Raw genomic sequence first — 57671 nt, forward strand, 5'->3', positions numbered from 1 at the left:
GACCGGCACCAGCGAGGGCGTCACCGTCGCGATCCTCACCACCGACACCAGGTCCCGCGACCCGCGCCACACCGCCGCCATCCGCGACGCGGTCGTCGAGGGCCTGCGCGACGGCACCCTGGTCGCCCCGCACCACCGCACCCGCACCCCGGGCGTCGCCCTGGTCGGCGGCGGCCCCGGCGACCCGGACCTGATCACCGTGCGCGGCCGCCGTCTGCTCGCCGAGGCCGACGTCGTCATCGCCGACCGCCTCGGCCCGCGCGACCTGCTCGCGGAACTCCCCCCGCACGTCGAGGTCATCGACGCCGCGAAGATCCCGTACGGCCGCTTCATGGCCCAGGAGGCCATCAACAACGCCCTCATCGAGCACGCCAAGCAGGGCAAGTCCGTCGTACGGCTGAAGGGCGGCGACCCCTACGTGTTCGGCCGGGGCATGGAGGAGCTGCACGCCCTCGCCGAGGCCGGCATCCCCTGCACGGTCGTCCCGGGCATCTCCAGCTCGATCTCCGTCCCGGGCGCGGCCGGCATCCCGGTCACCCACCGGGGCGTGGCCCACGAGTTCACCGTCGTCAGCGGCCACGTGGCCCCCGACGACGAGCGCTCGCTGGTCGACTGGCCGTCGCTCGCGAGGCTCACGGGTACGCTCGTGGTCCTCATGGGCGTCGACAAGATCGGCAAGATCGCCGAGACCCTCGTCGCCCACGGCAAGTCGCCCGACACCCCGGTCGCCCTGGTCCAGGAGGGCACGACGGCCGCGCAGCGCCGGGTCGACGCCACCCTCGCCACGGTCGCCGAGACCGTCCGCGCCGAGGACGTGAAGCCCCCGGCGGTGATCGTCATCGGCGAGGTCGTCAAGGTCGGCCCGGCGACCTCGGCGTAACCCGAGGTAACCCAACCCGTTGGCACCGCACGTACGACAAGGCAGTATCACCCTGTGGCCGATCTCATCACCGTTGAGGACCCCGACGACCCGCGCCTGCGCGACTACACGGGCCTGACCGACGTCGAGCTGCGCCGCAGGCGCGAGCCGGCCGAGGGCCTGTTCATCGCGGAGGGCGAGAAGGTCATCCGCCGGGCCAAGGACGCCGGGTACGAGATGCGCTCGATGCTGCTGTCGGCGAAGTGGGTCGACGTCATGCGCGACGTCATCGACGAGCTCCCGGCCCCCGTGTACGCGGTCAGCCCGGAGCTCGCCGAGCGGGTCACCGGCTATCACGTCCACCGCGGCGCCCTTGCCTCCATGCAGCGCAAGCCGCTCCCGGACGCCACCGAACTCCTGCGCACCGCACGCCGCGTGGTCGTCATGGAGTCGGTCAACGACCACACCAACATCGGCGCCATCTTCCGCTCCGCGGCCGCCCTCGGCATGGACGCGGTCCTGCTGTCCCCGGACTGCGCCGACCCGCTGTACCGCCGCAGCGTCAAGGTCTCCATGGGCGCCGTCTTCTCCGTGCCCTACGCCCGTCTCGACACCTGGCCCAAGGGCCTGGACTCGGTCCGGGAGGCAGGCTTCAACCTGCTCGCCCTCACGCCCGACGAAAAGGCCAAGAGCCTCGACGAGGCCGCGCCGCACAGGATGGACCGGGTCGCCCTGATGCTGGGCGCCGAGGGCGACGGCCTGTCCCGTCAGGCCCTGGTCGCGGCGGACGAATGGGTCCGCATCCCCATGGCCCACGGCGTCGACTCGCTCAATGTGGGCGCGGCGGCAGCGGTCGCCTTCTACGCGGTGGCGACGGGCCGCCCGGGAGCGTAGCGGCTACTCGGGCCGGGACATCTCCAGCGTCGACTCGTACCGCTGCGACATCGTCGCGCTCTTGTCCAGCGGTGTGTACGACGGCTGCACCGACTGCCCCTGACGCTCGCGCGTCCCGCTTCCACCAGGGGTGCCGAGCCCGCTCGCCGAGCCCTGGCAGCCCTGCACCACGGCGATGCCGAGGGCCACCAGCAGCGTGACCACGACGAACACGAACAGCCGCTGGCGCAGCAGGCGCGGGTTGGCCGGGCGCAGCTTGGTGCCCGTGGCCCGGGGCGCCGGACGGCCACCACGCGGCGCGGGCCGGCTGCCGGTGCCGCCGCGCGTCGAGCCCCGGGTGGCGGGGGTGTTGCGGGGGACCGGCGTGGGCCGGGTCTGGCCGGAGCGAGGGGCCGTACCGCCGCGCGAGGCACTGCCGCCCCGGGACGGGGTCGCCCCGCGCGCGGGGGCGGAGCCCCGGGCGGGCCGGGGCTCGGGCGTGGGCCCCTGCGGCCGCGGCCTGCGCTGCTGGGCACGCTGCTGCTCGGGGTAGGTGTCCGCGAGCCGCCCGGTGGGCCGGTCCGGCTCGGGCGTGCGCGGCGCGGGCGGCCGCCCGTCGAGCAGGACCTGCGCCTCGCGGGCCGCGATCTCCTTCAGCCGCAACGACAGGTCGAGGGTGCTGGGCCGCTCCTCGGGGTCCTTCGCCAGGCAGGCCCGCACGAGCGGCGCCAGCGCGTCGGGGACGCCGTGCAGCTGGGGCTCCTCGTGCACCACGCGGTACAGCATCACCTCCGAACTGCCGTGTCCGAAGGGGGAGTCGCCGGTGCAGGCGTAAGCGAGAGTGGCACCCAGCGAGAAGACGTCGGTGGCGGGCGTGACCGCGGCGCCGCGCACCTGCTCGGGCGCGAGGAAGCCGGGGGAGCCGACGGCCGTGCCGACGTGGGTGAGGGTGGAGGCCCCGGTCGCCCAGGCGATGCCGAAGTCGATGATCCGCGGCCCCTTGGGGGACAGCAGGATGTTGGACGGCTTGAGGTCCCGGTGCACCACACCGGCCTCATGGACGGCGACGAGCCCCTCGGACAGCGCGGCCCCGACCGCGGCGACGTCCGCCGCGCACAGCGAGCCCTCCTCGGCGACCTTGTCGTGCAGGGAGGGGCCGGGCACGTACTGCGTGGCGAACCACGGCCGGTCGGCCTCCAGATCGGCCGCGACCAGCCGGGCCGTGCACCCGCCCCGGATGCGCCGCGCGGCGGAGACCTCGCGCGCGAACCGCGATCGGAACTCCTGGTCCTCCGCCAGATCGGGCCGGATCACCTTCAGTGCGACCCGCTGCCCCTTGCGGTCGGAGCCCAGATAGACGACCCCCATACCGCCCGCGCCGAGCCGCCGGTGCAGCTTGAACGAGCCGACGACGCGCGGGTCCTCGCGCCTCAGGCGCATCATCGCCATGTTCATCCCCGCTGCCCGGTCCGTCTGACGTGGCACAGCTTACGTTTCCGCGGCCGTGTGCGCGCAGAGGCCGCGCCCTCTCGATTCGACGGATTGCCGGTGCCGGCCGGGAGACTTGAGCGAGGGTCAGGGCCCACGAGGACCGGGCGCCCGGAAGCCGCCCCCGATCCCAACGGCCCGCCGGGAAAAGGGGATTGGACCAAGGCGGGCGGAGCCGGCGGAGAGGGGCCCGGCCGCCGTCGGCCGACCCTGTACGGACCCGGTACGGACGTAAAGGAAGAGCACCAGCCAGGCGCCGGTGACGGAAGTGAGGCACGTCACCCCGGGGGCTCGGAGGGCCCGGCAATCCGGACAGACGGGGCGTCCCCTCCGGGAAGACCCCGAGACCCGGGAGCGCGTCTCCACCCAGGGGAGTACACACCGGTGAGGAGCTCATCCTCCGGGAGGCCCGGCAATCGGTACGAGGGCATGACGCCCGCCGCCCGCCACGCGCCTAGATTTGAGGTCAAGCGGCGGGCGCAGCACTCGTCCCCCGAGGTCGGACGCCCGCCGCTTGCCAACGACAACTGAGATCGGTCAGGAGAGGGACCATGGCCTTCACGGCACCGCGGACAGCGCTCCGCAGTCAGGGACGCAGGGCGTACGCCGCCTTCCACCCGCGCCGTACCGGGCGCCGCCATCCGCTGGTGGCCACGGCCATGGCCCTTCCTCTGGCGGCCCTGCTCCTGCTCGTCTTCGACGGCTGGGAGACGGTGGCCACACAGGCGTCGTCCGTGGGCGTGATGCTGGGGCGCTGAGCGGCGACCCCAGGCCCGGAAGAGCGGTCCGGGCGGGGACATCCACCCATAACCCCGTGGGGACGGGGGTGCGGCGGACGGCAAAATGCCGGCGCAGCTGGGGAGCTGCGCCGGCATTGCTTTTCCCTCCGGCAGTGCCCTGCTGTGTCCCCCGACGGCGCCGACCACTCCCGGGTCGTCGCCACGAAGGTCGGCGAGGCGGCCGCGAAGGAGCCGAACCTGCGGGCCGCCGACCTGGCCCCGGTGACCGCGCGCTCGCGTGATGTCCGCCGACGACGACCTGATGACCGTGGCTCACGCCGCCGTAGTGCCCTCACGCGCCGCCCTCGCGTACGCTCGCGGCCGGAGCGACCCCGGGGGAGATGTGACCGCAGACCTGTTGTCCGAGCTGGCCGCGAAGGCCCGCGGCGCGGCCCACCCCCGCGCCGAGAGCTGCGCCTGCGGGGCGAGCGTCACGCTCGCCGACCGCCCCGACGCCACCGTCGTACGCCATGCCGGCACCGTCGCGAAGGCCCACGCCCCCGGCACCACCGCCGCCGACCTCGCCCCTCGCGTCGCCGTGGCCGCCGCGCTGCCCGGTCCGCTCCTGCCGCCGCTCTCCCCGATGCCGGCCGCGCTGCACGGCCGGCTGGTGACCTTCTGGCCGTACGGCGACCCCGTGGACCCCGACGATCCGGACGCCGCGCCCTGGGAGGCGGCCGCGGCCCTGCTCGCCGTGCTGCACCGCTCTCCCGCCCCCGCGGGGCTGCCGCCGATGCGGGGCCCGGCCAAGGCGGCACGCGCGGTGACCCGGCTCCGCGACGGCGCCCCGGAGCACCCGGCCGCCGGCCCTGTCCTGCGCGCCTGGGACGCCCTCCCCGCCTGGGCCCGCGACGAGGGACCGATGCCGGACACCACGACCCTGTGCCACGGCGACCTCCACCTCGGCCAGCTGGTGCGCCACCCCGCCCCCGACGGCCCCTGGCGGCTCATCGACGTGGACGACCTCGGCACGGGCGTTCCCGCCTGGGACCTGGCCCGCCCGGCCGCCTGGTACGCCTGCGGTCTGCTGCCGCCCGAGGAGTGGACCCGGTTCCTCACGGCCTACCGCGAGGCCGGCGGCCTCGCCGTCCCCGCGGACGGCGACCCATGGCCCGCCCTGGACGTCCCGGCGCGCGCCCTGACCGTGCAGACGGCGGCCCTGGCCATCACCAAGGCCGTCGCGGCGGACCGCGACCTGGACGAGGTGGAGCAGGCGCTGATCGACGCCTGTGCGCGCATGTGTTCCGTATCACCGCAGTTGACGACGAGTTTCGCGAAGTAGCGTGCAACCGGCGACGCGACGACGGAGTCTGTGCTGGAGATAGACGAAGTCCTGGATCTTCACGAAGCAGGACCGACCGGCGAGGAGTTGAGCCGACCATGCAGTGTCCGAAGTGCCACGGCGCGATGCACACCTACAACCGCAACGGTGTCCAGATCGAGCAGTGCTCCAACTGCCGCGGGATCTTCCTCGACTACGGCGAGCTCGAGGCGCTGACCCGGCTGGAGGCCCAGTGGACCCAGCCCGCCCCGCCCGCACCGCCCGTCGCCCCGGCCCCTCCGCAGGCCTACCCCGCCCCGCCGGCCCCCGCCTGGGGCGCCCAGCACGGCGGCGGCCACTACGGCGGCCACCACCGCAACAAGAGCTTCGGCCGCATGCTCTTCTCCAGCTGAGCCGCGGACCACGAAGAAGCCCCCCGGTCGCAGGACCGGGGGGCTTCGGTGTGTGGACGATACTGGGATTGAACCAGTGACCTCTTCCGTGTCAGGGAAGCGCTCTCCCGCTGAGCTAATCGTCCTCGGGACCCTGGACCCGCAGGTCAGGGGCACTGCGTGCGCGATACTGGGATTGAACCAGTGACCTCTTCCGTGTCAGGGAAGCGCTCTCCCGCTGAGCTAATCGCGCGGGGTGATCTTTCGAGAAGATCATAAGGCCTTCGAGAAGACCCAGTGGACGATACTGGGATTGAACCAGTGACCTCTTCCGTGTCAGGGAAGCGCTCTCCCGCTGAGCTAATCGTCCTTGGAGGTGGAGACGGGATTTGAACCCGTGTAGACGGCTTTGCAGGCCGTTGCCTCGCCTCTCGGCCACTCCACCAGGAGTGTAGGGGATCGGGAAACCCCCTTCTTCCTTCGAGCGGACGACGAGGCTCGAACTCGCGACCTCAACCTTGGCAAGGTTGCGCTCTACCAACTGAGCTACGTCCGCTTGTCGTTTCGGTCCGCTTCCGCGTCCCGGCGACGTGTTGAACTCTAGCGGATTCCCCGGCCAGTACAAAAACGCGTTTGCGCAGCGTGCTGCGGTGCACCCGGCCACCAGCCCCCGCGGACCGGCCCGCAGGTCACGCCGGGGTCACCCACAGGACACCCGCCCTAGACTCGACACCGTGCTCGACCTCGCTCCTCTGGCCCGTTTCGGCGACCGCGTCGCCACCGGCCTCCTCGACGTCACCGACGACCCCGAGGCACTCGACTCCGCCGGCTTCTGGGCCGTCGTCGCGGACTTCGAGGGCCGGCTGACCTGCGCCCGCTTCGCCGACGTACGCGAGGAGCCCGTGCCCGCGCCCGTGCCGGGCGCCTGGCGGGGACCGGCGGCCGACGACTGGACGTCGTCCCTCGACCGGGCCGGGTACACGGCGGGCGTACGCCGCGTCCGCGAGCACATCGCGCGCGGCGAGGTCTACCAGGCCAACCTCTGCCGCGTGCTGTCCGCGCCCGTCGCCCCGGACGCGGACGTGGACGCGCTGACCGCCCTGCTCTCCCGCGGCAACCCGGCACCGTACGCAGGAACGATCCGGCTGCCAGAGCACGGCGTGGAGACGGCCACCGCCTCCCCGGAGCTGTTCCTGCGCCGGGCGGGACGGACCGTGGAGTCCGGGCCGATCAAGGGCACCGGACGCACCGAGGCGGACCTCCTGGAGAAGGACTACGCCGAGAACGTCATGATCGTGGACCTGGTCCGCAACGACATCGGGCGCGTGTGCGCCACCGGCACTGTGACGGTCCCCGACCTGTGCGTCGTGGAGAAGCACCCGGGTCTGGTCCACCTCGTCTCCACCGTGCGCGGCGAGCTGCGCGACGACGCCGGCTGGCCGGAGCTGCTGGCCGCCGCCTTCCCACCCGGCTCGGTCACCGGCGCACCCAAGTCGAGCGCTCTGCGGATCATCGAGGCACTGGAGACCGCCCCCCGCGGCCCCTACTGCGGCGGCATCGGCTGGGTCGACGCCGACCGCGGCACGGCCGAGCTGGCCGTCGGCATCCGCACCTTCTGGATCGACCGGTCCGCCGGAATGCTGCGCTTCGGCACCGGCGCCGGCATCACCTGGGGCTCCGACCCCGAGGGGGAGTGGCGGGAGACCGAACTGAAGGCGTCCCGGCTGCTCGCGATAGCGTCGGGCACGTACGAGGTGAGCGGAGAGGGGCTCTAGATAGTGAAGATCTGGCTGGACGGCGGGCTGCAGGACATCGAGTCCGCCCGCGTATCCGTCTTCGACCACGGGCTGACCGTCGGCGACGGCATCTTCGAGACGATGAAGGTGACCGAGGGCCGTACCTTCGCCCTGACCCGGCACCTCGCCCGGCTCACCCGCTCCGCCCGCGGCCTCGGCCTGCCCGACCCCGACCTCGACGAGGTGCGCCGCGCCTGCGCCGCCGTCATCGAGGCCAACCCGATGCCGCTCGGCCGGCTCCGCGTCACCTACACCGGCGGCCACGGCCCCCTCGGCTCCGACCGCGGCGAGCACGGCCCCACCCTGGTCGTGGCCCTCGGCGAGACCACCCGCCGCCCCGACACCACCGCCGCGATCACCGTGCCCTGGACCCGCAACGAACGCGGCGCGCTCACCGGCCTGAAGACCACCTCGTACGCCGAGAACGTCGTCGCCCTCGCCCGCGCCCACGAGCACGGCGCCTCCGAGGCGCTGTTCGCCAACACCGTCGGACAGCTCTGCGAGGGCACCGGCTCCAACGTCTTCGTCGTCCTGGACGGCGAGATCCACACCCCGCCGCTCGCCTCCGGCTGCCTCGCCGGCATCACCCGCGAACTGGCCGTGGAGTGGACCGGCGCCAAGGAGACCGACCTCCCGCTGGACGTCCTGGAACGGGCCGACGAGGTCTTCCTCACCTCCACCCTCCGCGACATCCAGGCCGTGCACCGCGTCGACGACCGCGAACTGCCCGGCACGCCCGGCCCGGTGACGGCCAAGGCCATGCGGATCTTCGACGAGCGCGCGGGCGACGACCTCGACCCGTAGAGCTGGTGTGAAATCCAGCTGCCGCAGGGCGCGTCAGCGGGTAGAACACCCGTGATGACCACGACCCTGCGGCCGACCGAGCCGCTTCAGCGCGCCGCCGACGGGGCTCTGTCACGCCACTTCAACGTGTGCGTGAACAGTCGTCCCGTCGGCGCGATACACCTGACCACCCACCCCGTGTTCGGGCCCGCCGTCGCGCAGATCCGCGACCTGCGCATCGCGGAACCCGACCGCGGGCGAGGCCGGGGCACCGTGGCGGCGCTCGCCGCGGAGGAGGTGGCCCGCGGCTGGGGCTGCGCCCGCATCGAAGTCTCCGTGCCCGCCAAGGCCCAGGAGCTGCTCCGGCTCGTCACGGCCCTCGGATACGTCCACCGCAACCGCGGCATGGAGAAACACCTCGGCACCACCGCACCGGCCCTGCCCGAGGGCAGCCGGGCCCGGCCGATGACCGAGGCCGAGTTCGGGCCCTGGAACCAACAGGGCATGGCCGACTACGCCCGCGAGTGGATCTCCCGCGGCGTCCCCGAGGACGAGGCCTGGGCCAAGGCCCGCCGCGACCACGCCAACGCCCTTCCGCACGGCACCGACACCCCCGGGGTCCTGCTGAGCGTCCTGGAACACGAGGGCACCCCCGTCGGCACGCTCTGGCTGGCCCTCGACACCGACCGGGCCTACGTCTACGACGTCGAGACCGACGCCCGCTTCCGGGGCCGCGGGCACGGCCGCTCCCTGATGCTCCTCGCCGAGTCCCAGGCGGCGGCCGCGGGCAAGCGGATCGTCGGCCTCAACGTGTTCGCCGGCAACACCCCGGCGGAGCGGCTGTACGAGTCCCTCGGGTACCGGACGGTGGGGTACGTGATGTACAAGCCGCTGCTGTGAGGGCGGACCCTCGGGGGATGGGCCGGCTGTTGGGGGTGAGGGCCTGTTCCGGGGGCCTGTCCCGAGGGCTTGGCGGGCGGTCCCGGCGGGTGGTCCCTTCGCTTGGGTGTCGCTGCTGTCGTTCGGCCGTCGCTCAGCCCTGCTGCTCGGCCAGGAGGCGGTCCGCGATCTCCTCGATGCGCTCGCGCAGGCCCTCCTGGCTCTTGCCGCCGTCGAGGCGCTCCCCGCCGATGACGTAGGTCGGCGTGCCGGTGACACCGAGCGCCTTGCCCTCCGCCTGGTCGGCGTCGACGATCAGGATGTGCCGGCCGTCGATCAGCGCGGTGTCGAATTCCTCGGCGTCCAGGCCGAGTTCACGCGCCACCTCGACGAGGAAGGCCTCGCCCTTGCGGCCCAGTTCCTCGACCCGGCCCAGCACCGCCTCGACGTACGGCCAGCCCTGCCCCTGCTCGCCGGCCTCCTCGGCGGCCTGCGCGGTGGCGAAGGCGTACTTGTTCTTCTCCAGCGGGAAGTGCCGCAGCCGCACCTCCAGCCGGTCGCCGTAACGGGCGCGGAGGGCACGGAGGTCGTCCAGCGCGGTACGGCAGTCCGGGCACTGCAGATCGCACCAGAAGTCGAGAACAAGGGTCGTGGGACGCGTGGCCGCGGAGGAGTTGTCGCTCATGGGGCCAGTCTCCCAGCCGCGGGGGAGCGGACCCAATCGGGCTGGGGGTGGGGGAGGGGTGCCCAGGAAGGGGTGACCTGGGCAGGGGCGGCGCTGGTGACGCGGGCGGGGCCGACCGGAGGGATGAGGGGCGCGTCCTGGACGGGGAGCCGGGGGTGTCTCCCGGGCGGAGAGCCGGTGGGGCCGACCGGAGGGGCGAGGGGCGCGTCCTGGTCGGAGAGCCGGGGGGGCGTCCCGGACGCCGACCCCGACTCGCGGAGGAGCCGACCCGGAGATGTCCCTGATGTCCGGCCGGAAGATGGCCTGGCCGGGGGCGGGAGGTGCACGATGGAGGGGACGAACCGCTTGCCCGACCGAGTGTCGCCTGGAGGACCGGATGATTGCCGAGACCGTGTGTTCAGCCGTCGCCGCGGCCGGCCTCGGCATCGCCGCGGTCACCGCGTACCGCCGCCGCTTCCTGGCGGCAGCCCGTATCGCGGCCTACGCCCTCGTGCCGCTCGGCCTGGCGATGACCGGCGTGGTCGACTGGCTCGTCGACACCGCCTTCAGTCCGACGGCCTGGGCCGGCTTCGGCGTGCTCGGCGCGGCCTGGGCTCTGTTCGCCGTGACACGCGCGGTGGAGAAGCGCCGGGGCGGCACGCGCAAGGAGCGCCGTGCGGCAGCGGCCGCCGCCCAGCGTGAGGCCGTCGCCCCGCAGGCCTCGGCCCCTTCCCTCGGCCCGACCGCACGGACAGCGCCCCGCCCCCAGACCACGACGCGAGGCGACTCCGAGGACTTCAGCGACATCGAGGCGATCCTCAAGAAGCACGGCATATGAACCCCGGCCGCGGCGTGACGCGGCCACCGGGTCCTACCGAGGCGACCTCCGGCTCGGCCGAAACGACGGGGTCGACTGAATCGAACCAGTCGACCGTATGTGCGACACGCCGGGCTTCGGTCGACCCCGCGCACGCACGCACTTCACGGAATCCGGCGAACTACCCGGCAATCCGGGCGTGTTGAGCGCGTCAAGGGTGCCGATTGCGCCATCATCGCCCGCGAGATGCTGGACACGACACAGAGCGATGCCGCGCCGCCGAAGGACGAGCCGCGCGGATGCCTCTTCGCCCTTTCCCAGCCACCGCTGATGATCTTCCTTGCGGTGATCGGGAGTCTGCTGCTCATGGCCGCGCTGCACGACCTGCTGTTGCTGTGAGCCGTACCCGTGGTCCCCGGCGTCACCCGCCGGGGACGACGACGGCATTCGACCGGCGACCTGTCGGCAGGGCTCAGCCGGCGGCCTCCTTGCGGCGGGCCCGGTACGCGGCGACGTGCAGCCGGTTGCCGCAGGTGCGGCTGTCGCAGTAACGCCGGGAGCGATTGCGGGAGAGGTCGACGAAGGCGCGCCGGCAGTCGGGGGCCTCGCAGCGTCGCAGCCGCTCCTGCTCGCCGGCGACCACGAAGAAGGCGAGCGCCATGCCGCAGTCGGCCGCGAGGTGGTCGGAGAGGGAGGCGCCGGGGGCGAAGTAGTGCACGTGCCAGTCGTAGCCGTCGTGGTCCGTGAGGCGGGGGGTGGTGCCCGCGGCGGCGACCAGCTCGTTGATCGCGCCGGCGGCGGCGCGGGGGTCGGGGGCCGCGAAGATCGCGGCGAACCGCCCGCGGATCTTGCGCACCGCGGCGAGGTCGAACTCCGAGAGCGCCCCGATGTCGCTGACCTTGTGGCTGCGCACGAACTCCTCGAGAGCCGCCACGTCGGGGAGCCCCTCGGGGGTCTCGTCCTCGGGTGCGGTGTTCACCAGATCCACCACAGTGTCGAGGGCGCACCGGGTGTCGTGGGTGATCAGCACGTTTCGCTCTCCCTGGCCTGGGGGGTCGGGCGGGCGCCCGCCGATGCTGGCCGATGGTAGTGGCTCCGGGCCGCACCGAAAGGGCCTCGCCTCCGCGCGCAACCGCTCGCGGTGCCGTTACAACGCACACGGCCTCCGGGACGTTCCCGGCACAGGGGACGCACCGCCGCGACCCCCGTCACACACGGTCACCGCACGCAACCGGCGCCGACCCCGCGGTGCTGGACCGCGGCGACGACGCCGGTGTGTGCCGTATGCGGTTGTCGTAGCCCGAGCCGTCTCCCCGAGTGGACGGCGCCGGGCGGTCTGTGAGGAGCTCGCCTAGCTCTCGGCCAGGATGTGCGAGAGCTCCTGATCCAGGTCGAAGTGCCGGTGCTCCGTGCCGGGCGGAACGGCGGCGTCCGTCCGCTTCAGGAACGACTCCAGGGCCCGCGCCGGGGCCTCGAGCAGTGCCTCCCCCTCCGGGGAGCTCAGGGCGATGCACACGACGCCCTGACCATGACTGCGCGACGGCCAGACACGGACGTCGCCGGTTCCCGTGGGCCGGTGCAGGCCCTCGGCGAGGAGGTCGCGGGCGAAGACCCACTCGACGGTCTCCTCGGCTCCGGTGTGGAAGGTGGCGTGCACGGCGTAGGGGTCGGCCGTGTCGTACCGCAGGCCTGCGGGGACAGGCAGGGAGGACTCGCTCGACACAACGAGGCGCAGGTGCAGCTCGCAGCTGACCGTGGTGTTCATAAGCGCCAGGGCCTTTCGCTCAGTGTGCGCTCGGGGATTCGCACGTCGGCGAAATCGACATGCCACCTACGGTGCCGTTGTAAACCCCTCTGAGTGTTTTGCATGTCTTTACGTAACTCTTCCGGCCGAGGGGTGCTTCGGAGAGTACGGCCATTACGGTGACCGGAATCGGTCCGGTAGGTTTGGTGGCATGAATACGGGGAGTGACGAGCCGGGCGAGGCAGTGGCCATGGCGGCGGACGGTGTGAAGGTGGACGATACGAAAGCGGACGGGAGCAAGCTCGAGCGCGCGCTCGGCTCCAGGGCTCCGGAGTTCATCAAGGCCAGCCGGGCCCTGCACCTGAGCTGGCAGGTGGGCGTCTTCGTGGTCGGCCTTGCGGTGGTGGTGGCCGGCATCATCATGCTGCCGTTGCCCGGTCCCGGCTGGGTCGTGATCTTCGGCGGCATGGCGATCTGGGCGACCGAGTTCGTGTGGGCCCAGCTGGTGCTGCGCTGGACGAAGCGGAAGGTGACCGAGGCCGCTCAGCGGGCCCTCGACCCCAAGGTCCGCAAGCGCAACATCATCCTGACGAGCATCGGCCTGGTGATCATCGGAGCCCTGGCCGGGTTCTACCTGTGGAAGTTCGGCCTCGTGATGCCGTGGAAGATCAAGGACCAGTGAGCCGGGAGCGGGCGCAGGGCCGGCCAGGGGTGGTCACAGGCACCCCCTGACATGGGGTAATGTTCTTCCTGCGCCCGGGCGATTAGCTCAGTGGGAGAGCGCTTCGTTCACACCGAAGAGGTCACTGGTTCGAACCCAGTATCGCCCACCCGGACCGACGGCCCGTCTGCACAGAGCAGACGGGCCGTCGGCGTATGTCTGCCCGTACTGATCGAGGGGCTTGGGCGTGGGGGCGGTGTTAGGTGACCTCGCGCTTCCCGGCGGTGCCATGAGATGGCGCGCCTTCGGGGATGTTGCTCTGACCTCGGCTTTTCGGGTCAGGGGCGCTGGTCGAGTGGGCTTGCGCCGGGGCGGGCGTTGTGTGCTGGGGCGTCGCTTGTGGGGCCGAGCCTTCCACCGGGGGCCCCGGCGCTTCGCCAGGCGCCATGACGTGGCGCGTCCCTCCGGGACGCCTGACGTCGAGTGGTCCCATGGGGGTGCCGTGCCGTAGTGCGCATTCGTTGTTCTGACCTCGGCCTCTTGGCCGAGTGCCCTGGTCGAGTGCGCTTCCGCCGGACGTCGGGGGCCATGATCTGGCGTACGTTCTTCGAGGCACTGTGACCTGGGGCGTTCCGGCCGCGGGGACTGCCCGGGTGCGTCCCCCAGGGAGCTGCGCCGAGGCGTCCCGCGGCTCCTTGGCTTTGAGCTGGCACCTGTTGCCCGCAGGGGCTCACGCCCGTCCCCTGCGCCGGGGCTGGGCTCTCGCCCTGGGGGCGAGCGCTGGTGGCGGCGCTTTGCTGTCCCTGAGTGCCGTGACCTGGGTGTTCTCTTTCATGGCGTCATGAACCCCGCGCTGTTGCCGGGGCTCTGGGCGCTTGCACGTTCCCGCTGATGCCGTGATGGAGCGCGCTCTTCGGGAAGCTTGGCCTCGGCTGTTCTGGCTGACGTGCCGTGGGCGAGGGCGTCTTCGCCGGGGCAGGCGCTATGGGCACGGTCCGGCCGAGGCATCGTCGAGCGCGCGCTTCCAGTGGGGCGTTCCCGTGCGCTCCCGCCGGGTGCCATAACGCGGCGCGCTGCTTGGGGGACCTGCTGTGATCTCGGCCTTTCGGTCGAGGCGCGCCTTGGTCGAGCGGGCTTCTGTCGGAGGTCAGGGCCATGACCTGGTGCACCTCCTTCGAGGCACTGTGACCTTGGGTGTTCCGGGTGCCTTCCGGCATGAGGCGTCGTGACCCCGCCTGTACCCCGACCCTGGCCTCGCCCCGCTCCTCCAGGGGCCGGGCTCTCGGCCGAGATGGCCGCATCGGACTCCCTTCGCAGTCTTGACCTGGGCATTTCCCTCCGGGGTGTCATGAACCGCGCGCTCCCGCAGTGGCGCCGTGCTTCGGGCCTTCCGCCGAGGCGCCATGCGCACCCACGGCCATGGCCTCGTACCGCTGCCCCAGCGGCGCGCTCACGCCCCGCTGGCCCCTCCAGAGGGCGCCCGCTCCTCACCCTCGGCTGAGGCGCTGGCGGCCGCCTCAGCGCCCTCTGGGCGCTGACCTGAGCGTCCCCTCCGTGGCGCGACCAGCACGCCCCCACCGACCGCTGTGCTGCGCGGCCTTCCCGCCGAGGTGCCGTGCCCCGAGCGTCCTCAAGGCCATGCCTTCGCACCGAGTTCTCCAGCGGGATTCACGGCCCCACCAGGCGCGCTCAGCCCCCACGCCCTCCAGTAGTGCCACTCGCACCCGCGTCCCCTTCCGAGGGGCAGTGACCTGGGCGTCCGGTCTCGTGGCGCCACCGCCTACCGCCCTCCCTCTGAGGCGCCGTGACCTCGGAAGTGCAGGCCTCGGCGCCGTGGCCAAGCCCGCCCCAGGCGGCGTGACCTCGCGCCTCCTCGCCGAGGTGACCCGCGTCCCTGAACGGCCCCTACCCCGCACTTGGCCAAGTTCCCGCCGCCCCCGGGGCGAGCCCCATCCACCAGCCGACCCGCTCGCAGGTGCGCCCGCCCTGCCGCCCCGGGGGCAAGCCCGCATCCTCCAGCCGACCCGCTCGCAGGTGCGCCCGCCCCCGGGGCGAGCCCGCACCCACCAGCCGACCCGCTCGCAGGTACGCCCGCCCCGCCGCCCCCGGGGCACGCCCGCATCCACCAGCCGACCCGCTCGCAGGTACGCCCGCCCCGCCGCCCCGGGGGCAAGCCCGCATCCACCAGCCGACCCCCTCCCAGGTGCGCCCGCCTCCACCGCCCCCGGGGCACCCCCGCGCCCTCCAGCCAGCCCGCTCCCGACCCCGTAGACCCTCCTCCGGTCCCGTTGTGAGCTCACGCATCCACGCGGACGCCTCATGCCCCCTGCGCCCTCCACCAGCGCGCACCGTGCCCCGAGCCGTCCCGCAGCCCAGGCCGTGCCTTCCACGCCCCGCCGGCGCCCCGACCTCGCACTCACCCCAGCGCTCGCACCAAGGCCCCCCACACCCGCACCCCATCCAGGAGCCCCTCCCCGCACGCCCCCACCCCCGACACACCCCCCACCCCGTCCACACCCCGGGATGAAATCCAGCCGCAACCAACCCCCGTACGACAAGCCCACTCCCGTTCGACCCGCCGAACCCACCCCGCTCACCTGCAATAACGCCAGCCCACCGCGGCCACCTCGCCCCACCGAGCCACTGGACCGACGACCCGATCAGGAAGAAATTCCTGTCCGAATCATTGACGCACCCCGAGCCCCTCCGTAACTTGTCCCGGCAAGCGCTTACTTGAAACGATTCATGATGCGGCAACGACGCTGCGGGGAGGGGTTCGCTGTGGGCACGGGCAACATTGAGAGGCGCACGATCCTGAAGGTGGCCGGGGCTTCCGCGGCGACGCTGGGGCTGGCCGCGACCACCGGTTGCGGTGGCGGCGGAGGGACTGCCGCCGATGGGACGGTGACACTCCGTTACGCGTGGTGGGGCGGCGAGCCGCGCACCATCGCCATCAAGAAGACCATCGCCCTCTTCGAGAAGAAGTACCCGAAGATCAAGATCAAGCCTGAATTCACCGATTACGCGGCGTTCTGGGAGAAGTTCCAGACCCAGGCCTCCGGTGGAAATCCGCCGGACGTTTTCCAGAATGCGGTCGGCTTCCTGCGGAAGTACGACAAGCGCGGTGTTCTCATGGACCTCAAGTCCCAGGCGGACGAGGGGAATCTGAACCTGGAGAACTTCCGCAACGGCGTTCTGGCGAACGGTCAGGTCGACGGCAAGCAGATCGGCATTCCCGTCGGCGCCAACACCATGGCGCTCGTCATCGACCGCAAGGCCTTCCAGAAGGCAGGCGTGGCGCCGAAGTTCGGCTGGACCTGGGACGAGTACTTCGACGCGCTGCAGACGATCCAGGACAAGCTGAAGATCGCCGGTGACACCGGCTACTTCACCATCATGTACCTCTACGACCTGTATCTCCGTCAGAACGGCAAGGCCTTCTTCACCGACACCGAACTCGGTTTCACCGAGGACGATCTGACGCAGTGGTGGGAGGACGGCTACAAGCGCGTGCGCTCCGGGCTCGTCGCCGACCCCAAGAAGATCGAGCAGGTCGCGCCCAAGTCCGGTCTCTCGGCCGGGCTCGCCGCCTCGGAGTTCACGTGGGACAACTTCTCCATCCGTTACGAGGGTGAGGGCGAGTCGGACTACGGTCTCGCGCCGATCCCCACCACCAACGGCAAGGACACCGGCCAGTACCTCGGCTCGCTGATGCTCAGCGCTTTCTCCGGGACCGAGCACCCCAAGGAGGTCGCCCAGTTCATCGACTTCATGGTCCACGACCCCGAGGTCGGCAAGATCATGGGATACGACCGCGGCATCCTCGCCACGACCGAGCAGTACGAGGCGTTCACGCCCACCGACGACAACAACAAGGGCGTCAAGGCGTACGAGGAGGAGGTCGCCGCGGCCGGCGTGCTCGGGAAGATCACCCCGCACCCGTCCGGAGCGGATGTCATCGAGTCGGCGTTCCTGCGTCTCGGCGGCGAGGTCGCCCAGGGCAAGACCAAGCCGTCCGACGCCGCCAAGGCGCTGTTCAGCGAGGCCAAGGCCGCGTTCGCGGGCTGAGGGGACGTACCACCATGACGCTCGTCAAGGAAGCGCCCGCGCGCCCGGCCGGGAAGCGGCCCGCCGCTCCCGCCGCGGGGCGGCGCGGGCGGCGCCGCGAGAACCTCGCCGGCTATCTCTTCATGTCGCCGTGGATCGCGGGATTCCTGCTGCTCACGGCGGGGCCGATGATCGCGTCGCTGTACTACGCGTTCACCAGCTACAACCTGTTCACGCCACCGAAGTGGGTGGGGCTGGACAACTTCACGACGATGTTCCAGGACCCGCGCTGGCAGAAGTCGGTCGAGGTCACCCTGAAGTACGTCGTCGTGGCCACGCCGCTGAAGCTGCTGCTCGCCCTCGGTGTGGCGCTGCTGCTCGCGCAGAAGCGGCGCGGCCAGGGCCTGTACCGGGCCGCGTTCTACATGCCCTCCCTGATCGGCGCCAGCGTGTCCGTGGGCTTCGTGTGGCGGGCGCTTTTTTCGGACGACGCCGTCGTGGACCGTATGCAGAAGGTCTTCGGGTTCGACGTCGGCGGCTGGATCGGCAACCCCGACTACGTCCTCTACGCCCTGGTCGCCCTGAGCATCTGGCAGTTCGGCGCCCCGATGGTCATCTTCCTGGCCGGCCTGAAGCAGGTCCCGCAGGAGCTGTACGAGGCCGCCGAGGTGGACGGGGCCGGGCCACTGCGACGGTTCTGGAACATCACGCTGCCGATGATTTCCCCGGTGCTGTTCTTCAACGTGCTGCTGGAGTCCATCCACGCGTTCCAGGTGTTCGGCTCCGCGTACGTCGTCTCCGACACCCGGTGCGGGCCGGCCGACGCCACGCTCGTCTACACCTGTTACCTCTACCAGAAGGGCTTCAAGGAGGCCCAGATGGGCTTCGCCTCCGCCATGGCCTGGACGCTGGTGGTCGCGGTGGCGCTCGTCACGGCGGTCCTGTTCTGGTCGCAGAAGAAGTGGGTGCACTACGAGGAGGCCGCCAAGTGACCACTGCCACCACACCTGCCGTGCGCGGCGCCGCCGAGCGGCGGCGCACCGGATCGATCGCCTGGCACGTGGGCGCGCTCGCCGTCCTCGCGGTCGTCCTGTACCCCGTGATCTGGGTGGTCGGTGCCTCGTTCAAGCCGAGCAAGGACATCATCGCCAGCCTCGACCTGCTGCCCACCGACCCCGTCTGGGAGAACTTCTCCGGACTGGCCGACGGTATCTCCGGCATCTCCATCAGCACCTTCTTCGGGAACTCGCTGATGTACGCGGGCCTCGCCGTCGTCGGAGTCGTGCTGTCGAGCTCGCTGACCGCGTACGCCTTCGCCAAGATCCGGTTCGCTGGGCGGAACCTGCTCTTCACGATGATGATCGGCACGCTGCTGCTGCCGTACCACGTGCTGCTCATCCCGCAGTACGTGCTCTTCAGGAACCTGGAGCTCACCGACACCCTGGTGCCGCTCGTCGCGGGCAAGTTCCTGGCGACGGAGGCGTTCTTCGTCTTCCTGATGGTGCAGTTCATGCGCGGGCTGCCGCGTGAGCTGGACGAGGCCGCCAAGCTCGACGGCTGCGGGCACCTGAGGACCTACTGGTCCATCGTGCTGCCCCTGAGCCGTCCCGCCATCATCACCAGCGCCATCTTCACCTTCATCAACGCCTGGAACGACTTCATGGGGCCGTTGATCTACCTCAACACCCCCGAGAAGTACACCGTCTCGCTCGGCCTGATGATGTTCCGCGACCAGGAGGGCATCTCCAACTACGGCAGCATGATCGCGATGTCGCTGGTGGCGCTCGTGCCGGTCATCGCCTTCTTCGCGGCCTTCCAGCGCTACCTCATCGACGGTATGGCGACCTCCGGACTGAAGGGCTGAGGCCGACCTCATGGCGCAGCAGATGCGGGTGAAGGCCCGCAAGGAGTCCGTGTTCAACGAGCGGTTCGGGGTCTTCGCCGAGTGTCTGCTCACGGGTGTGTGGATCGCGGTCGCCTCGCTCGGCGTGGTCACCTACCCGGCCGCGTTCGCCGCGGGCGCCGGCCATCTGCGCCGCCGTATCGCCCATGAGGCCGGTGGCATCAAGGAGTTCGCCGCCGACTTCCGGGCGGCCCTGCGCGGGGGATGGCTCGTGGGCCTCGCCGGCTGGGCCGCCCTGGCCGCCGTATGGCTGGACGTACAGGCCGCGCGGGCCGGGCTTCCCGGTGGACCGCTGGTCGGAGCGGTCGGCCTGCTCGCGCTTCTCGCCGCCGCCGTCGCCGGGATGCGCGCGGCGGCGACCTGGACACCCGGCGCGGCCTGGCGGGCGCTGCTCGCCGCCGCGGTCCGGCGCACCCTGCTCGATCCCGCCGGGTCCTTCCTGATCGTCGGGGGAGTGGTGGTCGTCGTCCTGTCCGGCTGGCTGATCGCCCCGCTGGCGGTGCCCGTGCTGGGCGCCGTCGCGGCGGCCGCCGTCGCCGTGGAGGAGCGGTACCGCAACCGCTGAGTCCAGTCCCGTCCGAAAGGTCGGCGCCCCGGGCGCCGCGCCTCTCTCTGTCATGCCCTTGGCAAGCCTTGAACCCGCACGGAAAGGAAAGCCATGTCCCCCATCCCCCGCAGGTCCATCCTGAAGGCGGCCGCCGTCGCCGGAGCCGCCGCCCAGTTCAGCTGGGCCCTCGGCACGAAGGAGGCCCAGGCGGCCCCCGTCGCCGCGGCCGCCGACGCCGACCCGGTCGTCCTGAACTGGCTGGAGGACGGGGGCCTCGGCGCCGCACCCGGCTCCACGGTCGGCGTGCCCTGGCCCAAGGGCGCCTTCCAGGCCGACCAGACCTTCGCGCTCACGGACGAGGCCGGCAAGGCGGTCCCCGTGCAGTCCTGGCCGATCGCCTACTGGCCGGACGGCTCGCTGAAGTGGACCGCCCACGCGGTCGGCTCGGGTGACGGCAAGCTCACCCTCGCCGCAGGCACCCCCGCCGCCCCCGCACACCAGGTCACCGTCGACGAGAACGGCGGCACGATCACCGTCTCCACCGGCGTCGTCACCACCCGGATCGGCAAGTCCGGCTCGGTCCTGGTCAAGTCCGTCACCCGCGGCTCCACCGAGATCGCCAAGGACGGCCGCCTCGTCCTGCTGCGCCAGCCCGAGATCGAGGACGGCGACCAGGGCACGGTCAAGTACGAGCGCTTCGACAGCGCCATCGACGAGGTGAAGGTCGAACAGGACGGCCCCGTCCGCGCGGTCGTCCGCATCGACGGCAAACACCGCAAGGGCGACCGCGGTTGGCTGCCCTTCTCCGTCCGCCTCTACTTCTACGCGGGCGCCGAGTCCTTCCGCATGGTGCACACCATCACCTACGACGGCACCCAGGAACCCGGCAAGGCCAGCGGTGACTTCATCCGCGGCATCGGCGTCCGCTTCACCGTGCCGATGCGCGACCAGTCCTACGACCGCCACATCCGCATCGGCGGCGAGGGCACCGGACTGCTGCGCGAGGCCGTCAAGGGCATCACCGGCCTGCGCCGCGACCCCGGAGCGGCCGTCCAGGCCGCCCAGTTCGAGGGCAGGAAGCTGCCCGACCCCTCCACCTGGGACCAGCGCGTCACCACGCGCCTGCAGTACATCCCCGAGTGGGGCGACTACACCCTCTCCCAGCTCTCCGCCGACGGCTTCTCGGTGCGCAAGCGCACCAAGAAGGGCCACGGCTGGATCGGCGCGGGCGGCGGCCGGCGCGCCTCCGGCTTCGCCTACGTCGGCGGCGCGAGCGGCGGCCTCTCCTTCGGCCTGCGCGACTTCTGGGAGAAGTTCCCCGCCCAGCTCGACATCCGCGGCGCCCACACCGACGAGGCCCAGGTCACCGTCTGGCTCTGGTCGCCCGAGGCCCAGCCGATGGACCTGCGCTTCTACCACGACGGCATGGGCCAGGACACCTACCCGGAGCAGCTCGAGGGCCTCAACATCACCTACGAGGACTACGAGCCCGGCTTCGGCACCCCCTACGGCATCGCCCGTACCTCCGAACTCCTCTTCTGGGCCAACGAGTCCACCCCGTCGGCCGACCGACTCGCCCAGCAGGTCGAGGCCGTGCGCGTGCTGCCCCAGCTCGCCGCCCCGCCCAAGCAGCTCATCAAGGCCGGCGTCTTCGGCCCCGGCCTGTACTCCGAGCCCGACCGCTCCACCCCCGCCAAGGCCAAGATCGAGGACCACCTCGACTTCCTCTTCACCTACTACAAGGACCAGGTGGAGCAGCGCCGTTGGTACGGCTTCTGGGACTACGGCGACATCATGCACACCTACGACAACGCCCGGCACCAGTGGCGTTACGACGTGGGCGGCTACGCCTGGGACAACTCCGAGCTCTCGCCCGACCTGTGGCTCTGGTTCGCCTACCTGCGCTCCGGCCGCTCCGACATCTTCCGCTTCGCCGAGGCCATGACCCGCCACACCGGCGAGGTCGACGTCTACCACCTCGGCAAATGGGCCGGCCTCGGCACCCGGCACGGCGTCCAGCACTACGCCGACAGCGCCAAGCAGCAGCGCATCGCCAACACCACGTACCGCCGCTACTACTACTTCCTCACCGCGGACGAGCGCCTCGGCGACCTCATGCACGCCAACGTCGACTCCGACGAGACCTTCCTCGTCCTCGACCCCATCCGCAAGATCCGCACCGAGCCCTACACGCCCGACCGGCACGCCCTGTCCATCGGCTTCGGCACCGACTGGAGCGGCCTGGTCTCGGCGTGGCTCACCGAGTGGGAGCGCAAGGGGCCGAAGTGGGAGAAGGCCAGGGCGCGCGTGCTGTCCACCATGGAGACCATCGCCGCCCAGCCGAACGGCTTCGTGCAGGGCACCGGCCTCTACGACCTCGACACGGGCCGGTTCGCCGTCGCCGAGCAGCCGGTCGTCGGCGTCTCGCACCTGTCGGCCGTGTTCGGCCTCAACGAACTGTGCGCCGAGCTCATCGACCTCGTCGACATGCCGAAGTTCAAGGAGGCGTACCTCGACTACTGCCGCTACTTCAACGCCAGCAAGACGGAACAGGCCGCCCGGTACGGTTCCAACTTCGGCTCGCTGATCCTGTTCCAGGGGCACTCGCGGCTGGACGCGTACGCCGCTGTGCAGACCGGGGACGAGAAGCTCGCCACGCGCGCGTGGAGCAAGTTCTACAACTCCGACGGCTACAAGGAGTCCTCGCCCTGGAAGACCGAGCCGATCACCGGGCCTCTCGCGCTGGTGGCGGGCAGCGAGGCCGCGTGGGTGTCGAGCAATGACACCGCGCTGTACGGTCTCGCCGCCATCGAGAACCTCGCGCTTCTCGGGCACAAGATGCCGTCGTAGTCGGTCGCTTCGGCCGGTGGGGGACTGCGCGCCCGCGTGTGGCTGGTCGCGCAGTTCCCCGCGCCTCTGGGGACGCTGCCCCTGGGGGACGCTGCCTCTGGGGGACGCGTCAGCGCATGCCCTGCAGCATCTCTCGCATCCTTCGTACGTTCCTCAGCCGCTGTTCGTACGTCGCCCCCAGCGCGAGCAGCAGCAGGCCTGCCAGGGCCGGCGGGACCCAGCGGGGGAGGGCGTCGGCGACCTGGACGAGATAGGGGGCCAGTTCGTGCAGGGCGTCCAGGGTGAGGACCGAGCCGCCCAGGACCAGGGGTGCCTGGAGGTTGTTGCCCGCGCCCAGCAGCGTCACCGCGAGGGCGCCCAGGCCCAGCAGCAGGGGGCGCTGCCAGTGCGGGTCGGCCCAGGCCGCCACCAGGCTCGGCAGCAGGGTGACGGCCAGGCCGGGGCCGTACGCCGTCCAGGACGAGGCCTGCGGGTCACGGCGTCGGTGGAGACGGCCGACGAGCAGGGCGGGGACCGTGACCGGCAGCGTGTAGGCCTCCGGGTCGGTGACCTCCCAGGCCGCGAGCCGCACCCAGGAGGCCAGCACGAACAGGCCCGCCGCCGCACAGCCGGCGTAGCGCCGGTCGGGGCGTACGGCCGTGCCCGCGGCGATCACGCCGAGCAGGGCCAGGACCAGCGACAGCATCGGCGGGTGGGTCACCGCGAGGCCCACCGCCACCAGACCGGACACCGCACCCGCCACCTCCACCGCGAGCCGGGTCGCGCCCTCGGCGCGCGGTGCGTACAGGGCCGCCGCGGCCGGGACGGCCGGCACGAGCAGGGCGATGTACCGCGGCTCCCACCCCAGGGACGCCCCCGTCGCACAGGTCAGCGCGGTGGCGTACACGGTCGCGGCCACGGCCGGCAGGGTCCGGCGGGCCAGGGCCGCGCACAGGACGGTCAGCGACGCGAGCACGGTCAGCGTGGCCGCCTCGGTGGCCAGCGACAGCAGCGCCAGGACCGCCGAGGTGACGAGAGCCAGGACGGTCGGGACGAGACGGCCCCGCAGCAGCAAAGCGATCGTCAGCGCGCCCGGCAGCGCCAGCCCCGCGAGGTACGGCAGCTCCAGTGTCGCCGGCAGCACGAGCAGCGCCGCCCACACCAGACCCAGGGCCGTGTCCAGAATCCGCGGGCGCCATACGGCGTCCCCGTCCGGCAGGCCTTCGCCGAAGCCGGCCTGCCGGAAGAGCCGTGCGCCGAGGCCCGGCTCGCGGACCGCGAGTGCCAGTACCGCGGCGACCACGCCCAGCACCAGCGGCACCAGGGCCGTCTCCGGGGGCCACGGCGCATCGGCCGTCACCGCCGCCCGCGCGTCCGCGGGCGCCCCCGACCAGACCCGGGCGAGCCGGCCCACCGGTCCCAGCAGGGTCACCGCCACCACCGGCAGCGTCCACACCACGGCCAGCGCCTGCACGGCACCCGACGCCCAGACGGCCCCCTGCCGCACCGGCACGGGCGTCCGGGAGACCCGTACGACCGCCAACAGCGCGATGCCGAGGGCCAGATGGACCGGAACCGTCCACAGGTCCGGGAGCGCCACGCGCGGCACCGCGCCCAGCGCCGCCACCAGCAGCAGGCCCGCCGTCACCGCCGTACCGAGCGCGAGGCCCCGCCGCGGGGACCGCCAGGCCGCGCCCAGCGCGATCGCCGCGGCGAACAGCAGCAGGGCGGCCGCACGGGCGGCCATGCCCGGGGTGGAGGCGGTGGCCGCCAGCCAGCCGGCCGCCAGGACACCCCAGCCGCCCATGCCGAACGCGCCCGTCAGCGCCATCACGCGCACGGTTCCAGCGGTCGTACGGAGCGCCAGGACCGTGTCGCAGGCCGCCGTCGTCAGCAGGGCCGCCGTGATCACGTACGGGTCCGCGTCCGCGGCCACCGCCCAGAGCAGCAGCGGCAGTTGGCCCACCGCGAGAGCCGCGGGCACCGGCAGCCGCAGGGCCGGGTCCGACCAGCGGGCGACACCGAAGCCGTACGCCGCCCAGAGCACCGCCAGGACCGCCGACGCGACGGCCGCGTAGCCGACGCCGTCCGTGTCCGCCAGCGCCACCCGGTGCAGCGCGTACGCGTCCAGCACCGTCAGCGCCAGCCCGAGGCCCGCCACCGACTCCGCCGTCGACCGCAGACTGCGCCGCAGCAGCGGCAGCGGCGCCGCGAGCGCGGCCGCGGTCACCGCGGCGAGCACCAGCGCACGCCCGGCGATGCCCAGATGACCCCAGCTCACCACGGTGAACGCCGTCGCCGCGATGGTCAGCAGCACGCCGCCCAGGACCAGCAGGATGTTCTGCACACTCGGCGCGGACGTCTCCTGGCGGGGCTGCGGGGAAGCGGGCATCGGCCGCACCGGGCTCAGCTGGGACACCAGCCAGGCACGGCGGGCCAGCAGCTGGGACCGGCGGGCGTCCAGCCGGAACAGCTCGGCGTCGAGGAGCCGCAACTCCTCGGCCGGGGGCGGAATGTGCGTCATGCCTCGGAGTGTGTCCCGCGTCACCGCGTACGGCATGAGCACGCGTACTCAGAGGACGTACTCAGAACCGGGCAGACTGGAGCCATGGAGTGGCACCACTACCGCTTTCGCAGCCTGTGGGCCGTGCCCGCGCCCCCGGTCGCCGTCTACGCCGTCCTCGAACGCCCCGAGGACTACCCGCGCTGGTGGCCCCAGGTCCGCGAGGTCACACGCCTCGACGACACCACCGGCGTGATCCGCATCCGCTCCCTCCTGCCGTACGACATGACCTTCACGGCCCGTGAGGTGCGCCGCGACCCCGCGGCCGGAGTGCTGGAGATCGCCATGAGCGGCGACATCGACGGCTGGGCCCGCTGGACCGTACGCGCGCACGGCAGCGGCAGCCTCGCCCGCTACGAGCAGGTCGTCGACGTCAACAAGCCGCTGCTCAGACGGCTCGCCCTGCCGGGACGGCCCGTCTTCCGCGCCAATCACCGGCTGATGATGCGCGCCGGGCACCGCGGACTCCTCGCGTACCTGCGAACGGTTTGAACGAACCCCGCGGGGACCTGTATTGTTCAGTGCGTTCCCGGGCGATTAGCTCAGTGGGAGAGCGCTTCGTTCACACCGAAGAGGTCACTGGTTCGAACCCAGTATCGCCCACCGGGAAAGGCCGGTCCGCCCAGCGCGGACCGGCCTTCTTCATGCCGCGGCCGGCAGCTCCGGACGCAGCGGCCACGCCGGGTCGACCTCCTCCTCGCTGCCGTTGCGCGCGAACCACGTCTGCAGCCCGCGCGCCTGTGCCGCATGCCACACCGCCTGCAGCGTGTGCAGTTCGGCGGGGGACAGCCGCTCCAGCCGCGAGGCGAACCTGCGCCCCACCGCCCGTACGACCTCCAGCGCGGCCACCGCGTCCGCGGCCGCGTCGTGCGCCTCGTCCAGCGGGACGCCGTAGTGCGCGCACAGGTCGGTCAGCGTGCGCCGGCCCTTGCGGTAGCGGTCCAGATGCTTGTCCAGCACCCGCGGGTCCAGCACCAGCAGCGGCGTCGACTCGAACCAGCGGCCCAGCGACGAGGCCCGGTGCCGACGCAGCTCCCGGTCCAGCAGGGTCAGGTCGAACGGCGCGTTCATCACCACCAGCGGCCGTCCCACCCCGGCCTGTTCCCGCAGGCCGGCGGCTATCTCGTGCATCACCGGCGCCGGCCAGCGGCCGTTGCGCTGGAGATGATCCTCCGTCAGTCCGTGCACCGCCGTCGCCTCCTCGGGCACCGGCACACCCGGGTTCACCAGCCAGCGGGTCACGCGCGGCCGGGTGCCCGGCGCGTCCTGGACGACGAGGGCGGCCGACACGATCCGGTCGGTCTCGACGTCCACGCCCGTAGTCTCCGTGTCGAATGCCGCCAGGGGCCCCTCGTACCAGATCTTCATCGCGTCACAACTCCTCGGTCCACCAGGGCAGCTGACGCACCGTCTTCCGCCCGTTTGGTGATACCCGGGCTGTTTGCGCACTACGCCGGAAGGAGACAACAGGAGTACGGGTCTTTGCAGTTCAGCGGCCCGCACGGGGAAATCACCTTGCCTGGAAGGCTGTCGGTCATGGCGATAGCGCAGCCCGAGCGGGGCGGGCTGCTGCCCGAGCGCACGGGACCGACTCGCGGCACACTCGCCACCACCGCCTGCATGGAGACACTGCAGGTGGGCTATCTGCACGCCGTCGCTGCGGCCGCCGGCTGCTCGCTGTCCCAGCCCTTCCCCGACAACGGCATCGACTGGCACGTCAGCCACAGCGCCCCCGGGCACACCGTCGACGACGAGGTCACCATCAAGGTCCAGCTCAAGGCGACGTACCAGATCGCGCCGAACCCGGCGGGCCGCTCCTTCTCCTTCACCCTCGACAACGACCATCTGCGCAAGCTCGCACGGACCCCGGTCTCCGTGCACAAGATCCTGGTGGTGATGCTCGTGCCCCGGTCCCAGGACGACTGGCTGCGCGCCGGCCACGACCGGCTCGACCTCCGACACTGCTGCTACTGGGTCAACCTCGCCGGCCACCCGATCACCGGCCGGCACCGCACCACCGTGCGCGTCCCCACCGCGCGGATCTTCGACGACCGGGCGCTGTGCGAGATCATGACGCGCGTCGGGACGGGAGGCAGACCATGACCCACCGCCCGTTCCACGAGCCCCTGCACCCTGAAGATGCGCAGTGGAACCGTCCCCCCGAGCCCGGGGACGTCGACCCCGCCGTCCTCGCCGCCCTGCTGCACCGGCACGGCTGGCAGCGGCGCGGCGGAGCCGCCGGACACTACGGCCGCTGGACCCCGCCCGGCCCGGCCGGCGCCGGCACCAGCCTCCTCGTGCCGGAGAGCCGCGCCTTCCCCGACAGCGACGACCTGCTCGGCGAGGCCCTCGACTCCCTCGCCCGCAGCGCCACGCCCTCCGCCCGCGAGGTGCTCCTCGGGCTGAGCGTGCCCAGCGACGAGATCCGCTGGTGGCGGGACACCTCCGGCAGCCCGGCCTCCTGGGCGGTGGAGGAGCAACTGCGCGCCGCCGCCCGCCAGATGCTGCTCGCCGGCGCCCTCGCCACCCGCGCCCGGGCCGGCTACCACGGCGCCCGGCACCGGCGCCCCGCCGCCGCGCTGCTGGACAGCGTCCTCGTCGGCGCCGGGGGCGGGGACGGGGGGCGGCTCACCGCCTTCGTGCCCGTCAGCGGCGGCCGGCCTCTCGCCGTACGCCTCCACCAGGCGCTGTACGCCGCCCGCGAGGCCATCGACTACCAGCGCGCCACCGGCGGCATGGACGCCTTCGACGGCGCGATCGAGGCCGGAGTCAGCCGCGAGCTCACCGAGGCGCTGATCGCACTGGTCCGCGGCAGCGAGGGCGCCCGGATCGCCGTCGCCTGGGCACCCGCCGCCGGCGTCCCCGACGGCTGCGCCGGCGAAGGCGTCGAGTTCTCGCCCGGCGACCTGCCCGCGCTGCGCGAGGCCGGCGCCCGCTATCTGCGCGCCGAGCCCTCCGTGCCCGTGCGGATCACCGGCGCCGTCGTCCGCATGCGCCGCTCGCAGCCGCGGGGCGAGGGCAGCGTACGGCTGCGGGTGCTCGCGGGCGCCGAGATCCCGCACGTCCGGGTCGTCCTCGACGAGGAGGACTACCGCATCGCCGGGCACGCCCACCTCGTCGGGCTCCCGGTCCGACTGCAGGGACGCCTGGAGAGCAGGGGCGGCTTCCGGCGGCTGACCGGCGCCTCGGGGGTCGTGCCCGTGCAGGTCGACGAGGAGGAGCGGGACCGGCTGCTGAAGTCCATGCAGGAGAACCTGGACTTCCTGGAGGAGGCCTGCGGCGGGGAATGATTTCGCGGTCAGGGGCGCCGGGTCGGTACGATCGCAGTCAATGCGTGCGCTCCGGTATCGCGCCGCACCCCACCTTCAGTCAGGAGAGACCGGTGTCAGACGTCCGTGTGATCATCCAACGCGATTCCGAGCGGGAAGAGCGCGTGGTGACGACGGGCACTACGGCCGCCGACCTCTTCGCCGGCGAGCGCTCGATCGTCGCCGCGCGCGTGGGCGGCGAGCTGAAGGACCTCGCCTACGTCCTCGGGGACGGGGAGACCGTCGAGGGCGTCGAGATCTCCTCCGAGGACGGCCTGAACATCCTGCGCCACTCCACCGCGCATGTGATGGCCCAGGCCGTGCAGGAGCTGTTCCCCGAGGCCAAGCTGGGCATCGGCCCGCCCGTCAAGGACGGCTTCTACTACGACTTCGACGTCGAGAAGCCGTTCCATCCCGATGACCTCAAGGCCATCGAGAAGAAGATGCAGGAGATCCAGAAGCGCGGGCAGAAGTTCGCCCGCCGCGTGGTCACCGACGAGGCCGCCCGCGAGGAGCTCGCGGACGAGCCGTACAAGCTGGAGCTGATCGGCCTCAAGGGCGCCGCCTCCAGCGACGACGGCGCGGACGTCGAGGTCGGCGCCGGCGAGCTGACGATCTACGACAACCTGGACCCCAAGACCGGCGAGCTGTGCTGGAAGGACCTCTGCCGCGGTCCGCACCTGCCCTCCACCCGCCTCATCCCGGCGTTCAAGCTGATGCGCAACGCGGCCGCCTACTGGCGCGGCAGCGAGAAGAACCCCATGCTCCAGCGCATCTACGGCACCGCCTGGCCCTCCAAGGACGAGCTGAAGGCCCACCTCGACTTCCTCGCCGAGGCCGAGAAGCGCGACCACCGCAAGCTGGGCAACGAGCTCGACCTGTTCTCGATCCCGGAGCAGATCGGCTCCGGCCTCGCCGTCTTCCACCCCAAGGGCGGCATCATCCGCCGGGTCATGGAGGACTACTCGCGGCGCCGCCACGAGGAAGAGGGCTACGAGTTCGTCTACACCCCGCACGCCACGAAGGGGAAGCTCTTCGAGACGTCCGGGCACCTGGACTGGTACGCCGACGGCATGTACCCGCCCATGCAGCTCGACGAGGGCGTGGACTACTACCTCAAGCCCATGAACTGCCCGATGCACAACCTGATCTTCGACGCGCGCGGGCGTTCGTACCGTGAACTGCCGCTGCGTCTCTTCGAGTTCGGGACCGTGTACCGGTACGAGAAGTCGGGTGTCGTGCACGGCCTGACCCGTGCGCGCGGCTTCACGCAGGACGACGCCCACATCTACTGCACCCGCGAGCAGATGTCGGAGGAGCTCGACAAGACGCTCACCTTCGTCCTCGGCCTGCTGCGCGACTACGGCCTGACCGACTTCTACCTGGAGCTGTCCACCAAGGACCCGGAGAAGTACGTCGGGACCGACGAGGCCTGGGAAGAGGCCACCGAGACGCTGCGCCAGGTCGCCGAGAAGCAGGGCCTGCCCCTGGTCCCGGACCCGGGCGGCGCGGCCTTCTACGGCCCGAAGATCTCCGTCCAGGCCAAGGACGCCATCGGCCGCACCTGGCAGATGTCGACGATCCAGCTCGACTTCAACCTGCCCGAGCGCTTCGACCTGGAGTACACCGGCGCGGACGGTGCCAAGCAGCGCCCCGTCATGATCCACCGTGCGCTGTTCGGCTCCATCGAGCGGTTCTTCGCGGTCCTGCTGGAGCACTACGCGGGTGCCTTCCCGGCGTGGCTCGCCCCTGTGCAGGCGGTCGGCATCCCGATCGGTGACGCGCACGTGGAGTACCTGGAGAAGTTCGCCGCGGCCGCGAAGAAGAAGGGCCTGCGCGTCGAGGTCGACTCCTCCTCGGACCGCATGCAGAAGAAGATCCGCAACGCCCAGAAGCAGAAGGTGCCCTTCATGGTCATCGCGGGCGACGAGGACATGTCGGCCGGCTCGGTGTCCTTCCGCTACCGCGACGGCTCGCAGGAGAACGGCATCCCCTTCGACGAGGCGATCGACAAGATCCTCAAGGTCGTCGAGGAGCGGACGCAGGTCTGACCCTGCCGCCGAAGGCCCCCGGGGTTCACCCCGGGGGCCTTTCGCCGTTCTCGTCGTCCTCGCGTGAGAACACCTGGATCAGCCAGGACGAGAACGAGCCGGTCACCGCGCCCAGCAGGGCCAGGCCGCAGGCCATCAGGCCGGTGGCGATCAGCCGGCCGAGCGGCGTGACCGGGGCGATGTCGCCGTAGCCGACGGTGGCGAGCGTCGAGCAGGTCCACCAGACGGCGTCCCCGAAGGTGCGCATGCTCGCTCCGGGCGCCCCGCGCTCCTGCTGGTAGACGGCGAGGGCCCCGCCGAAGCCGAGCAGCGCGGTGGAGATCCCGGCGTACGTGATCACGCGCGCGTGCAGCGGTAGCCGGGGCCGTCCGCGCCGCCGCAGGACCGCCTCGTACAGCCGGACGATCCGCAGCGGGCGCAGCAGCGGCAGGAGCACCACGACGGTGTCCAGCCAGTTCCGCCGTACGAAGCCGGCGCCCTGGCCGCTGAGCCGCCAGCGCACCCCGTAGTCCAGGGCGAACAGCGCCCACGCGGCGCACATCACGGCGAGGGGCAGGTCGCCGCCGGGGGCCAGGACGTGGGCCGCGTAGGCGATGAAGAAGGCGAGGGAGGCCACGGCGAGCGGCGACTCGGTGCGCTGCTCCCAGCGGGCCCGGCGGCTGTCCCGGCTGTCGGTGTCCACCGGCTCAGCTTCGCCCGGGGCGGGCCCTCCCTCGCCCCGGCGACACGCCACGAACGGGCGAAGCCATATGCTGCACTGCATGACGAGTGAGCCGGAACAGCAGATCGGAGTGGGGACGCAGGACGCGTTCCAGCGCCTGTGGACGCCCCATCGGATGGCGTACATCCAGGGTGAGAACAAGCCGACCGGCCCCGGGGCCGACGACGGCTGTCCCTTCTGCTCGATCCCGGCCAAGTCGGACGAGGACGGGCTGATCGTCAAGCGGGGTGCGCAGGTGTACGCGGTGCTGAACCTGTACCCGTACAACGGCGGCCATCTGATGACCGTGCCCTACCGTCATGTCGCCGACTACACCGACCTCACCGAGGCGGAGACGGCCGAGCTGGCCGAGCTGACGAAGCAGGCGATGACGGCCCTGCGCACCGCGTCCGGCGCGCACGGCTTCAACATCGGCATGAACCAGGGCACGGTGGCGGGGGCCGGTATCGCCGCCCATCTGCACCAGCACATCGTCCCGCGCTGGGGCGGCGACACGAACTTCATGCCGGTCGTCGGTCACACCAAGGTGCTGCCGCAGTTGCTGGCCGACACCCGGAAGATGCTGGCGGACGCCTGGCCGGTGTGAGCCCCTGCGTGTCGGCGAGGCCTCACGCGTCGTAGAGGTCGGCCTTCCTGGGCGTCGGGTCCTGGACGTTGCCGCTGAGGAAGGCCGAGCGGGCGCCGAACTTGTCGGTGTCCACGCCGTTCTCCTCCAGCACCCTGATCGCGGCCGAGTGCACGACCCGCAGCACCGGGGTCGCCGCGCGCAGGGCGTCGTCGGCCATGAAGCGGTGGCGCCAGGGCTGGTCGGCCCAGGCGTGCCGCAGGCCGAAGGGCTCGGGCAGGGCTATGGAGCCGCCGAGCCAGTTCAGCAGCGGCGGGTACCAGGTCAGCGGGGCGCGGACGGCGAGCCGTACGACCTCGTTGGTGGTGACCAACGGCAGCTTCACCGTGCGGCTCTCCCACGGCTTGAACTGCTTGGTGACCTGCTTGGTCGGGGCCTCCGGCTTGGCCGTGAACAGCGGGTTGACCGGGCCCAGGGCGTGGCCGGTGACCTCGATGCGCAGGGTGGCGTGCAGCACGGTGACGGTGATCAGCATGGTGATGATCAACTGGCCGTCCCACAGGGTCCACTGCACGCCCAGGTAATGGCGGTCGCCGGCGCCGAACTGCTGGCGGTTACAGATCTCCTGGATGGCGTGCGGCTTGACCTGGTAGGCCTCCACGTCGGTGCCCTCGGGCCGGGAGACGGCCTTGGCGTTCTCCCCGACGGGGGTGACGACCCAGTGCCGTATCGACGGGGTGGGGAAGCCTCCCGTGTTCAGCGGGCCGCGTTCCAGCATGCGCAGTTGGTCGTGGATCGCGCGGACCACGTCCCAGCTACGGAAGGGGTGGATCTCCCGGTCGGCGTCGGCGGGCACCAGCTCCTCGGCGAGCTGCCAGGCGCCCCAGCGGGTGCCCATGCCGAGGATGCCCTTGGGGCCGGCGTAGAAGACGGAGTTGGACTGCTGCTCGGCGCTGAGGCGGGCCAGGGACTGGCGGAGCTGTTCGGCGGCGGTCTCGCCGGGGCTGCTGGGGACGGCCTCGGGGACCTTGGCGCCGACGCTGCTGCCCGACAGCAGGCTCGACCAGCGCTCGCGCAGGTCCCGCGCGGTCGACTCGCAGATCCGGCGGGCGCCGAACCAGCCGAGCACGGGCAGCAGGACCGCCGCGCGCGCGTACCAGCCCCAGAACCCGGCGAACGGCATCCGGAGCAGGAAGACCACGGCCAGGGCGCCGACGGCGACGAGCAGGGTGGTGGCGAGCGCGGAGGCCCGCTTGTCGTCGCGCCGGTCGATGGTGGCGCGCAGCTGGAAGACCAGCAGCCACACCAGGAAGCCGGGCAGGAAGAGCAGCCCGCACACCACGCTGATCGCGGTGAGTTTGTTGTCGCGCTCGCGGCGGATGCGGTTGGCGGCCAGGCAGTGCTCGACGACCACCTGCGGTTCGGTGCCGAAGGACTGGATGAGCGCGCCGCGGCCGCTGCCCAGCATGCGGTCGACGACCGCGCGGCAGAACGCCTCGCCCAGGTTCGGCCGGAAGATCGCCGCCCAGGGGCGGCCGTCCTTGACGGTGGTCTGGTGCCAGTCGTTGTCGGCTTTCTTTATGTCCTCCATCGGGCTGTCCCGGTAGGCCGCGGAGGCCAGCGCGAAGGTCGCCGTCTGGCCCTCGTCGCCCGTGCGCGGCACCTGTGGTCCGAAGATGTCCGCGTAACCGCTGTCAACGGTCATTCCCGCCCCCTCGCCGCTGTGGTTCGCCTCTGCGGCCTTCCCGACTTCCCTGCCCCGCACACCTGTTGATCAGGTCATCAGCGTATCCGCAGCCACCGACATCGCGTCGGCGGACGGCCTAAAGCCGTCCGCCGACCCGGGGGAGAGCGGTCCGCGCCTGGCCACTTGGCGCCGGACCGCCTCAACTAGGAGGCTTTCGCCTCCTGTTGGCGAAGCCGCTCGGCGACCTGCTGCGGCATGGGTTCGTGCCGGGCGTAGGAGCGGTCGAAGCGGGCGGTGCCGTGGGACAGGGAGCGCAGGTCGACCGCGTACCGGCCGATCTCGATCTCCGGCACCTCGGCCTTGATGAGGGTGCGGCCGCCGCTGGTCTGCTCGGTGCCGAGGACCCGGCCGCGCCGGCCGGACAGGTCGCTCATCACGGCGCCCACGTACTCGTCGCCGACGAGCACGCTGACCTCGGCGACCGGCTCCAGCAGATGGATCTTCGCGTCGGCCGCGGCTTCCCGGAGCGCGAGCGCGCCGGCCGTCTGGAAGGCGGCGTCGGAGGAGTCCACCGAGTGCGCCTTGCCGTCGAGCAGGGTGATCCGTACGTCGACGAGCGGATGCCCGGCGGCGACGCCCTTGGCGGCCTGGGCGCGCACGCCCTTCTCGACGGAGGGGATGAACTGCCGGGGCACCGCTCCGCCGACGACCTTGTCGACGAACTCGATGCCGGAGCCGCCCGGCAGGGGCTCCACCTCGATCTCGCAGATCGCGTACTGGCCGTGTCCGCCGGACTGCTTCACATGCCGTCCGCGCCCGGCCGACCTCGCCGCGAAGGTCTCCCGCAGGGACACCTTGTGGGGTACGACGTCGACCTGGACGCCGTAGCGGCTGCGCAGCCGTTCCAGCGCGACGTCGGCGTGCGCCTCGCCCAGGCACCACAGGACGACCTGGTGGGTGTGCTGGTTCTGCTCCAGGCGCATGGTGGGGTCCTCGGCGGCGAGCCGTGACAGGCCCTGGGACAGCTTGTCCTCGTCGGCCTTGCTGTGGGCCTGGATGGCCAGCGGCAGCAGCGGGTCGGGCATCCGCCAGGGCTCCATCAGCAGCGGGTCGTCCTTGGCGGAGAGCGTGTCGCCGGTCTCCGCGCGGTTCAGTTTCGCCACGCAGACCAGGTCCCCGGCGACCGCGTGGGTGACGGGGCGCTGCTGTTTGCCGAACGGTGTGGACAGGGCGCCGATGCGCTCGTCGACGTCGTGGTCCTCGTGGCCGCGGTCGGCGAGGCCGTGCCCGGAGACATGGACCGTCTCGTCGGGGCGCAGGGTGCCGGAGAACACGCGGACCAGCGAGACCCGCCCGACGTAGGGGTCGGAGGCGGTCTTGACGACCTCGGCGACCAGTGGCCCGGAGGGGTCGCAGACGGCGAGGTCGCGGGGTTTGCCGTCGGGTGTGGTGACGGCGGGCGCCTCCCGCTCCAGCGGGGTCGGGAAGCCGCGGGTGATCAGCTCCAGGAGTTCGAGGGTGCCGAGGCCCTGGCGGGCGCCCTCGGCGGCGGGGGCCGCGGCCAGGACGGGGTGGAAGGTGCCGCGCGCGACGGCCCGCTCCAGGTCCTGGATCAGCGTCTTGACGTCGATCGCCTCGCCGCCGACGTACCGGTCCATGAGGGTCTCGTCCTCGCTCTCGGCGATGATGCCCTCGATCAGCCGGTTGCGGGCCTCCTCGATCAGCGGCAGCTCGTCCTCGCCGGGCTGGGACTCCACCCGCTTGCCGGTGGAGTAGTCGAACAGCGTCTGCGACAGCAGTCCGATCAGGCCGGTCACGGGCGCGTGCCCGTCCGGTGCCTGCGGGCCGTGCAGCGGCAGGTAGAGCGGCAGCACGGCGTCCGGGTCGTCCCCGCCGAAGGCTTCGGCGCAGATCCGGGTCATCTCCTCGAAGTCGGCCCGCGCGGCCTCCAGGTGCGTGACGACGATGGCCCGCGGCATGCCGACGGCCGCGCACTCCTCCCACACCATGCGGGTGGAGCCGTCCACGCCGTCCGACGCCGAGACGACGAAGAGGGCCGCATCCGCAGCGCGCAGACCGGCCCGCAGTTCTCCGACGAAGTCGGCGTATCCGGGGGTGTCCAGGATGTTGATCTTGATACCGTCCCATTCGACCGGCACCAGGGAGAGCTGCACCGAGCGCTGCTGGCGGTGCTCGATGTCGTCGTAGTCCGAGACGGTGCCGCCGTCCTCCACGCGGCCCGCCCGGTTCACCGCCCCCGCGGTCAGTGCGAGGGCCTCCACCAATGTCGTCTTGCCCGCTCCGGAGTGGCCGACCAGCACCACATTCCGTACGGACGCGGGTTGGTCGGCCGCCACTGCCCTGCCGGCGGCCCCGGGGTGTGCGTTCGCCTTGTCGCCCATGGCCTTGCCTCCCGTGCACGGTGAGGTCACTGTGGGCGCGGGCATGCGGACCCTCCCCCAGAGGGGGTACCCCAAGGGCGGCTCCGGTGACGCCCGCGGTTCTTCGAGCTTTGCACCCCTGTCACGGTGCGTCCATACGAACGACGGGAACCGGCCTGCCGCCGTCGGTCGCGGGCCGTTCGCCGGATCGCGCGGGCGGCTGCGGGTGCCCGGCGGTCGCCGACACGCGCGCGTGGCTACGATGGGCCAGCCGGTGGCCAGCAGGGGCCACGGCGACACCGACCCTCGGGAAGGCCATGCTGAACAAGTACGCGCGTGCATTCTTCACGCGTGTCCTCACGCCGTTCGCCGCGTTTCTGATCCGCAGGGGCGTCAGCCCCGACACGGTCACGCTGATCGGCACCGCCGGTGTGGTCGCGGGCGCGCTGGCCTTCTTCCCCCGGGGCGAGTTCTTCTGGGGCACGATCGTCATCACACTGTTCGTGTTCTCCGACCTCGTCGACGGCAACATGGCCCGCCAGCTGGGCCGCTCCAGCCGCTGGGGCGCCTTCCTGGACTCCACGCTGGACCGGGTCGCGGACAGCGCCGTCTTCGGCGGTTTCGCCCTCTGGTACGCGGGCACCGGTGACGACAACGTGCTGTGCGCGGTGTCGATCTTCTGCCTGGCCAGCGGTCAGGTGGTGTCGTACACCAAGGCGCGCGGCGAGTCGATCGGGCTGCCGGTGGCGGTCAACGGCCTGGTCGAGCGGGCCGAGCGGCTGGTGATCTCGCTGGTCGCGGCGGGACTCGCGGGCCTGCACACGTTCGGTGTGCCGGGCATCGACGTCCTGCTGCCGATCGCGCTGTGGCTGGTCGCCGTGGGCAGCATGGTCACGCTGATCCAGCGGGTGGTCACGGTGCGCCGGGAGTCCGCGGAGGCGGAAGCCGCAGACGCCGCGCAGGCCCCGCAGGGCGGCCAGGGTGGCTCGCAGGACGGCTCCCCGGGCCACTCGCAGAGCAGTGAGGCGGCGAAGTGAGGCTTCAGGAGCGTCTGACGGACGCGCTGTACGGGGCCGGCTGGAGCACGGTCAAGAAGCTCCCCGAGCCGGTCGCCGTGCGCCTGGGCCGCACCATCGCGGACCTCGCCTGGAAAAAGCGCGGCAAGGGCGTGCAGCGGCTGGAGAGCAACTACGCGCGCGTGGTGCCCGACGCGAGCCCCGAGCGGCTGGCCGAACTGTCCCGCGCGGGCATGCGCTCCTACCTGCGCTACTGGATGGAGTCCTTCCGGCTGCCGGCATGGAGTGCCGAGCGGGTCAGGAACGGCTTCGACCCCAAGGACGTGCACCACCTCACCGACGGCCTCGCCTCCGGCAAGGGCGTCGTCCTCGCGCTGCCGCACCTGGGGAACTGGGACCTGGCCGGCGCTTGGGTCACCACCAAGCTGGAGACCCCGTTCACCACGGTCGCCGAGCGCCTCAAGCCCGAGACGCTGTACGACCGTTTCGTCGCCTACCGCGAGGGCCTCGGCATGGAGGTCCTGCCGCACAGCGGCGGCTCCGCCTTCGGCACGCTGGCCCGCAGGCTGCGCGACGGCGGCCTGGTCTGCCTGGTGGCCGACCGGGATCTGTCGGCCTCCGGGGTGGAGGTGGAGTTCTTCGGCGAGACGGCCCGGATGCCCGCAGGGCCCGCGCTGCTCGCCCAGCAGACCGGCGCCCTGCTGCTGCCGGTGACGCTCTGGTACGACGACTCGCCCGTCATGCGGGGCCGGGTCCATCCGCCGATCGAGGTGCCCGAGTCAGGTACGCGCGCCGAGAAGACGTCTGTCATGACACAGGCCCTGGCCGACGCGTTCGCCACGGGCATCTCGGAGCACCCGGAGGACTGGCACATGCTGCAACGGCTCTGGCTCGCCGACCTGGATCCGTCCCAGGGGCGGTCCGCGTGAGGATCGGCATCGTCTGCCCGTACTCGTGGGACGTGCCGGGCGGCGTCCAGTTCCACATCCGCGATCTCGCCGAGTACTTCATCCGCCTCGGCCACGAGGTGTCCGTCCTCGCCCCTGCCGACGAGGACACACCGCTGCCGCCGTACGTCGTCTCCGCCGGCCGCGCGGTCCCTGTGCCGTACAACGGCTCGGTGGCCCGGCTGAACTTCGGCTTCCTGTCGGCCGCGCGGGTGCGCCGCTGGCTGCACGACGGGGCGTTCGACGTGGTCCACATCCACGAGCCGACCTCGCCGTCCCTGGGTCTGCTGACCTGCTGGGCCGCGCAGGGGCCCATGGTGGCCACGTTCCACACGTCCAACCCGCGCTCCAAGGCGATGATCGCCGCGTACTCGATCCTTCAGGCTGCGCTGGAGAAGATCAGCGCCCGCATCGCGGTCAGCGAGTACGCCCGCCGCACCCTGGTCGAGCATCTCGGCGGGGACGCGGTGGTGATCCCCAACGGCGTCGACGTCGACTTCTTCGCCAAGGCCGACCCCAACCCGGAGTGGCAGGGCGAGACCATCGGCTTCATCGGCCGCATCGACGAGCCCCGCAAGGGGCTGCCCGTGGTGATGCGGGCCCTGCCGAAGATCTTCGCCGCGTACCCGAAGGCGCGGCTGCTGGTGGCCGGCCGCGGTGACGAGGAGGCGGCGGTCGCCGACCTGCCGCGGGAGCTGCGCTCGCGCGTGGAGTTCCTCGGCATGATCAGCGACGCCGACAAGGCGCGGCTGCTGCGCAGCGTCGACGTCTACCTCGCCCCCAACACCGGCGGCGAGAGCTTCGGCATCATCCTCGTCGAGGCGATGTCCGCGGGCGCCCCGGTGCTGGCCTCCGACCTCGACGCCTTCGCCCAGGTCCTCGACCAGGGCGCGGCGGGCGAGCTGTTCACCAACGAGGACGCCGACGCCCTCGCCGCCGCGGCCATCCGCCTCCTCGGCGACCCCGACCGCCGCGCCGAGCTCCGCGAACGCGGCAGCACCCACGTCCGCCGCTTCGACTGGTCCACCGTCGGCGCGGACATCCTCTCGGTCTACGAGACGGTCACCGCGGGCGCGGCAGCGGTCGCCGCAGCGGACGACCGAGAGCCCGGGACGGGGCTGCGGGCCCGGCTGGGGTTGGCGAGGGACTGAGGCGGTTAGGCGGCCCACGACGGCGGGAGAGCCGCCGACGGTGGGTGACCACAGAATGGAGAGCCGAGCCTCTTGGCCGGCTGTCACTGGCGGTGCGTGGGTGGGAGAAGGCCGCGCAGCGGCGAGACGGCGGGAACGCCGGAGTCGGTGCCGGGGACGGCCGGCGATCAGTGACGCGTAGGCTGTGCGGCCGTGACCGCAACCCTCATCTGGATCCTCGTCGCCCTCGTGGCCGTCGGCCTGTACCTGAGCTGGACGGCGGGCCGGCTGGACCGGCTGCACGCCCGGATCGACGCCGCTCGTGCCGCGCTGGACGCGCAGTTGCTGCGCAGGGCCTCCGTGACGCAGGAGGTGGCCACCTCGGGCGTGCTCGACCCGGCCGCGTCGATCGTCCTGTACGAGGCGGCACACGCCGCCCGCCAGGCCGAGGAGGAGCAGCGGGAGGTCGCCGAGAGCGAGCTGAGCCAGGCGCTGCGGGCCGTGTTCGCGGAGGCGGCGCAGGTCGAGGCGGTGCGGGAGGCGCCCGGGGGAGAGGAGGCCGCCCGTGAGCTCACCGAGGCCGTACGGCGCGTGCCGATGGCCCGCCGCTTCCACAACGACGCCGTCGGCGCGGCCCGTCGCCTGCGTGAGCACCGTAAGGTCCGCTGGTTCCGGCTGGCCGGCCACGCCCCGTTCCCGATGGCGTTCGAGATGGACGACGAGCCCCCGGCGGCACTGGCGGACCGGGCCACCTGACCGCCCGCCCTCCTGGGCCGTCTGACCAGGGGTTTCTCGGTGGCTGGCCTGAAAGTGACGTGGTCCGTCGACGGCCGGGTGGCGCAAAAACGATCCACCGGCTTCCCATTGGCCCTTGCTGTGGCCTGGCCCGTTCACGTTTCCTCGGTGATGCAGAAACCCTCTTTTCACACTTCTGTGAGGTCAACCCGTGTCCATCATCGAGAACCAGGCTCCCGCCACCGGCACCGCCCGCGTGAAGCGCGGCATGGCCGAGCAGCTCAAGGGCGGCGTCATCATGGACGTCGTCACGCCGGAGCAGGCCAAGATCGCCGAGGACGCGGGCGCCGTCGCCGTCATGGCCCTGGAGCGCGTCCCGGCCGACATCCGCAAGGACGGCGGCGTGGCCCGTATGTCCGACCCGGACATGATCGAGGGCATCATCGACGCGGTCTCCATCCCGGTGATGGCCAAGTCCCGCATCGGCCACTTCGTCGAGGCCCAGGTCCTGCAGTCCCTCGGCGTCGACTACATCGACGAGTCCGAGGTCCTCACCCCGGCCGACGAGGTCAACCACTCCGACAAGTGGGCCTTCACCACCCCCTTCGTCTGTGGTGCCACCAACCTCGGTGAGGCCCTGCGCCGCATCGCCGAGGGCGCGGCCATGATCCGCTCCAAGGGCGAGGCCGGCACCGGCAACGTCGTCGAGGCCGTCCGCCACCTGCGCCAGATCAAGAACGAGATCGCCAAGCTGCGCGGCTTCGACAACAACGAGCTGTACGCCGCCGCCAAGGAGCTGCGCGCCCCGTACGAGCTCGTCAAGGAAGTCTCCGAGCTCGGCAAGCTCCCGGTCGTGCTGTTCTCCGCCGGTGGCGTGGCCACCCCGGCCGACGCCGCGCTGATGCGCCAGCTCGGCGCCGAGGGCGTCTTCGTCGGCTCCGGCATCTTCAAGTCCGGCGACCCGGCCAAGCGCGCCGCCGCCATCGTGAAGGCCACCACCTTCTACGACGACCCGAAGATCATCGCCGACGCGTCCCGCAACCTCGGCGAGGCCATGGTCGGCATCAACTGCGACACCCTCCCCGAGTCCGAGCGCTACGCCAACCGCGGCTGGTAATCACTCAGGTACTGACCTCATGAACACTCCTGTCATAGGCGTCCTGGCCCTCCAGGGCGACGTACGGGAGCACCTCATCGCCCTGGCCGCGGCAGACGCCGTGGCCAGGCCGGTCAGGCGCCCCGAAGAGCTCGCCGAGGTGGACGCCCTCGTCATCCCCGGCGGCGAGTCCACCACCATCTCCAAGCTGGCCGTCCTCTTCGGCCTGATGGAACCCCTCCGCGCGCGCGTACAGGCGGGCATGCCCGTCTACGGCACCTGCGCCGGCCTGATCATGCTCGCCGACAAGATCCTCGACCCGCGCTCGGGCCAGGAGACCATCGGCGGCATCGACATGATCGTGCGCCGCAACGCCTTCGGACGGCAGAACGAGTCCTTCGAGGCCGCGGTCGACGTCAAGGGCGTCCCGGGCGATCCTGTGGAGGGCGTCTTCATCCGCGCCCCGTGGGTGGAGTCCGTCGGTGCCCGGGCCGAGGTGCTCGCCGAGCACGACGGCCACATCGTCGCGGTCCGCCAGGGCAACGCGCTGGCCACGTCGTTCCACCCGGAACTGACCGGCGACCACCGCATGCACGCGCTCTTCGTCGACATGGTGCGCGCAGACCGGGCGGCGGAGTCCTTGTAGGATCTCTGGCGTCGTTACAGAGATGGGTTACGCGAAGGAGACAGGCAGATGTCCGGCCACTCTAAATGGGCCACGACGAAGCACAAGAAGGCCGTCATCGACGCCAAGCGCGGCAAGCTCTTCGCGAAGCTGATCAAGAACATCGAGGTCGCGGCGCGCATGGGCGGCGTGGACCTCGAGGGCAACCCGACGCTCTACGACGCCGTTCAGAAGGCCAAGAAGCAGTCGGTTCCCAACAAGAACATCGACTCCGCGATCAAGCGTGGCGGTGGTCTCGAGGCCGGCGGCGCCGACTACGAGACGATCATGTACGAGGGCTACGGCCCCAACGGCGTCGCGGTGCTCATCGAGTGCCTCACCGACAACCGCAACCGCGCCGCCTCCGACGTGCGCGTCGCCATGACCCGCAACGGCGGCAACATGGCCGACCCCGGCTCGGTGTCGTACATGTTCAGCCGCAAGGGCGTCATCATCGTCCCCAAGGGCGAGCTGACCGAGGACGACGTCCTGGGCGCGGTCCTGGACGCCGGTGCCGAAGAGGTCAACGACCTCGGCGAGAACTTCGAGGTCATCAGCGAGGCCACCGACCTGGTCGCGGTCCGCACCGCCCTCCAGGAGGCCGGGATCGACTACGACTCCGCCGATTCCAGCTTCGTGCCGTCCGTCCAGGTCGAGCTGGACGAAGAGGGCGCCAAGAAGATCTTCAAGCTGATCGACGCGCTCGAGGACAGCGACGACGTGCAGAACGTCTTCGCCAACTTCGACGTCAGCGACGAGGTCATGGCGAAGGTCGACGCGTAACGCTGCCGCGAGCTTCGCGGATCACGACGGGCCGGTGGGACACATGTCCCCCGGCCCGCCGCCGTTGTCAGTGGCAGCGGATAGCCTGGCGGGAGTCAAAAGGATCTCCGTCCACGGACCGCAACCATCAATTGGGGAACCACGACGGTGCTCAGCCAGGTCCGCGAGAGCGGCGGCGGCTCAGCCGCAAAAGAGGGGAGGGGGCGCAGGTGCGCGTACTCGGGGTGGACCCCGGACTGACCCGGTGCGGGGTCGGGGTCGTCGAAGGTGTCGCCGGGCGCCCGCTGACCATGCTCGGCGTCGGTGTCGTACGCACCCCGGCGGATGCCGACCTCGGCCACCGCCTCGTCGCCGTCGAGCAGGGCATCGAGGCCTGGCTGGACGAGCACCGGCCCGAGTTCGTGGCCGTGGAGCGCGTCTTCAGCCAGCACAACGTCCGTACGGTGATGGGCACCGCCCAGGCCAGCGCCGTCGCCATGCTGTGCGCCGCCCGCCGTGGCATCCCCGTCGCCCTGCACACCCCCAGCGAGGTCAAGGCCGCCGTCACCGGCAGCGGCCGCGCCGACAAGGCACAGGTCGGCGCCATGGTCACCCGGCTGCTCCGGCTGGACGCCCCGCCGAAGCCGGCCGACGCCGCCGACGCCCTCGCACTCGCCATCTGCCACATCTGGCGCGCCCCCGCCCAGAACCGGCTGCAGCAGGCCGTCGCCCTGCAGGCAGCGAAAGCACCGACCAGAACTCCGAAGGGCCGCACCGCATGATCGCCTTCGTCAGCGGCACGGTCGCCGCACTCGCCCCGGACGCCGCGGTCGTGGAGGTCGGCGGTGTCGGCATGGCCGTCCAGTGCACGCCGAACACACTGTCCACTCTGCGTCTCGGCAAGCCCGCCAAGCTGCACACCTCCCTGGTCGTCCGCGAGGACTCCCTCACGCTGTACGGCTTCGCCGACGACGACGAGCGCCAGGTGTTCGAGCTGCTGCAGACCGCGAGCGGCGTCGGCCCGAGACTCGCCCAGGCGATGCTCGCCGTGCACAGCCCGGACGCCCTGCGCCGGGCCGTCGCCACCGGCGACGAGAAGGCGCTCACGGCCGTGCCCGGCATCGGCAAGAAGGGCGCCCAGAAGCTGCTCCTCGAACTGAAGGACCGTCTCGGCGCACCCGTCGGCGCCCCCGCGGTCGGCGCCCCGGTCACCCAGGGATGGCGCGACCAGCTGCACGCCGCGCTCATCGGCCTCGGCTACGCCACCCGCGAGGCCGACGAGGCGGTCACCGCCGTCGCCCCGCAGGCCGAGGCGGCCGAAGGCGCGCCCCAGGTGGGCCAGTTGCTCAAGGCCGCCCTGCAGACCCTGAACCGCGCCCGCTGACCCCACGACCCGTCGTAAGGCACACACATGAACTGGGACGACCCGACCGACACCGCCGCCACCGACGAGCGGCTCGTCGGCGCGTCCGCCGACCGCGAGGACCAGGCCGTCGAGGCCGCCCTGCGCCCCAAGGACCTGGGCGAGTTCATCGGTCAGGAGAAGGTCCGCGAGCAGCTCGACCTCGTCCTGCGCGCCGCCCGCGCGCGAGGTGCCACCGCCGACCACGTTCTGCTGTCCGGCGCCCCCGGCCTGGGGAAGACCACCCTGTCGATGATCATCGCGGCCGAGATGGGCGCCCCGATCCGCATCACCTCGGGCCCCGCCATCCAGCACGCCGGCGACCTCGCGGCGATCCTGTCCTCCCTCCAGGAGGGCGAGGTCCTCTTCCTCGACGAGATCCACCGCATGTCCCGGCCCGCCGAGGAGATGCTGTACATGGCGATGGAGGACTTCCGCGTCGACGTCATCGTCGGCAAGGGCCCCGGCGCCACCGCCATCCCGCTCGAACTGCCGCCCTTCACCCTGGTCGGCGCCACCACCCGCGCGGGCCTGCTGCCGCCCCCGCTGCGCGACCGCTTCGGCTTCACCGCGCACATGGAGTTCTACGAACCGGCCGAACTGCAGCGCGTCGTCCACCGCTCGGCGAACCTCCTCGACGTCGAGATCGACACCGACGGCGCCGCCGAGATCGCCGGCCGCTCCCGCGGCACCCCGCGCATCGCCAACCGCCTGCTGCGCCGCGTGCGCGACTACGCCCAGGTCAAGGCCGACGGCGTCATCACGCGCGACATCGCCGCGGCGGCCCTGAAGGTGTACGAGGTCGACGCGCGGGGCCTCGACCGGCTCGACCGCGCCGTGCTGGAGGCCCTGCTGAAGCTCTTCGGCGGCGGCCCGGTCGGCCTGTCCACCCTCGCCGTCGCGGTGGGGGAGGAGCGGGAGACCGTCGAGGAGGTCGCCGAGCCCTTCCTCGTACGGGAGGGACTGCTGGCGCGCACCCCCCGCGGCAGGGTCGCGACCCCGGCCGCATGGGCGCATCTCGGCCTCACGCCGCCCCGCGCGGCAGGCTCCGGAAACGGACAACAGGACCTGTTCGGGACGTGACGGCACGGGAACGGCAGGGGTTCGCCGCGGGATGAGACCGGGTTCGGCGCGGGATTGGCGACGTCAGGAACCCAGGTGCCATGCTGAGCGTTGTTCCCTGCGCGCGGACTCGCTTAGACTCCGCCGATGCCGCCCGTGCCGGACGGCATGCATACCCCCATCGAATAGGCCGCACACCACCGCGGTCGTGTGAAGGAAGTTCGACCCGTGAGTCTCGTGACCCTCCTCCCGTTCATCGTGCTCATCGGGGCCATGATCCTGATGACGCGGTCGGCGAAGAAGAAGCAGCAGCAGGCGGCCGACATGCGGAACCAGATGCAGCCCGGTTCCGGCGTCCGCACGATCGGGGGCATGTACGCGACGGTCAAGGAGGTCAGTGAGGACACCGTCCTCCTCGACGCCGGCCCGGGCGTAGAGCTCCTGTTCGCCAAGAACGCCATCGGCGCCGTGCTCTCCGACGACGAGTACAACCGCATCGTCCACGGCATCGAGCACGACCTGAAGTCCGACGTCGTCCCGGACGACGCCTCCTCCCTCACCGAGTCCGACGAGTCCGCCGGCTCCGCCGCCGCCTCCGACGAGACGTCCGTCGACCTCGGCAAGAAGGACGCGGGCGAGGAGTCCTCCGAGGACGCCGCCGAGGCGAAGGACGCCGCCGAGGCGAAGGCGGAAGAGCCGAAGAAGACCGACGGCGACTCCGACACGAAGTAGTACTGCCCCGGTGCGGTGCGGGGGCCTCCTCCGCACGCACCGGGACACGTGTCTCTCGTCAGGGGATCCCACACCATGTCATGGCCGCCCGCCCGCCGACCCGGCGCGAGGCGGCCCGAGAGGGAGTACGAGAAGGTGGCAGCACCTAAAAAGGGCCGGACCGCGAGCGCCCAGAGCAAGCCGGGGCGCTCGCTGGCCCTGATCCTGATCGCCATCGTGGCGCTCACCGGCGGTATGTTCGCGGCCGGTCACACGACCCCGCGTCTCGGTATCGACCTGGCCGGCGGTACCAGCATCACGCTGACGGCTGTCAATGAGCCGGGCCAGCCCAACGCGATCAACAAGACCAACATGGACACCGCTGTCGAGATCATGAACAGCCGTGTCAACGGTCTTGGTGTGTCCGAGGCGGAGGTCCAGACCCAGGGCGCCGACAACATCATCGTCAACATCCCCAAGGGCACGAACTCCAAGCAGGCCCGGGATCAGGTCGGTACCACCGCCAAGCTGTACTTCCGCCCCGTGCTGCAGAGCGCGCCCTCCGGCGGCGCCGCCGTCCCCAGCACCAGCCCGACCGGCAGCCCCAGCGGCAGCGCCTCCCCGAGCGGCAGCCCCTCGCCGAGCGCCTCCACCTCCGCGAGCAGCGGTGACGAGGCCACCCCGTCGGCCAGTGCCACCACGCAGGGCCGCGCGGTCACGGAAGCTCTGAAGGCCGACCCCACCCCCTCGGCGAGCGCCTCGCCCTCCGGCTCCGCCACCCCGAGCGCCACGCCGTCCGCGGACACCGGTTCCGCCGACAGCGACCTCCAGGCCCAGTTCGCCGCTCTGAACTGCGCCGACCCCAAGCAGCGCGCGCAGGCCGGCAAGGCCGCCAAGCCGGAGGACACGACCGTCGCCTGCGGTCAGGACGGCGACGTGTGGACGAAGTTCGTGCTCGGCCCGGTCGCCGTCGACGGCACCGATGTCGACAAGGCCCAGGCCGTCCTCGACACCCAGAGCGGTGCCGGCTGGAAGGTCACGATGGACTTCAGCGGCAGCGGCGGCAAGAAGTTCGCCAAGATCACGGGTGACCTGGCCACCAAGGCCTCCCCGCAGAACGAGTTCGCCATCGTCCTGGACGACAAGGTCATCTCGCACCCGTACGTCCGTACGGCCATCAGCGGCGGCAACGCGGAGATCTCCGGCAACTTCACCCAGACCGAGGCGCAGAGCCTGTCCAACATGCTCTCCTACGGTGCGCTCCCGCTGACCTTCAAGGAGTCCAGCGTCACCACCGTCACGGCCGCGCTCGGCAGCGAGCAGCTGCACGCGGGTCTGCTGGCCGGCGCCATCGGCCTCGCCCTGGTCGTGCTCTACCTCGTCGTGTACTACCGCGGCCTGTCGCTCGTCGCGTGCGCCTCGCTGCTGGTGTCCGCCGCGCTCACCTACGTGATCATGTCGCTGCTCGGCCCGGCCATCGGCTTCGCGCTGAACCTGCCGGCCGTCTGCGGTGCCATCGTCGCGATCGGCATCACAGCCGACTCCTTCATCGTGTACTTCGAACGCATCCGGGACGAGATCCGCGAGGGCCGCTCGCTGCGCCCCGCCGTGGAGCGGGCCTGGCCGCGTGCCCGGCGCACCATCCTGGTCTCCGACTTCGTGTCGTTCCTGGCCGCCGCGGTGCTGTTCATCGTCACCGTCGGCAAGGTCCAGGGCTTCGCGTTCACGCTGGGTCTGACCACCCTGCTGGACGTGGTCGTCGTCTTCTTCTTCACCAAGCCGCTGATGACGATCCTCGCCCGCACGAAGTTCTTCGGAGGCGGCCACAAGTGGTCCGGCCTCGACCCGAAGGGCCTGGGCGCCAAGCCGCCGCTGCGCCGCACCCGCCGTCCCGCCGGCCCTGTCGCGGGCCCCGTCGACCCGAAGGAGGCCTGAGATGTCGAAGCTCGGCAACCTCGGAGCCCGACTGCACCGCGGTGAGGTCAGCTACGACTTCATCGGCCACCGCAAGCTCTGGTACGGCATCTCGGTCCTGATCACCATCACGGCCATCCTGGGCCTGGGGGTGCGCGGCCTGAACATGGGCATCGACTTCCAGGGCGGCGCCGTCTTCACCACCCCGAAGACCAGCGTCTCGGTCTCCCAGGCCGAGGAGTACGCGGCGGAGGCCTCCGGCCACGACGCGGTCGTGCAGAAGCTCGGCAACGGCACGCTGCGCATCCAGATCGCCGGCATGGACACCCAGCAGTCCGACCAGATCAAGACCGAGCTGGCCAAGGACTTCAAGGTCGACCCGGAGCGGATCGCCGCCGACCTGGTCGGTCCGAGCTGGGGCGACCAGATCGCCAACAAGGCCTGGCAGGGTCTGGCGATCTTCATGGTCCTGGTCGTGATCTATCTGGCGATCGCGTTCGAGTGGCGCATGGCCATCGCCGCCCTCGTCGCGCTGATCCACGACATCACCATCACGGTGGGTATCTACGCCCTGGTGGGCTTCGAGGTCACGCCCGGCACGGTGATCGGTCTGCTGACGATCCTGGGTTACTCGCTCTACGACACGGTCGTCGTCTTCGACAGCCTCAAGGAGCAGACGAAGGACATCACCAAGCAGACCCGCTTCACCTACAGCGAGATCGCCAACCGCTCCATCAACGGCACCCTGGTGCGCTCGATCAACACCACGGTCGTCGCGCTGCTGCCGGTGGCGGGCCTGCTGTTCATCGGTGGCGGCTTCCTCGGCGCGGGCACGCTCAACGACATCTCGCTGTCGCTGTTCGTCGGCCTCGCGGCCGGTGCCTACTCCTCGATCTTCATCGCCACGCCGCTCGTCGCCGACCTCAAGGAGCGCGAGCCGCAGCTGAAGGCGCTGAAGAAGCGCGTCCTCGCCAAGCGCGCCCAGGGCGGCGACCAGGCCGAGCCGTCGGCCGCCGTCGCCGGTGAGGCGTACGACGGTCCCGAGGACGCCGCTCCGGCTGTCGTCGGCCCGCGCGAGACGTCCGCCGCCCGCAGCCGAGGCCGTGGCCGTCCGTCCGGGAAGCGCCGATGACCGAGCTCAGGCAGCTGCTGCTCAGCCGCATCCGCGAGGTCGCCGACTATCCCGAGCCGGGCGTGATGTTCAAGGACATCACCCCGCTGCTCGCGGACCCGGCCGCGTTCACCGCGCTGACCGACGCGTTCGCGGAGATCGCCGTGCGCACCGGGGCCACCAAGGTCGTCGGCCTGGAGGCTCGCGGCTTCATCCTCGGTGCGCCGGTCGCCGTCCGCGCGGGGCTCGGCTTCATCCCCGTACGCAAGGCGGGCAAGCTCCCCGGAGCGACCCTCGGCCAGCGTTACGACCTGGAGTACGGCTCGGCCGAGATCGAGGTGCACGCCGAGGACCTGGCGGCCGACGACCGGGTTCTGGTCGTCGACGACGTCCTCGCCACCGGCGGCACCGCCGAGGCCTCGCTGCAGCTGATCCGGCGCGCGGGCGCCCAGGTCGCGGGGGTCGCCGTACTGATGGAGCTCAGCTTCCTCGACGGCCGTACCCGCCTGACGGCGGCCCTGGACGGAGCGCCCCTGGAGGCGCTGCTCACCGTCTGACCGCACCGGGCGAGGACCCCGAAGACGCAGGTCGCAGCACACTGAGGCGGGCCCGGAGGAATCCGGAGCCCGCCTTCGGTGTTGCTGCGTGAGCAGTCCGCACTTCGGCCTGAAGGCGATCCTGGAGCCCAGGCTCGCTACCATGGGTTCTCCGGAGCCTGACCGGGGGACCCGGAACGCGCACGAGGAGCCCTCTTGCCAGACGAGGCCCAGCACCTGACCGCCGCCAAGCCCGAGCCCGCCTCGGAGCAGCCGGCCACGCCCGCGCCCGACGCGAAGAACGACACCCGCGGGACGGCCGAGCACGCCCAGTCCGCGCCCGTCGACCGGCCCGCCGAGGCCGCCCGCCCCAAGCCGGCTCCCGCTCCTCCCGCGCGCAGCGCTCCCTCGCCCGCTCCCACGCCCCCGATCCGTCCGGCCGCGCCCCAGCCGTCCGCCCGTTCCGGCTCCTCCAACCGCGTCCGCGCCCGGCTCGCCCGCCTCGGCGTCCAGCGCGCCAACCCCTACAACCCGGTCCTGGAACCGCTGCTGCGGATAGTGCGCAGCAACGACCCCAAGATCGAGACGGCGACCCTGCGCCAGATCGAGAAGGCCTACCAGGTCGCCGAGCGCTGGCACCGCGGCCAGAAGCGCAAGAGCGGCGACCCGTACATTACCCACCCCCTCGCGGTGACCACCATCCTCGCCGAGCTCGGCATGGACCCGGCCACCCTCATGGCCGGCCTGCTGCACGACACCGTCGAGGACACCGAGTACGGCCTGGAGGACCTGCGCCGCGACTTCGGCGACGTCGTCGCCCTCCTCGTCGACGGCGTCACCAAGCTGGACAAGGTCAAGTTCGGCGAGGCCGCCCAGGCCGAGACCGTACGCAAGATGGTCGTGGCGATGGCCAAGGACCCGCGCGTGCTGGTCATCAAGCTCGCCGACCGCCTGCACAACATGCGCACCATGCGCTACCTCAAGCGCGAGAAGCAGGAGAAGAAGGCGCGCGAGACCCTCGAGATCTACGCGCCGCTCGCCCACCGCCTGGGCATGAACACCATCAAGTGGGAGCTGGAGGACCTCGCCTTCGCGATCCTCTACCCCAAGATGTACGACGAGATCGTCCGGCTGGTGGCCGAAAGGGCACCGAAGCGTGACGAATACCTGGCCATAGTGACCGACGAGGTCCAGCAGGACCTGCGCGCGGCCCGTATCAAGGCCACCGTCACCGGCCGCCCGAAGCACTACTACAGCGTCTACCAGAAGATGATCGTCCGCGGCCGTGACTTCGCGGAGATCTACGACCTGGTCGGCATCCGCGTCCTCGTGGACACCGTCCGCGACTGCTACGCGGCCCTCGGCACCGTGCACGCGCGCTGGAACCCGGTCCCCGGCCGGTTCAAGGACTACATCGCGATGCCGAAGTTCAACATGTACCAGTCGCTGCACACGACGGTCATCGGCCCCAACGGCAAGCCGGTCGAACTCCAGATCCGTACGTTCGACATGCACCGCCGCGCCGAGTACGGCATCGCCGCGCACTGGAAGTACAAGCAGGACGCCGTCGCCGGTGCCTCCAAGGTCCGCACGGACGTGCCCCGCACGTCCGGCAAGGACAAGGACGCCGTCAACGACATGGCGTGGCTGCGCCAGCTCCTGGACTGGCAGAAGGAGACCGAGGACCCCGGCGAGTTCCTCGAGTCGCTGCGCTTCGACCTCTCCCGCAACGAGGTCTTCGTCTTCACGCCCAAGGGCGACGTCATAGCGCTGCCCGCGGGCGCCACCCCGGTCGACTTCGCCTACGCCGTCCACACCGAGGTCGGCCACCGCACCATAGGAGCCCGCGTCAACGGCCGCCTGGTGCCGCTGGAGTCCACCCTGGACAACGGCGACCTGGTGGAGGTCTTCACCTCCAAGGCGGCGGGCGCCGGACCCTCCCGCGACTGGCTGAGCTTCGTCAAGTCGCCCCGGGCCCGCAACAAGATCCGCGCCTGGTTCTCCAAGGAGCGCCGCGACGAGGCCATCGAGCAGGGCAAGGACGCCATCGTCCGCGCGATGCGCAAGCAGAACCTGCCGATCCAGCGCATCCTCACCGGCGACTCGCTCGTCACCCTCGCGCACGAGATGCGCTACCCCGACATCTCCGCCCTGTACGCGGCGATCGGCGAGGGCCATGTCTCCGCGCAGAGCGTCGTGCAGAAGCTCGTCCAGGCCTTCGGTGGCGAGGAGGCGGCCACCGAGGAGATCGACGAGAGCGTGCCGCCCGCGCGCGGACGCAGCCGCAAGCGCCGCTCCAGCGCCGACCCGGGCGTCGTCGTCAAGGGCGTCGACGACGTGTGGGTGAAACTGGCCCGCTGCTGTACGCCCGTCCCCGGCGACCCGATCATCGGCTTCGTCACCCGAGGTAGTGGCGTATCGGTTCACCGCAGCGACTGCGTCAACGTGGAGTCACTGTCCCGCGAGCCCGAGCGCATCCTCGACGTCGAGTGGGCCCCCACCCAGTCCTCGGTCTTCCTGGTCGCCATCCAGGTCGAGGCCCTGGACCGCTCCCGGCTCCTGTCGGACGTCACCCGCGTCCTGTCCGACCAGCACGTCAACATCCTCTCCGCGGCCGTCCAGACCTCCCGCGACCGCGTGGCCACCTCCCGCTTCACCTTCGAGATGGGCGACCCCAAGCACCTGGGCCACGTCCTGAAGGCCGTACGCGGCGTCGAGGGCGTCTACGACGTCTACCGCGTGACGTCGGCCCGCAGCCGGTCGTAACGGCCGCAGGGACACGAAGAAGGGGCTCCCCGAGGGGAGCCCCTTCCTCATGTGCGGTACGGCGTCAGCCGCCGAACTCCTGCAGACCCTTCAGGGCCTGGTCCAGCAGCGCCTGGCGGCCCTCCAGCTCCTTCTCGAGCTTGTCGGCACGGGCGTTGTTGCCCTGCGCGCGCGCCTGCTCGATCTGGCCCTTGAGCTTGTCCACCGCGGCCTGCAGCTGACCGGTCAGCCCCTCGGCACGCGCGCGTGCCTCCGGGTTGGTGCGGCGCCACTCGGCCTCCTCGGCCTCCTGGATCGCCCGCTCCACGGCGTGCATGCGGCCCTCGACCTTCGGCCGGGCGTCGCGCGGCACATGACCGATCGCCTCCCAGCGCTCGTTGACCGTGCGGAACGCGGCCCGCGCGGCCTTCAGGTCGGTGACCGGGAGGATCTTCTCGGCCTCCTCCGCCAGCTCCTCCTTGAGCTTGAGGTTCTCCGCCTGCTCGGCGTCCCGCTCGGCGAAAACCGAGCCACGGGCCGCGAAGAACACGTCCTGGGCGCCGCGGAAGCGGTTCCACAGGTCGTCCTCGTGCTCGCGCTGGGCGCGCCCGGCGGCCTTCCACTCGGTCATCAGCTCGCGGTAACGCGCGGCCGTGGGACCCCAGTCCGTCGAACCGGACAGCGCCTCGGCCTCCGCGACCAGCCGCTCCTTGGTCCTGCGGGCCTCCTCGCGCTGCGCGTCCAGCTGCGCGAAGTGGGCCTTGCGACGCTTGGAGAACGCCGAGCGCGCGTGCGAGAAGCGGTGCCACAGCTCGTCGTCCGACTTGCGGTCGAGCCGGGGCAGCCCCTTCCAGGTGTCCACCAGCGCGCGCAGCCGCTCACCGGCCGCCCGCCACTGGTCCGACTGCGCCAGCTCCTCGGCCTCGACGACCAGCGACTCCTTGGCGTGACGGGCCTCGTCGGTCTGCTTGGCCCGCTGTGCCTTGCGCTCCTCGCGGCGCGTCTCGACCAGCCCCGCGAGCTTGTCCAGCCGGGCCCGCAGCGCGTCCAGATCGCCGACCGCGTGGTGCGCGTCCACCTGCTCGCGCAGATGGCCGATCGCGGTCTGGGCGTCCTTCGCCGACAGGTCGGTGGTCTTCACTCGCTTCTCGAGGAGGCCGATCTCGACAACCAGGCCCTCGTACTTGCGCTCGAAGTAGGCCAGCGCCTCCTCGGGGGAGCCTGCCTGCCAGGAACCGACGACCTGCTCGCCGTCGGCCGTACGCACGTACACGGTCCCCGTCTCGTCGACGCGGCCCCACGGGTCGCTGCTCACAGCGCCTCCTCCACATGATGCCTGCGGGGGGCCTCAGCTCCCCCGGGCATCGTCCACAGTTTCGTCACGGCCAACATAGGCGACCGGCGGGTTGCCTGTCCGCATCCCGCGCGACCGAAATTCCGCAGATGGCGGTCCGGATGGGGTCAGGATTTCGCGACCGTCGCCTTGTCGATCACAACGGTCGCGTTCGGCGCGCCGTCACCGGCGCCGGTGTTCTCGCCGGCCTCGGCGATCTTCTTCAGGACCGTCATGCCCGATGCGGAAACGGTACCGAACGGTGTGTAGCTGGGGGGCAGCTGACTGTCCTGGTAGACGAGGAAGAACTGGCTGCCGCCGGTGTGCGGCTGGCCGGTGTTCGCCATCGCGACCGTGCCCGCCGGGTACACGCCGCCCTTGAGGCTCTTGTCCTTCAGATTCTCGTCCGGGAGGGTGTAGCCCGGCCCGCCGCTGCCGCTGCCCGTCGGGTCGCCGCACTGCAGCACGTAGATGTTGCTCGTGGTGAGCCGGTGGCACTTGGTGTGGTCGAAGTAGCCCTTGCCCGCCAGGTAGTCGAACGAGTTCACCGTGTGCGGGGCCGCCGACGCGTTCAGCGCGATGTCGATGTCACCGCACGTCGTGGCCAGCTTCATCGTGTACTTGGCCGACTTGTCGATGGTGACCGCCGGCTCCTTCTTCCACGTCTGCGTCTTCACCTTGCCCTCGGCGGGCTTGTCGCAGGGGTCCTTGACCGCGCTGGGCGTGGGGTCCGTGGTGGCGCTCGCGTTCGCCTTGTCGTCCTTGTCGTCCTTCATGACCCCGGTCGTGTACAGCGCGAGGCTGCCCACCAGGACCACGCCGAGCACCGACGCGATCACCGAGTTGCGGACCTTCGCCTTCCGTCGCGACTCGGTGCGCCGCTGCTGCTGCCGCAAGAACTTCTCCCGGGCGAGCTGCCGCCGCCGCTGTTCCTGGGTGACCACCGGGTTGTCTCCTCGTACGTCCGTCTGGTGTGTGCCCCGTACCGTATATGGGTTCGCTGAGGAATCGGCAGCGCCGGTAGGCTCTGACCTCAGGCGTAGCCCATGCGCAAGCCACCCCGAACCGACACAACGAAGGACGATCGTGCTCATTGCCGGGTTCCCCGCCGGGGCCTGGGGGACGAACTGTTATCTCGTCGCCCCCGCCGCCGGTGAGGAGTGCGTGATCATCGACCCGGGCCATCAGGCGGCCCCCGGAGTCGAGGAAGCACTGAAGAAGCATCGGCTCAAGCCCGTCGCCGTCGTCCTCACCCATGGCCACATCGACCATGTGGCCTCGGTCGTCCCGGTCTGCGGAGCGCACGACGTACCGGCCTGGATCCACCCCGAGGACCGGTACATGATGAGCGACCCCGAGAAGGCGCTCGGCCGGTCCATCGGCATGCCGTTGCTCGGCGAGCTGACCGTGGGGGAGCCGGACGACGTCAAGGAGCTCACCGACGGCGCGAAGCTGGAGCTGGCCGGACTGGAACTGACGGTCGCCCACGCGCCCGGCCATACCAAGGGGTCGGTGACCTTCGGCATGCCCGAGGCGGCGGACATCCCGCCGATCCTGTTCTCGGGCGACCTGCTGTTCGCCGGCTCCATCGGACGCACCGACCTGCCCGGCGGTGACATGGCCGAGATGCTCGACTCGCTGGCGCGTGTGTGCCTGCCGCTCGAGGACTCGACCGTGGTGCTGTCGGGCCACGGTCCCCAGACGACCATCGGCCAGGAGCGCGCCACCAACCCGTATCTGCGGAAGGTGGCCGCCGGCCCGGGAGCTGACGTCGACGCTCCCCGACGAGGAATGTGACGAGAGACTTTCCGTGAGCACCTTCAAGGCCCCCAAGGGCACCTACGACCTCATCCCGCCGGACAGCGCCAAGTTCCTGGCCGTCCGCGAGGCCATCGCCGCCCCGCTGCGCAACTCCGGCTACGGCTACATCGAGACGCCCGGCTTCGAGAACGTCGAGCTGTTCGCGCGCGGTGTCGGCGAGTCCACCGACATCGTCACCAAGGAGATGTACGCCTTCGAGACCAAGGGCGGCGACCGGCTCGCCCTGCGCCCCGAGGGCACCGCGTCCGTGCTGCGTGCCGCCTTGGAGGCCAACCTGCACAAGGCGGGCAACCTCCCGGTCAAGCTCTGGTACTCCGGCTCGTACTACCGCTACGAGCGCCCGCAGAAGGGCCGCTACAGGCACTTCTCGCAGGTCGGCGCCGAGGCGATCGGTGCCGAGGACCCGGCCCTGGACGCCGAGCTGATCATCCTGGCCGACCAGGCCTACCGCTCCCTCGGCCTGCGGAACTTCCGCATCCTGCTCAACAGCCTCGGCGACAAGGAGTGCCGCCCCGTCTACCGGGCCGCCCTCCAGGACTTCCTGCGCGGCCTGGACCTCGACGAGGACACCCTGCGCCGCGCGGAGATCAACCCGCTGCGCGTCCTGGACGACAAGCGCGAGTCGGTCCAGAAGCAGCTCGGCGACGCCCCGCTGCTGCGCGACTACCTGTGCGACGCCTGCAAGGCGTACCACGAGGAGGTCCGCGAGCTGATCACGGCCGCCGGTGTCGCCTTCGAGGACGACCCCAAGCTGGTCCGCGGCCTGGACTACTACACGCGTACGACGTTCGAGTTCGTCCACGACGGCCTGGGCTCCCAGTCCGCGGTGGGCGGCGGCGGCCGCTACGACGGCCTGTCCGAGATGATCGGCGGCCCCGCCCTGCCGTCCGTCGGCTGGGCCCTCGGCGTCGACCGCACGGTCCTCGCCCTGGAGGCCGAGGGCGTCGAGCTCGCCCTCCCGGCGTCCACCAGCGTCTTCGCCGTCCCCCTCGGCGAGGAGGCCCGTCGCGTGCTGTTCGCGAAGGTCACCGAGCTGCGCAAGGTCGGTGTCGCGGCGGACTTCAGTTACGGCGGCAAGGGCCTGAAGGCGGCGATGAAGGCGGCCAACCGCTCCGGCGCGCGCTACGCCCTGGTCGCCGGTGAGCGCGACCTCGCCGAGGGTGTCGTCCAGCTCAAGGACATGGAGTCCGGCGAGCAGTCGGCGGTCGGTGTGAACGAGATCGTGGCCGAGCTTGAGGCGCGGCTCGGCTGAGCGCACACGCGTGTGGAGGGGCGTCCGGGTTTCCGGACGCCCTTTCGCATGCCGTGGGGACACCTGTCCGAGACCGAACGCTCCCGGCTGAACCGACGTACATCCTTGTGGTGAGCGAACGGTGCGCTTACGCGCGTGTGCGGCACAATGGCCCCTGCCCGAAGATGTTCCAAGTCTCAAGTGACGGAATCGGCGTGATGAGCAAGACGACAGTGCAGGACGTCTCCACCGAGCCCGAGCCCCGGCCGGACGCCGCGGTGCCACGCGCGGTCGGCGGCAGCCGGGCCTTCGCGCTGCTGCTCGTGATCACGGGCGCGGCCGGACTGCTGGCCGCCTGGGTCATCACGATCGACAAGTTCAAGCTGCTGGAGGCGAAGGTCGAGGGCAAGACCTTCACGCCCGGCTGCAGCCTCAACCCGGTCGTCTCCTGCGGCAGCGTGATGGAGAGCGACCAGGCGTCCGTCTTCGGCTTCCCCAACCCGATGCTCGGCCTCGTCGCCTACGGCATCGTGATCTGCGTCGGCGTGAGCCTGCTCGCGCGGGCCCGCTTCCCGCGCTGGTACTGGCTCGTCCTCAACGCCGGGACGCTGTTCGGCGTGAGCTTCTGCGCCTGGCTGATGTTCCAGTCGCTGTACCGGATCAACGCGCTGTGCCTGTGGTGCTGCCTGGCCTGGGTCGCCACGATCGTCATGTTCTGGTACGTGACCTCGTTCAACGTCCGCAACGACCACCTGCCCGCCCCGCGCTGGCTCAAGAGCTTCTTCGGCGAGTTCACCTGGGTCATGCCTGTGCTGCACATCGGGATCATCGGCATGCTGATCCTGACCCGCTGGTGGGACTTCTGGACGAGCTGACGCCCCGCAGGCGAGCCGGCGAGCTGACAGCCCTGAGGGGATTGTCAGTGGGGTGATTTAGGGTTTCTGACGTGGAGCCCGATCTGTTCACCGCCGCAGCCGAAGAGCGCCAGGAGAAGGACCCGACCAGCAGTCCCCTGGCGGTCCGTATGCGACCGCGCACCCTCGACGAGGTCGTGGGCCAGCAGCACCTGCTCAAGCCGGGCTCTCCCTTGCGCAGACTCGTAGGCGAAGGCGCCGGGGGACCGGCCGGGCCCTCCTCGGTGATCCTGTGGGGCCCGCCCGGCACCGGCAAGACGACCCTCGCCTACGTCGTCTCCAAGGCCACCAACAAGCGCTTCGTGGAGCTGTCCGCGATCACCGCAGGCGTCAAGGAGGTCCGCGCGGTCATCGACGGCGCCCGCCGCGCGACCGGCGGCTACGGCAAGGAGACCGTCCTCTTCCTCGACGAGATCCACCGCTTCAGCAAGGCCCAGCAGGACTCCCTCCTCCCGGCCGTGGAGAACCGCTGGGTCACCCTGATCGCGGCCACCACCGAGAACCCGTACTTCTCGGTGATCTCGCCCCTGCTGTCCCGCTCCCTGCTGCTCACCCTCGAGCCGCTGACGGACGACGACGTCAGGGGTCTCCTCAGGCGCGCCCTCACCGACGAGCGCGGCCTCAAGGACGCCGTGGGTCTGCCCGAGGAGTCCGAGGCCCACCTCCTGCGGATCGCCGGCGGTGACGCCCGCCGCGCCCTGACCGCCCTGGAGGCCGCCGCCGGAGCCGCCCTCGACAAGGGCGAGCAGGAGATCTCCCTCACCACGCTGGAGGAGACCGTCGACCGCGCGGCCGTGAAGTACGACCGCGACGGCGACCAGCACTACGACGTGGCCAGCGCCCTGATCAAGTCGATCCGCGGCTCCGACGTGGACGCCGCCCTGCACTATCTGGCCCGGATGATCGAGGCGGGCGAGGACCCCCGCTTCATCGCCCGCCGGCT

At 71.3% G+C, this 57671-nt stretch carries 51 protein-coding genes and 7 tRNA genes (2 of these 58 only partly in view); 42 read left to right on the top strand and 16 right to left on the bottom strand.

Features of this window, described 5'->3' with window-relative positions; all coding sequences use genetic code 11:
• Together cobA and RKD23_RS30880 are read left to right on the top strand one after the other, a co-directional pair.
• Positions 1–880, top strand: partial view of a uroporphyrinogen-III C-methyltransferase gene (gene cobA, locus RKD23_RS30875; protein WP_424856674.1) — the 3' portion only. It extends 353 nt beyond the left edge of the window; only the last 880 of its 1233 coding nucleotides appear in the window; its start codon lies off the left edge, out of view; it ends in the stop codon at positions 878–880.
• A gap of 54 nt (positions 881–934) precedes the next feature.
• Complete coding sequence (locus RKD23_RS30880; RefSeq protein ID WP_424856675.1) at positions 935–1753, top strand: TrmH family RNA methyltransferase; 819 nt, start codon at positions 935–937, stop codon at positions 1751–1753.
• A 3-nt stretch (positions 1754–1756) separates the two neighbouring features.
• On the opposite strand, the gene RKD23_RS30885 is transcribed toward RKD23_RS30880, so the two are convergent.
• The gene (locus RKD23_RS30885; RefSeq protein ID WP_424858377.1) at positions 1757–3187 is read right to left on the bottom strand and encodes a protein kinase domain-containing protein; all 1431 of its coding nucleotides are present in this window, start codon (positions 3185–3187) and stop codon (positions 1757–1759) included.
• A gap of 584 nt (positions 3188–3771) precedes the next feature.
• Between RKD23_RS30885 and RKD23_RS30890 the strand changes: the two genes are divergently transcribed.
• From RKD23_RS30890 to RKD23_RS30900, 3 genes are all read left to right on the top strand, one after another.
• The gene (locus tag RKD23_RS30890; protein ID WP_404043027.1) at positions 3772–3978 is read left to right on the top strand and encodes a hypothetical protein; all 207 of its coding nucleotides are present in this window, start codon (positions 3772–3774) and stop codon (positions 3976–3978) included.
• Positions 3979–4342: 364 nt separating this feature from the next.
• Positions 4343–5281 carry a phosphotransferase family protein gene (locus tag RKD23_RS30895; protein WP_424856676.1) on the top strand — a complete coding sequence of 313 codons (939 nt, stop codon included), beginning with the start codon at positions 4343–4345 and terminating at the stop codon, positions 5279–5281.
• 98 nt (positions 5282–5379) lie between these two features.
• Entirely contained in the window at positions 5380–5673 is a 294-nt protein-coding gene (locus RKD23_RS30900) for a zf-TFIIB domain-containing protein (protein WP_424856677.1), read from the top strand.
• Positions 5674–5726: 53 nt separating this feature from the next.
• Here the strand turns inward: RKD23_RS30900 and RKD23_RS30905 are convergent.
• From RKD23_RS30905 to RKD23_RS30925, 5 genes are all read right to left on the bottom strand, one after another.
• A tRNA-Val gene (locus RKD23_RS30905) sits at positions 5727–5798 on the bottom strand.
• A 35-nt stretch (positions 5799–5833) separates the two neighbouring features.
• Positions 5834–5905, bottom strand: a tRNA-Val gene (locus RKD23_RS30910).
• 45 nt (positions 5906–5950) lie between these two features.
• Positions 5951–6022: transfer RNA gene (locus tag RKD23_RS30915), tRNA-Val, on the bottom strand.
• 1 nt (position 6023) lies between these two features.
• A tRNA-Cys gene (locus RKD23_RS30920) sits at positions 6024–6097 on the bottom strand.
• Between the two features lie 38 nt (positions 6098–6135).
• Positions 6136–6208 (bottom strand) — tRNA-Gly (locus RKD23_RS30925).
• 178 nt (positions 6209–6386) lie between these two features.
• On the opposite strand from RKD23_RS30925, the gene RKD23_RS30930 reads away from it, so the two are divergent.
• Genes RKD23_RS30930 through RKD23_RS30940 form a run of 3 tightly spaced genes read left to right on the top strand, consistent with a single transcriptional unit; the run spans position 6387 to position 9131 of the window.
• The gene (locus tag RKD23_RS30930; RefSeq protein ID WP_424856678.1) at positions 6387–7427 is read left to right on the top strand and encodes a chorismate-binding protein; all 1041 of its coding nucleotides are present in this window, start codon (positions 6387–6389) and stop codon (positions 7425–7427) included.
• Positions 7428–7430: 3 nt separating this feature from the next.
• Entirely contained in the window at positions 7431–8252 is an 822-nt protein-coding gene (locus RKD23_RS30935; protein ID WP_424856679.1) for an aminotransferase class IV, read from the top strand.
• A 54-nt stretch (positions 8253–8306) separates the two neighbouring features.
• Positions 8307–9131: a GNAT family N-acetyltransferase gene (locus RKD23_RS30940; RefSeq protein ID WP_424856680.1), complete on the top strand. Its 825-nt coding sequence runs from the start codon at positions 8307–8309 to the stop codon at positions 9129–9131.
• 133 nt (positions 9132–9264) lie between these two features.
• Here RKD23_RS30940 and RKD23_RS30945 read toward each other — a convergent pair whose 3' ends face one another.
• Positions 9265–9795 (bottom strand): DsbA family protein, encoded by a 531-nt coding sequence (locus RKD23_RS30945; RefSeq protein WP_424856681.1) that lies wholly within the window; start codon positions 9793–9795, stop codon positions 9265–9267.
• 376 nt (positions 9796–10171) lie between these two features.
• Between RKD23_RS30945 and RKD23_RS30950 the strand changes: the two genes are divergently transcribed.
• On the top strand, positions 10172–10612 hold the full coding sequence (locus RKD23_RS30950) for a hypothetical protein (RefSeq protein WP_424856682.1): 441 nt from the start codon (positions 10172–10174) through the stop codon (positions 10610–10612).
• A 225-nt stretch (positions 10613–10837) separates the two neighbouring features.
• Positions 10838–10990 (top strand): hypothetical protein, encoded by a 153-nt coding sequence (locus RKD23_RS30955; protein WP_356689695.1) that lies wholly within the window; start codon positions 10838–10840, stop codon positions 10988–10990.
• Positions 10991–11063: 73 nt separating this feature from the next.
• On the opposite strand, the gene RKD23_RS30960 is transcribed toward RKD23_RS30955, so the two are convergent.
• Both RKD23_RS30960 and RKD23_RS30965 read right to left on the bottom strand, forming a co-directional pair.
• Positions 11064–11621 carry a CGNR zinc finger domain-containing protein gene (locus RKD23_RS30960; RefSeq protein ID WP_424856683.1) on the bottom strand — a complete coding sequence of 186 codons (558 nt, stop codon included), beginning with the start codon at positions 11619–11621 and terminating at the stop codon, positions 11064–11066.
• 321 nt (positions 11622–11942) lie between these two features.
• A complete protein-coding gene (locus tag RKD23_RS30965) occupies positions 11943–12356 on the bottom strand; it encodes an SsgA family sporulation/cell division regulator (protein WP_004002642.1) in 414 nt (137 codons plus the stop codon).
• Between the two features lie 190 nt (positions 12357–12546).
• Here RKD23_RS30965 and RKD23_RS30970 point away from each other — a divergent pair, with 190 nt between their 5' ends.
• The 7 genes from RKD23_RS30970 to RKD23_RS31000 all read left to right on the top strand — a co-directional run bounded on the left by RKD23_RS30970 (position 12547) and on the right by RKD23_RS31000 (position 22343).
• Positions 12547–13017, top strand: a complete 471-nt coding sequence (locus RKD23_RS30970) for a TIGR02611 family protein (RefSeq protein WP_424856684.1) — start codon at positions 12547–12549, stop codon at positions 13015–13017.
• 76 nt (positions 13018–13093) lie between these two features.
• A tRNA-Val gene (locus tag RKD23_RS30975) sits at positions 13094–13165 on the top strand.
• 2612 nt (positions 13166–15777) lie between these two features.
• Entirely contained in the window at positions 15778–17064 is a 1287-nt protein-coding gene (locus tag RKD23_RS30980; RefSeq protein ID WP_424856685.1) for an ABC transporter substrate-binding protein, read from the top strand.
• Positions 17065–17078: 14 nt separating this feature from the next.
• Complete coding sequence (locus RKD23_RS30985) at positions 17079–18035, top strand: carbohydrate ABC transporter permease (RefSeq protein ID WP_424856686.1); 957 nt, start codon at positions 17079–17081, stop codon at positions 18033–18035.
• Entirely contained in the window at positions 18032–18907 is an 876-nt protein-coding gene (locus RKD23_RS30990; protein WP_424856687.1) for a carbohydrate ABC transporter permease, read from the top strand. The genes RKD23_RS30985 and RKD23_RS30990 overlap by 4 nt, the downstream gene beginning before the upstream one ends.
• A gap of 10 nt (positions 18908–18917) precedes the next feature.
• Positions 18918–19511, top strand: a complete 594-nt coding sequence (locus RKD23_RS30995; RefSeq protein ID WP_424856688.1) for a hypothetical protein — start codon at positions 18918–18920, stop codon at positions 19509–19511.
• A gap of 93 nt (positions 19512–19604) precedes the next feature.
• Positions 19605–22343: a Tat pathway signal sequence domain protein gene (locus tag RKD23_RS31000; RefSeq protein ID WP_424856689.1), complete on the top strand. Its 2739-nt coding sequence runs from the start codon at positions 19605–19607 to the stop codon at positions 22341–22343.
• 109 nt (positions 22344–22452) lie between these two features.
• Here the strand turns inward: RKD23_RS31000 and RKD23_RS31005 are convergent, their stop codons facing one another.
• A complete protein-coding gene (locus tag RKD23_RS31005; protein WP_424856690.1) occupies positions 22453–24846 on the bottom strand; it encodes an SCO7613 C-terminal domain-containing membrane protein in 2394 nt (797 codons plus the stop codon).
• Positions 24847–24930: 84 nt separating this feature from the next.
• On the opposite strand from RKD23_RS31005, the gene RKD23_RS31010 reads away from it, so the two are divergent.
• Positions 24931–25377 (top strand): SRPBCC family protein, encoded by a 447-nt coding sequence (locus tag RKD23_RS31010; RefSeq protein WP_424856691.1) that lies wholly within the window; start codon positions 24931–24933, stop codon positions 25375–25377.
• A gap of 39 nt (positions 25378–25416) precedes the next feature.
• Positions 25417–25488 (top strand) — tRNA-Val (locus tag RKD23_RS31015).
• Between the two features lie 39 nt (positions 25489–25527).
• On the opposite strand, the gene RKD23_RS31020 is transcribed toward RKD23_RS31015, so the two are convergent.
• On the bottom strand, positions 25528–26253 hold the full coding sequence (locus RKD23_RS31020; protein ID WP_424856692.1) for a 3'-5' exonuclease: 726 nt from the start codon (positions 26251–26253) through the stop codon (positions 25528–25530).
• Between the two features lie 168 nt (positions 26254–26421).
• Between RKD23_RS31020 and RKD23_RS31025 the strand changes: the two genes are divergently transcribed.
• From RKD23_RS31025 to thrS, 3 genes are all read left to right on the top strand, one after another.
• Positions 26422–26988: a DUF4365 domain-containing protein gene (locus RKD23_RS31025; protein ID WP_424856693.1), complete on the top strand. Its 567-nt coding sequence runs from the start codon at positions 26422–26424 to the stop codon at positions 26986–26988.
• Positions 26985–28175, top strand: a complete 1191-nt coding sequence (locus tag RKD23_RS31030; protein ID WP_424856694.1) for a hypothetical protein — start codon at positions 26985–26987, stop codon at positions 28173–28175. Before RKD23_RS31025 ends, RKD23_RS31030 begins: the two co-directional genes overlap by 4 nt.
• A gap of 92 nt (positions 28176–28267) precedes the next feature.
• Complete coding sequence (gene thrS / locus RKD23_RS31035; protein ID WP_424856695.1) at positions 28268–30244, top strand: threonine--tRNA ligase; 1977 nt, start codon at positions 28268–28270, stop codon at positions 30242–30244.
• 25 nt (positions 30245–30269) lie between these two features.
• Here the strand turns inward: thrS and RKD23_RS31040 are convergent, their stop codons facing one another.
• Positions 30270–30926 (bottom strand): potassium channel family protein, encoded by a 657-nt coding sequence (locus RKD23_RS31040; protein WP_424856696.1) that lies wholly within the window; start codon positions 30924–30926, stop codon positions 30270–30272.
• Between the two features lie 67 nt (positions 30927–30993).
• On the opposite strand from RKD23_RS31040, the gene RKD23_RS31045 reads away from it, so the two are divergent.
• Positions 30994–31551, top strand: coding sequence for an HIT family protein (locus RKD23_RS31045; protein WP_404043070.1), 558 nt, complete (start codon positions 30994–30996; stop codon positions 31549–31551).
• Between the two features lie 22 nt (positions 31552–31573).
• Here RKD23_RS31045 and RKD23_RS31050 read toward each other — a convergent pair whose 3' ends face one another.
• Positions 31574–33235, bottom strand: coding sequence for a hypothetical protein (locus RKD23_RS31050; RefSeq protein WP_424856697.1), 1662 nt, complete (start codon positions 33233–33235; stop codon positions 31574–31576).
• A gap of 185 nt (positions 33236–33420) precedes the next feature.
• A complete protein-coding gene (locus RKD23_RS31055) occupies positions 33421–35619 on the bottom strand; it encodes an elongation factor G-like protein EF-G2 (RefSeq protein WP_424858378.1) in 2199 nt (732 codons plus the stop codon).
• A 296-nt stretch (positions 35620–35915) separates the two neighbouring features.
• Here RKD23_RS31055 and pgsA point away from each other — a divergent pair, with 296 nt between their 5' ends.
• The 15 genes from pgsA to RKD23_RS31130 all read left to right on the top strand — a co-directional run bounded on the left by pgsA (position 35916) and on the right by RKD23_RS31130 (position 51450).
• Positions 35916–36635, top strand: a complete 720-nt coding sequence (gene pgsA / locus RKD23_RS31060) for a phosphatidylinositol phosphate synthase (protein WP_424856698.1) — start codon at positions 35916–35918, stop codon at positions 36633–36635.
• A complete protein-coding gene (locus RKD23_RS31065) occupies positions 36632–37543 on the top strand; it encodes a phosphatidylinositol mannoside acyltransferase (protein WP_424856699.1) in 912 nt (303 codons plus the stop codon). Before pgsA ends, RKD23_RS31065 begins: the two co-directional genes overlap by 4 nt.
• Complete coding sequence (locus RKD23_RS31070) at positions 37540–38712, top strand: glycosyltransferase family 4 protein (RefSeq protein WP_404043079.1); 1173 nt, start codon at positions 37540–37542, stop codon at positions 38710–38712. The genes RKD23_RS31065 and RKD23_RS31070 overlap by 4 nt, the downstream gene beginning before the upstream one ends.
• Positions 38713–38904: 192 nt before the next feature.
• Positions 38905–39447, top strand: coding sequence for a hypothetical protein (locus RKD23_RS31075; protein WP_424856700.1), 543 nt, complete (start codon positions 38905–38907; stop codon positions 39445–39447).
• Positions 39448–39637: 190 nt separating this feature from the next.
• The gene (gene pdxS / locus RKD23_RS31080) at positions 39638–40543 is read left to right on the top strand and encodes a pyridoxal 5'-phosphate synthase lyase subunit PdxS (RefSeq protein ID WP_404043083.1); all 906 of its coding nucleotides are present in this window, start codon (positions 39638–39640) and stop codon (positions 40541–40543) included.
• Between the two features lie 19 nt (positions 40544–40562).
• On the top strand, positions 40563–41168 hold the full coding sequence (gene pdxT, locus RKD23_RS31085) for a pyridoxal 5'-phosphate synthase glutaminase subunit PdxT (protein WP_424856701.1): 606 nt from the start codon (positions 40563–40565) through the stop codon (positions 41166–41168).
• A gap of 48 nt (positions 41169–41216) precedes the next feature.
• Positions 41217–41969: a YebC/PmpR family DNA-binding transcriptional regulator gene (locus RKD23_RS31090; protein ID WP_404043087.1), complete on the top strand. Its 753-nt coding sequence runs from the start codon at positions 41217–41219 to the stop codon at positions 41967–41969.
• A gap of 209 nt (positions 41970–42178) precedes the next feature.
• On the top strand, positions 42179–42730 hold the full coding sequence (ruvC, locus tag RKD23_RS31095; protein ID WP_424856702.1) for a crossover junction endodeoxyribonuclease RuvC: 552 nt from the start codon (positions 42179–42181) through the stop codon (positions 42728–42730).
• Positions 42727–43332: a Holliday junction branch migration protein RuvA gene (ruvA, locus tag RKD23_RS31100; RefSeq protein ID WP_424856703.1), complete on the top strand. Its 606-nt coding sequence runs from the start codon at positions 42727–42729 to the stop codon at positions 43330–43332. The genes ruvC and ruvA overlap by 4 nt, the downstream gene beginning before the upstream one ends.
• Before the next feature lie 27 nt (positions 43333–43359).
• Complete coding sequence (ruvB, locus tag RKD23_RS31105; protein WP_424856704.1) at positions 43360–44433, top strand: Holliday junction branch migration DNA helicase RuvB; 1074 nt, start codon at positions 43360–43362, stop codon at positions 44431–44433.
• A 207-nt stretch (positions 44434–44640) separates the two neighbouring features.
• Positions 44641–45144: a preprotein translocase subunit YajC gene (gene yajC / locus RKD23_RS31110; RefSeq protein ID WP_424856705.1), complete on the top strand. Its 504-nt coding sequence runs from the start codon at positions 44641–44643 to the stop codon at positions 45142–45144.
• Positions 45145–45279: 135 nt separating this feature from the next.
• The gene (gene secD / locus RKD23_RS31115) at positions 45280–47058 is read left to right on the top strand and encodes a protein translocase subunit SecD (RefSeq protein WP_424856706.1); all 1779 of its coding nucleotides are present in this window, start codon (positions 45280–45282) and stop codon (positions 47056–47058) included.
• Between the two features lies 1 nt (position 47059).
• A complete protein-coding gene (gene secF / locus RKD23_RS31120) occupies positions 47060–48169 on the top strand; it encodes a protein translocase subunit SecF (RefSeq protein ID WP_424856707.1) in 1110 nt (369 codons plus the stop codon).
• Entirely contained in the window at positions 48166–48705 is a 540-nt protein-coding gene (locus RKD23_RS31125; protein ID WP_424856708.1) for an adenine phosphoribosyltransferase, read from the top strand. Before secF ends, RKD23_RS31125 begins: the two co-directional genes overlap by 4 nt.
• Positions 48706–48900: 195 nt before the next feature.
• On the top strand, positions 48901–51450 hold the full coding sequence (locus RKD23_RS31130; RefSeq protein ID WP_424856709.1) for a RelA/SpoT family protein: 2550 nt from the start codon (positions 48901–48903) through the stop codon (positions 51448–51450).
• Between the two features lie 64 nt (positions 51451–51514).
• On the opposite strand, the gene RKD23_RS31135 is transcribed toward RKD23_RS31130, so the two are convergent.
• Positions 51515–52744, bottom strand: coding sequence for a DUF349 domain-containing protein (locus RKD23_RS31135; RefSeq protein ID WP_424856710.1), 1230 nt, complete (start codon positions 52742–52744; stop codon positions 51515–51517).
• Positions 52745–52890: 146 nt separating this feature from the next.
• On the bottom strand, positions 52891–53706 hold the full coding sequence (locus RKD23_RS31140) for a peptidylprolyl isomerase (protein WP_424856711.1): 816 nt from the start codon (positions 53704–53706) through the stop codon (positions 52891–52893).
• A gap of 142 nt (positions 53707–53848) precedes the next feature.
• On the opposite strand from RKD23_RS31140, the gene RKD23_RS31145 reads away from it, so the two are divergent.
• The 4 genes from RKD23_RS31145 to RKD23_RS31160 all read left to right on the top strand — a co-directional run.
• Positions 53849–54559 (top strand): MBL fold metallo-hydrolase, encoded by a 711-nt coding sequence (locus tag RKD23_RS31145; RefSeq protein WP_424856712.1) that lies wholly within the window; start codon positions 53849–53851, stop codon positions 54557–54559.
• Between the two features lie 13 nt (positions 54560–54572).
• Positions 54573–55835, top strand: coding sequence for a histidine--tRNA ligase (gene hisS, locus RKD23_RS31150; RefSeq protein ID WP_424856713.1), 1263 nt, complete (start codon positions 54573–54575; stop codon positions 55833–55835).
• Positions 55836–56032: 197 nt separating this feature from the next.
• Complete coding sequence (locus tag RKD23_RS31155) at positions 56033–56689, top strand: vitamin K epoxide reductase family protein (RefSeq protein ID WP_424856714.1); 657 nt, start codon at positions 56033–56035, stop codon at positions 56687–56689.
• 71 nt (positions 56690–56760) lie between these two features.
• Positions 56761–57671, top strand: partial view of a replication-associated recombination protein A gene (locus RKD23_RS31160; protein ID WP_424856715.1) — the 5' portion only. It continues 445 nt past the right edge of the window; only the first 911 of its 1356 coding nucleotides appear in the window; its start codon is at positions 56761–56763; its stop codon lies off the right edge, out of view.

This window comes from Streptomyces sp. SAI-170 (assembly GCF_049739565.1).
Classification (GTDB): Bacteria; Actinomycetota; Actinomycetes; order Streptomycetales; family Streptomycetaceae; genus Streptomyces.

Coding starts and splice junctions, on each gene's coding strand:
- pdxT (WP_424856701.1), top strand. CDS start 40,563: ATGAACACTCCTGTCATAGGCGTCCTGGCCCTCCAGGGCGACGTACGG.
- pgsA (WP_424856698.1), top strand. CDS start 35,916: ATGCTGAACAAGTACGCGCGTGCATTCTTCACGCGTGTCCTCACGCCG.
- ruvA (WP_424856703.1), top strand. CDS start 42,727: ATGATCGCCTTCGTCAGCGGCACGGTCGCCGCACTCGCCCCGGACGCC.
- RKD23_RS30950 (WP_424856682.1), top strand. CDS start 10,172: ATGATTGCCGAGACCGTGTGTTCAGCCGTCGCCGCGGCCGGCCTCGGC.
- RKD23_RS30965 (WP_004002642.1), bottom strand. CDS start 12,356: ATGAACACCACGGTCAGCTGCGAGCTGCACCTGCGCCTCGTTGTGTCG.
- RKD23_RS31055 (WP_424858378.1), bottom strand. CDS start 35,619: ATGGGCGACAAGGCGAACGCACACCCCGGGGCCGCCGGCAGGGCAGTG.
- RKD23_RS31090 (WP_404043087.1), top strand. CDS start 41,217: ATGTCCGGCCACTCTAAATGGGCCACGACGAAGCACAAGAAGGCCGTC.
- RKD23_RS30995 (WP_424856688.1), top strand. CDS start 18,918: ATGGCGCAGCAGATGCGGGTGAAGGCCCGCAAGGAGTCCGTGTTCAAC.
- RKD23_RS31005 (WP_424856690.1), bottom strand. CDS start 24,846: ATGACGCACATTCCGCCCCCGGCCGAGGAGTTGCGGCTCCTCGACGCC.
- RKD23_RS30940 (WP_424856680.1), top strand. CDS start 8,307: ATGACCACGACCCTGCGGCCGACCGAGCCGCTTCAGCGCGCCGCCGAC.
- RKD23_RS31125 (WP_424856708.1), top strand. CDS start 48,166: ATGACCGAGCTCAGGCAGCTGCTGCTCAGCCGCATCCGCGAGGTCGCC.
- RKD23_RS30945 (WP_424856681.1), bottom strand. CDS start 9,795: ATGAGCGACAACTCCTCCGCGGCCACGCGTCCCACGACCCTTGTTCTC.
- RKD23_RS31155 (WP_424856714.1), top strand. CDS start 56,033: ATGAGCAAGACGACAGTGCAGGACGTCTCCACCGAGCCCGAGCCCCGG.
- RKD23_RS31045 (WP_404043070.1), top strand. CDS start 30,994: ATGCTGCACTGCATGACGAGTGAGCCGGAACAGCAGATCGGAGTGGGG.
- RKD23_RS31050 (WP_424856697.1), bottom strand. CDS start 33,235: ATGACCGTTGACAGCGGTTACGCGGACATCTTCGGACCACAGGTGCCG.
- RKD23_RS30890 (WP_404043027.1), top strand. CDS start 3,772: ATGGCCTTCACGGCACCGCGGACAGCGCTCCGCAGTCAGGGACGCAGG.
- RKD23_RS31020 (WP_424856692.1), bottom strand. CDS start 26,253: ATGAAGATCTGGTACGAGGGGCCCCTGGCGGCATTCGACACGGAGACT.
- RKD23_RS30970 (WP_424856684.1), top strand. CDS start 12,547: ATGAATACGGGGAGTGACGAGCCGGGCGAGGCAGTGGCCATGGCGGCG.
- ruvB (WP_424856704.1), top strand. CDS start 43,360: ATGAACTGGGACGACCCGACCGACACCGCCGCCACCGACGAGCGGCTC.
- RKD23_RS30955 (WP_356689695.1), top strand. CDS start 10,838: ATGCTGGACACGACACAGAGCGATGCCGCGCCGCCGAAGGACGAGCCG.
- RKD23_RS31010 (WP_424856691.1), top strand. CDS start 24,931: ATGGAGTGGCACCACTACCGCTTTCGCAGCCTGTGGGCCGTGCCCGCG.
- RKD23_RS30985 (WP_424856686.1), top strand. CDS start 17,079: ATGACGCTCGTCAAGGAAGCGCCCGCGCGCCCGGCCGGGAAGCGGCCC.
- RKD23_RS31025 (WP_424856693.1), top strand. CDS start 26,422: ATGGCGATAGCGCAGCCCGAGCGGGGCGGGCTGCTGCCCGAGCGCACG.
- RKD23_RS30885 (WP_424858377.1), bottom strand. CDS start 3,187: ATGAACATGGCGATGATGCGCCTGAGGCGCGAGGACCCGCGCGTCGTC.
- RKD23_RS31000 (WP_424856689.1), top strand. CDS start 19,605: ATGTCCCCCATCCCCCGCAGGTCCATCCTGAAGGCGGCCGCCGTCGCC.
- RKD23_RS30900 (WP_424856677.1), top strand. CDS start 5,380: ATGCAGTGTCCGAAGTGCCACGGCGCGATGCACACCTACAACCGCAAC.
- secF (WP_424856707.1), top strand. CDS start 47,060: ATGTCGAAGCTCGGCAACCTCGGAGCCCGACTGCACCGCGGTGAGGTC.
- RKD23_RS31030 (WP_424856694.1), top strand. CDS start 26,985: ATGACCCACCGCCCGTTCCACGAGCCCCTGCACCCTGAAGATGCGCAG.